Source organism: Flavobacterium sp. H122 (genome assembly GCF_004959765.1).
In the GTDB taxonomy this organism is placed as follows: Bacteria; Bacteroidota; Bacteroidia; order Flavobacteriales; family Flavobacteriaceae; genus Flavobacterium.
The window spans coordinates 57,672-115,342 of the sequence record NZ_SJZD01000001.1; the positions used below are offsets into that span (position 1 = coordinate 57,672).

General features: G+C 32.2%; 57 protein-coding genes, 5 tRNA genes and 1 other RNA gene (2 of these 63 cut by a window edge). 31 read left to right on the top strand and 32 right to left on the bottom strand.

The features are described 5' to 3' along the window. The 3 genes from EZM65_RS00315 to EZM65_RS00325 form a co-directional block, all read left to right on the top strand. Nucleotides 1-633: the 3' portion of a hypothetical protein gene (locus tag EZM65_RS00315; protein ID WP_136666526.1), read on the top strand. It extends 462 nt beyond the left edge of the window; 633 of the gene's 1,095 nt are visible here — the last part of the coding sequence; its start codon lies beyond the left edge, outside the window; its stop codon occupies nucleotides 631-633. Nucleotides 634-788: 155 nt separating this feature from the next. After that, the gene (locus EZM65_RS00320; RefSeq protein ID WP_136666527.1) at nucleotides 789-1,844 is read left to right on the top strand and encodes an MJ1255/VC2487 family glycosyltransferase; all 1,056 of its coding nucleotides are present in this window, start codon (nucleotides 789-791) and stop codon (nucleotides 1,842-1,844) included. An 81-nt stretch (nucleotides 1,845-1,925) separates the two neighbouring features. Continuing rightward, nucleotides 1,926-2,270, top strand: a complete 345-nt coding sequence (locus EZM65_RS00325) for a hypothetical protein (RefSeq protein WP_169051606.1) — start codon at nucleotides 1,926-1,928, stop codon at nucleotides 2,268-2,270. A 40-nt stretch (nucleotides 2,271-2,310) separates the two neighbouring features. On the opposite strand, the gene EZM65_RS00330 is transcribed toward EZM65_RS00325, so the two are convergent. From EZM65_RS00330 to EZM65_RS00350, 5 genes are read right to left on the bottom strand one after another with little or no spacing between them, the layout of a single operon-like run. Beyond that, complete coding sequence (locus EZM65_RS00330) at nucleotides 2,311-3,330, bottom strand: histidinol-phosphate transaminase (RefSeq protein ID WP_136666529.1); 1,020 nt, start codon at nucleotides 3,328-3,330, stop codon at nucleotides 2,311-2,313. Nucleotides 3,331-3,348: 18 nt separating this feature from the next. Beyond that, complete coding sequence (locus EZM65_RS00335) at nucleotides 3,349-4,776, bottom strand: FAD-binding protein (RefSeq protein WP_136666530.1); 1,428 nt, start codon at nucleotides 4,774-4,776, stop codon at nucleotides 3,349-3,351. Beyond that, entirely contained in the window at nucleotides 4,748-5,200 is a 453-nt protein-coding gene (locus EZM65_RS00340; protein ID WP_136666531.1) for a hypothetical protein, read from the bottom strand. The genes EZM65_RS00335 and EZM65_RS00340 overlap by 29 nt, the downstream gene beginning before the upstream one ends. Nucleotides 5,201-5,213: 13 nt before the next feature. Beyond that, nucleotides 5,214-6,161 (bottom strand): VOC family protein, encoded by a 948-nt coding sequence (locus EZM65_RS00345; protein WP_136666532.1) that lies wholly within the window; start codon nucleotides 6,159-6,161, stop codon nucleotides 5,214-5,216. 43 nt (nucleotides 6,162-6,204) lie between these two features. Continuing rightward, nucleotides 6,205-7,047 carry a DsbA family protein gene (locus tag EZM65_RS00350; protein ID WP_136666533.1) on the bottom strand — a complete coding sequence of 281 codons (843 nt, stop codon included), beginning with the start codon at nucleotides 7,045-7,047 and terminating at the stop codon, nucleotides 6,205-6,207. Nucleotides 7,048-7,166: 119 nt separating this feature from the next. Here EZM65_RS00350 and EZM65_RS00355 point away from each other — a divergent pair, with 119 nt between their 5' ends. From EZM65_RS00355 to EZM65_RS00415, 15 genes are all read left to right on the top strand, one after another. Then, the gene (locus EZM65_RS00355; RefSeq protein ID WP_136666534.1) at nucleotides 7,167-7,526 is read left to right on the top strand and encodes a helix-turn-helix domain-containing protein; all 360 of its coding nucleotides are present in this window, start codon (nucleotides 7,167-7,169) and stop codon (nucleotides 7,524-7,526) included. A 166-nt stretch (nucleotides 7,527-7,692) separates the two neighbouring features. Beyond that, nucleotides 7,693-8,148, top strand: a complete 456-nt coding sequence (locus EZM65_RS00360) for a VapA/VapB family virulence-associated protein (RefSeq protein ID WP_136666535.1) — start codon at nucleotides 7,693-7,695, stop codon at nucleotides 8,146-8,148. Between the two features lie 132 nt (nucleotides 8,149-8,280). After that, a complete protein-coding gene (locus EZM65_RS00365; RefSeq protein WP_136666536.1) occupies nucleotides 8,281-8,967 on the top strand; it encodes an alpha/beta hydrolase in 687 nt (228 codons plus the stop codon). Nucleotides 8,968-9,099: 132 nt separating this feature from the next. Beyond that, nucleotides 9,100-10,257, top strand: coding sequence for a DUF418 domain-containing protein (locus tag EZM65_RS00370; protein ID WP_136666537.1), 1,158 nt, complete (start codon nucleotides 9,100-9,102; stop codon nucleotides 10,255-10,257). A gap of 469 nt (nucleotides 10,258-10,726) precedes the next feature. Further along, on the top strand, nucleotides 10,727-11,842 hold the full coding sequence (locus EZM65_RS00375; RefSeq protein WP_136666538.1) for a DEAD/DEAH box helicase: 1,116 nt from the start codon (nucleotides 10,727-10,729) through the stop codon (nucleotides 11,840-11,842). A 21-nt stretch (nucleotides 11,843-11,863) separates the two neighbouring features. Beyond that, nucleotides 11,864-12,088: a hypothetical protein gene (locus EZM65_RS00380; RefSeq protein WP_136666539.1), complete on the top strand. Its 225-nt coding sequence runs from the start codon at nucleotides 11,864-11,866 to the stop codon at nucleotides 12,086-12,088. A gap of 241 nt (nucleotides 12,089-12,329) precedes the next feature. Further along, nucleotides 12,330-12,863 (top strand): biopolymer transporter ExbD, encoded by a 534-nt coding sequence (locus EZM65_RS00385; RefSeq protein WP_136666540.1) that lies wholly within the window; start codon nucleotides 12,330-12,332, stop codon nucleotides 12,861-12,863. A gap of 807 nt (nucleotides 12,864-13,670) precedes the next feature. Then, nucleotides 13,671-13,744: transfer RNA gene (locus EZM65_RS00390), tRNA-Arg, on the top strand. A gap of 10 nt (nucleotides 13,745-13,754) precedes the next feature. After that, nucleotides 13,755-13,826, top strand: a tRNA-Arg gene (locus tag EZM65_RS00395). A gap of 27 nt (nucleotides 13,827-13,853) precedes the next feature. Continuing rightward, nucleotides 13,854-13,924: transfer RNA gene (locus tag EZM65_RS00400), tRNA-Asp, on the top strand. 6 nt (nucleotides 13,925-13,930) lie between these two features. Continuing rightward, nucleotides 13,931-14,003 (top strand) — tRNA-Pro (locus EZM65_RS15410). 97 nt (nucleotides 14,004-14,100) lie between these two features. Continuing rightward, on the top strand, nucleotides 14,101-14,493 hold the full coding sequence (locus EZM65_RS00405; protein ID WP_136666541.1) for a hypothetical protein: 393 nt from the start codon (nucleotides 14,101-14,103) through the stop codon (nucleotides 14,491-14,493). 173 nt (nucleotides 14,494-14,666) lie between these two features. Then, nucleotides 14,667-14,718 (top strand) — tRNA-OTHER (locus EZM65_RS15415). Between the two features lie 351 nt (nucleotides 14,719-15,069). Further along, a complete protein-coding gene (locus EZM65_RS00410; protein WP_136666542.1) occupies nucleotides 15,070-16,167 on the top strand; it encodes a slipin family protein in 1,098 nt (365 codons plus the stop codon). An 86-nt stretch (nucleotides 16,168-16,253) separates the two neighbouring features. After that, nucleotides 16,254-16,805 (top strand): VapA/VapB family virulence-associated protein, encoded by a 552-nt coding sequence (locus EZM65_RS00415; protein WP_371682978.1) that lies wholly within the window; start codon nucleotides 16,254-16,256, stop codon nucleotides 16,803-16,805. Nucleotides 16,806-16,890: 85 nt separating this feature from the next. Here the strand turns inward: EZM65_RS00415 and EZM65_RS00420 are convergent, their stop codons facing one another. Both EZM65_RS00420 and EZM65_RS00425 read right to left on the bottom strand, forming a co-directional pair. After that, nucleotides 16,891-17,823 carry a hypothetical protein gene (locus EZM65_RS00420; protein WP_136666544.1) on the bottom strand — a complete coding sequence of 311 codons (933 nt, stop codon included), beginning with the start codon at nucleotides 17,821-17,823 and terminating at the stop codon, nucleotides 16,891-16,893. A 150-nt stretch (nucleotides 17,824-17,973) separates the two neighbouring features. Next, the gene (locus EZM65_RS00425) at nucleotides 17,974-18,387 is read right to left on the bottom strand and encodes an OsmC family protein (RefSeq protein WP_136666545.1); all 414 of its coding nucleotides are present in this window, start codon (nucleotides 18,385-18,387) and stop codon (nucleotides 17,974-17,976) included. A gap of 195 nt (nucleotides 18,388-18,582) precedes the next feature. Here EZM65_RS00425 and EZM65_RS00430 point away from each other — a divergent pair, with 195 nt between their 5' ends. From EZM65_RS00430 to acs, 3 genes are all read left to right on the top strand, one after another. Next, entirely contained in the window at nucleotides 18,583-19,272 is a 690-nt protein-coding gene (locus EZM65_RS00430; RefSeq protein ID WP_136666546.1) for a Bax inhibitor-1 family protein, read from the top strand. A 114-nt stretch (nucleotides 19,273-19,386) separates the two neighbouring features. Then, a complete protein-coding gene (locus tag EZM65_RS00435) occupies nucleotides 19,387-20,367 on the top strand; it encodes an isoaspartyl peptidase/L-asparaginase family protein (protein WP_136666547.1) in 981 nt (326 codons plus the stop codon). A 5-nt stretch (nucleotides 20,368-20,372) separates the two neighbouring features. Further along, a complete protein-coding gene (acs, locus tag EZM65_RS00440; RefSeq protein WP_136666548.1) occupies nucleotides 20,373-22,280 on the top strand; it encodes an acetate--CoA ligase in 1,908 nt (635 codons plus the stop codon). A gap of 138 nt (nucleotides 22,281-22,418) precedes the next feature. Here acs and EZM65_RS00445 read toward each other — a convergent pair whose 3' ends face one another. From EZM65_RS00445 to EZM65_RS00465, 5 genes are all read right to left on the bottom strand, one after another. Beyond that, nucleotides 22,419-23,138: a class I SAM-dependent methyltransferase gene (locus EZM65_RS00445; protein ID WP_136666549.1), complete on the bottom strand. Its 720-nt coding sequence runs from the start codon at nucleotides 23,136-23,138 to the stop codon at nucleotides 22,419-22,421. Nucleotides 23,139-23,237: 99 nt separating this feature from the next. After that, on the bottom strand, nucleotides 23,238-24,116 hold the full coding sequence (locus tag EZM65_RS00450; protein WP_136666550.1) for an ATP-grasp fold amidoligase family protein: 879 nt from the start codon (nucleotides 24,114-24,116) through the stop codon (nucleotides 23,238-23,240). Between the two features lie 67 nt (nucleotides 24,117-24,183). Continuing rightward, on the bottom strand, nucleotides 24,184-24,744 hold the full coding sequence (locus EZM65_RS00455) for a PolC-type DNA polymerase III (RefSeq protein ID WP_136666551.1): 561 nt from the start codon (nucleotides 24,742-24,744) through the stop codon (nucleotides 24,184-24,186). A 1-nt stretch (nucleotide 24,745) separates the two neighbouring features. After that, a complete protein-coding gene (locus EZM65_RS00460) occupies nucleotides 24,746-26,656 on the bottom strand; it encodes a DUF294 nucleotidyltransferase-like domain-containing protein (protein WP_136666552.1) in 1,911 nt (636 codons plus the stop codon). A gap of 198 nt (nucleotides 26,657-26,854) precedes the next feature. Beyond that, nucleotides 26,855-28,393, bottom strand: coding sequence for a DEAD/DEAH box helicase (locus EZM65_RS00465; protein WP_136666553.1), 1,539 nt, complete (start codon nucleotides 28,391-28,393; stop codon nucleotides 26,855-26,857). Between the two features lie 181 nt (nucleotides 28,394-28,574). Here EZM65_RS00465 and EZM65_RS00470 point away from each other — a divergent pair, with 181 nt between their 5' ends. The 3 genes from EZM65_RS00470 to EZM65_RS00480 are packed head-to-tail and all read left to right on the top strand — an operon-like array spanning nucleotide 28,575 to nucleotide 30,641. Then, on the top strand, nucleotides 28,575-28,859 hold the full coding sequence (locus EZM65_RS00470; RefSeq protein ID WP_136666554.1) for a DUF3817 domain-containing protein: 285 nt from the start codon (nucleotides 28,575-28,577) through the stop codon (nucleotides 28,857-28,859). Next, entirely contained in the window at nucleotides 28,852-30,114 is a 1,263-nt protein-coding gene (locus EZM65_RS00475; RefSeq protein ID WP_136666555.1) for a mechanosensitive ion channel family protein, read from the top strand. Before EZM65_RS00470 ends, EZM65_RS00475 begins: the two co-directional genes overlap by 8 nt. Continuing rightward, a complete protein-coding gene (locus EZM65_RS00480; protein ID WP_248574798.1) occupies nucleotides 30,111-30,641 on the top strand; it encodes a GNAT family N-acetyltransferase in 531 nt (176 codons plus the stop codon). The genes EZM65_RS00475 and EZM65_RS00480 overlap by 4 nt, the downstream gene beginning before the upstream one ends. 130 nt (nucleotides 30,642-30,771) lie before the next feature. Here EZM65_RS00480 and EZM65_RS00485 read toward each other — a convergent pair whose 3' ends face one another. Together EZM65_RS00485 and EZM65_RS00490 are read right to left on the bottom strand one after the other, a co-directional pair. Then, complete coding sequence (locus EZM65_RS00485; protein WP_136666556.1) at nucleotides 30,772-31,167, bottom strand: acyl-CoA thioesterase; 396 nt, start codon at nucleotides 31,165-31,167, stop codon at nucleotides 30,772-30,774. 20 nt (nucleotides 31,168-31,187) lie between these two features. Next, nucleotides 31,188-31,595, bottom strand: a complete 408-nt coding sequence (locus EZM65_RS00490) for an NUDIX hydrolase (protein ID WP_136666557.1) — start codon at nucleotides 31,593-31,595, stop codon at nucleotides 31,188-31,190. A 92-nt stretch (nucleotides 31,596-31,687) separates the two neighbouring features. On the opposite strand from EZM65_RS00490, the gene EZM65_RS00495 reads away from it, so the two are divergent. Next, the gene (locus EZM65_RS00495) at nucleotides 31,688-32,080 is read left to right on the top strand and encodes a glyoxalase (protein WP_136666558.1); all 393 of its coding nucleotides are present in this window, start codon (nucleotides 31,688-31,690) and stop codon (nucleotides 32,078-32,080) included. On the opposite strand, the gene EZM65_RS00500 is transcribed toward EZM65_RS00495, so the two are convergent. The 11 genes from EZM65_RS00500 to EZM65_RS00550 all read right to left on the bottom strand — a co-directional run bounded on the left by EZM65_RS00500 (nucleotide 32,081) and on the right by EZM65_RS00550 (nucleotide 41,625). Continuing rightward, the gene (locus tag EZM65_RS00500) at nucleotides 32,081-32,746 is read right to left on the bottom strand and encodes a DUF2461 domain-containing protein (protein WP_136666559.1); all 666 of its coding nucleotides are present in this window, start codon (nucleotides 32,744-32,746) and stop codon (nucleotides 32,081-32,083) included. A gap of 44 nt (nucleotides 32,747-32,790) precedes the next feature. Then, nucleotides 32,791-33,390, bottom strand: coding sequence for a bifunctional phosphoribosyl-AMP cyclohydrolase/phosphoribosyl-ATP diphosphatase HisIE (hisIE, locus tag EZM65_RS00505; RefSeq protein ID WP_136667143.1), 600 nt, complete (start codon nucleotides 33,388-33,390; stop codon nucleotides 32,791-32,793). Nucleotides 33,391-33,617: 227 nt separating this feature from the next. Then, entirely contained in the window at nucleotides 33,618-34,370 is a 753-nt protein-coding gene (gene hisF / locus EZM65_RS00510) for an imidazole glycerol phosphate synthase subunit HisF (RefSeq protein ID WP_136666560.1), read from the bottom strand. A gap of 28 nt (nucleotides 34,371-34,398) precedes the next feature. Beyond that, nucleotides 34,399-35,124, bottom strand: a complete 726-nt coding sequence (gene hisA, locus EZM65_RS00515) for a 1-(5-phosphoribosyl)-5-[(5-phosphoribosylamino)methylideneamino]imidazole-4-carboxamide isomerase (protein ID WP_136666561.1) — start codon at nucleotides 35,122-35,124, stop codon at nucleotides 34,399-34,401. 31 nt (nucleotides 35,125-35,155) lie between these two features. Beyond that, nucleotides 35,156-35,794, bottom strand: a complete 639-nt coding sequence (hisH, locus tag EZM65_RS00520; RefSeq protein ID WP_136666562.1) for an imidazole glycerol phosphate synthase subunit HisH — start codon at nucleotides 35,792-35,794, stop codon at nucleotides 35,156-35,158. Between the two features lie 74 nt (nucleotides 35,795-35,868). Next, on the bottom strand, nucleotides 35,869-37,005 hold the full coding sequence (gene hisB / locus EZM65_RS00525; protein ID WP_136666563.1) for a bifunctional histidinol-phosphatase/imidazoleglycerol-phosphate dehydratase HisB: 1,137 nt from the start codon (nucleotides 37,003-37,005) through the stop codon (nucleotides 35,869-35,871). Next, nucleotides 36,998-38,041, bottom strand: coding sequence for a histidinol-phosphate transaminase (hisC, locus tag EZM65_RS00530; RefSeq protein WP_136666564.1), 1,044 nt, complete (start codon nucleotides 38,039-38,041; stop codon nucleotides 36,998-37,000). Before hisC ends, hisB begins: the two co-directional genes overlap by 8 nt. Continuing rightward, nucleotides 38,031-39,323 carry a histidinol dehydrogenase gene (hisD, locus tag EZM65_RS00535; protein ID WP_136666565.1) on the bottom strand — a complete coding sequence of 431 codons (1,293 nt, stop codon included), beginning with the start codon at nucleotides 39,321-39,323 and terminating at the stop codon, nucleotides 38,031-38,033. The genes hisC and hisD overlap by 11 nt, the downstream gene beginning before the upstream one ends. A 10-nt stretch (nucleotides 39,324-39,333) precedes the next feature. Next, entirely contained in the window at nucleotides 39,334-40,191 is an 858-nt protein-coding gene (gene hisG / locus EZM65_RS00540) for an ATP phosphoribosyltransferase (protein WP_136666566.1), read from the bottom strand. A gap of 227 nt (nucleotides 40,192-40,418) precedes the next feature. Further along, a complete protein-coding gene (locus EZM65_RS00545) occupies nucleotides 40,419-41,141 on the bottom strand; it encodes a VIT family protein (RefSeq protein WP_136666567.1) in 723 nt (240 codons plus the stop codon). Then, complete coding sequence (locus EZM65_RS00550; protein ID WP_136666568.1) at nucleotides 41,131-41,625, bottom strand: hypothetical protein; 495 nt, start codon at nucleotides 41,623-41,625, stop codon at nucleotides 41,131-41,133. Before EZM65_RS00550 ends, EZM65_RS00545 begins: the two co-directional genes overlap by 11 nt. A 112-nt stretch (nucleotides 41,626-41,737) precedes the next feature. Between EZM65_RS00550 and EZM65_RS00555 the strand changes: the two genes are divergently transcribed. Then, the gene (locus EZM65_RS00555; RefSeq protein ID WP_136666569.1) at nucleotides 41,738-43,834 is read left to right on the top strand and encodes an LTA synthase family protein; all 2,097 of its coding nucleotides are present in this window, start codon (nucleotides 41,738-41,740) and stop codon (nucleotides 43,832-43,834) included. Here the strand turns inward: EZM65_RS00555 and EZM65_RS00560 are convergent. Together EZM65_RS00560 and fabG are read right to left on the bottom strand one after the other, a co-directional pair. Further along, nucleotides 43,829-45,856 (bottom strand): VWA domain-containing protein, encoded by a 2,028-nt coding sequence (locus EZM65_RS00560; RefSeq protein ID WP_136666570.1) that lies wholly within the window; start codon nucleotides 45,854-45,856, stop codon nucleotides 43,829-43,831. The two genes, EZM65_RS00555 and EZM65_RS00560, sit on opposite strands and share 6 nt — an antisense overlap. Nucleotides 45,857-45,935: 79 nt before the next feature. Further along, on the bottom strand, nucleotides 45,936-46,682 hold the full coding sequence (fabG, locus tag EZM65_RS00565) for a 3-oxoacyl-[acyl-carrier-protein] reductase (RefSeq protein ID WP_136666571.1): 747 nt from the start codon (nucleotides 46,680-46,682) through the stop codon (nucleotides 45,936-45,938). 121 nt (nucleotides 46,683-46,803) lie between these two features. Here fabG and pheT point away from each other — a divergent pair, with 121 nt between their 5' ends. The 3 genes from pheT to EZM65_RS00580 all read left to right on the top strand — a co-directional run bounded on the left by pheT (nucleotide 46,804) and on the right by EZM65_RS00580 (nucleotide 50,747). Then, on the top strand, nucleotides 46,804-49,224 hold the full coding sequence (gene pheT, locus EZM65_RS00570; protein ID WP_136666572.1) for a phenylalanine--tRNA ligase subunit beta: 2,421 nt from the start codon (nucleotides 46,804-46,806) through the stop codon (nucleotides 49,222-49,224). 75 nt (nucleotides 49,225-49,299) lie between these two features. Further along, nucleotides 49,300-49,986, top strand: coding sequence for a hypothetical protein (locus EZM65_RS00575; RefSeq protein WP_136666573.1), 687 nt, complete (start codon nucleotides 49,300-49,302; stop codon nucleotides 49,984-49,986). 59 nt (nucleotides 49,987-50,045) lie between these two features. Further along, complete coding sequence (locus tag EZM65_RS00580; RefSeq protein WP_136666574.1) at nucleotides 50,046-50,747, top strand: hypothetical protein; 702 nt, start codon at nucleotides 50,046-50,048, stop codon at nucleotides 50,745-50,747. Nucleotides 50,748-50,790: 43 nt separating this feature from the next. Here EZM65_RS00580 and EZM65_RS00585 read toward each other — a convergent pair whose 3' ends face one another. Continuing rightward, nucleotides 50,791-52,407: an ABC-F family ATP-binding cassette domain-containing protein gene (locus tag EZM65_RS00585; protein ID WP_136666575.1), complete on the bottom strand. Its 1,617-nt coding sequence runs from the start codon at nucleotides 52,405-52,407 to the stop codon at nucleotides 50,791-50,793. Between the two features lie 227 nt (nucleotides 52,408-52,634). Here EZM65_RS00585 and EZM65_RS00590 point away from each other — a divergent pair, with 227 nt between their 5' ends. Then, nucleotides 52,635-54,038, top strand: a complete 1,404-nt coding sequence (locus EZM65_RS00590) for a thioredoxin-like domain-containing protein (protein ID WP_136666576.1) — start codon at nucleotides 52,635-52,637, stop codon at nucleotides 54,036-54,038. 78 nt (nucleotides 54,039-54,116) lie between these two features. Here the strand turns inward: EZM65_RS00590 and fsa are convergent, their stop codons facing one another. The 4 genes from fsa to ffs all read right to left on the bottom strand — a co-directional run bounded on the left by fsa (nucleotide 54,117) and on the right by ffs (nucleotide 56,884). Continuing rightward, nucleotides 54,117-54,773 (bottom strand): fructose-6-phosphate aldolase, encoded by a 657-nt coding sequence (gene fsa, locus EZM65_RS00595; protein ID WP_136666577.1) that lies wholly within the window; start codon nucleotides 54,771-54,773, stop codon nucleotides 54,117-54,119. Between the two features lie 75 nt (nucleotides 54,774-54,848). After that, a complete protein-coding gene (locus EZM65_RS00600) occupies nucleotides 54,849-55,652 on the bottom strand; it encodes an SDR family oxidoreductase (RefSeq protein ID WP_136666578.1) in 804 nt (267 codons plus the stop codon). 47 nt (nucleotides 55,653-55,699) lie between these two features. Beyond that, nucleotides 55,700-56,692 (bottom strand): enolase C-terminal domain-like protein, encoded by a 993-nt coding sequence (locus EZM65_RS00605; protein ID WP_136666579.1) that lies wholly within the window; start codon nucleotides 56,690-56,692, stop codon nucleotides 55,700-55,702. Between the two features lie 93 nt (nucleotides 56,693-56,785). Further along, nucleotides 56,786-56,884, bottom strand: an RNA gene (gene ffs / locus EZM65_RS00610) — signal recognition particle sRNA small type. A gap of 88 nt (nucleotides 56,885-56,972) precedes the next feature. Here ffs and EZM65_RS00615 point away from each other — a divergent pair. Next, nucleotides 56,973-57,671, top strand: the 5' portion of a protein-coding gene (locus EZM65_RS00615; RefSeq protein ID WP_136666580.1) for a glutaminyl-peptide cyclotransferase. The gene runs 369 nt beyond the window's last position; only the first 699 of its 1,068 coding nucleotides appear in the window; its start codon is at nucleotides 56,973-56,975; its stop codon lies off the right edge, out of view.

Consider the following 57,671-nt stretch of genomic DNA (forward strand, 5'->3'; position numbering starts at 1 on the left):
GATTCAACCTATTGCAAGAACAACAGATTTGTTGCGGATATTATACAAAATTACAGAGTTTATGATACAGAAGACCTGCAGTCAGCTACCGTGTCTTTTGTTTATAAAAACAATAATATATATGAAGAATCGTATTTGACCGATTGTAAATTAGCTCAATTAAAATCAAAAACGATTTTTAAGACTGTTCCTAATATCTCAAATAGAAAAAGGACAATTGACGGACATAACTATACCGAGATTATTTCAGAAACCTATAAAAATAAAGATACTCTGATTACAGCAGATTTGACAGGCTGTGATAATTTGCTGCTGACTTTTGAAACAAGTTACAATGTGCAGGAACAGCAAATGGATAATGAGGATTTTAAAAAAACAACCGCATTGCAGTTGCTTGATTTTTTATCATTGAACACATTGTTTTCAAAAGATATTTCAGCCGTTAAAAATTATTTCAATGAGAATCCAATGACCAATGAATATATTAAAAATCACAAAGGCTATAATTTCAGAATATTGATTGATAAAAATGAAGGACGAAAAAATCAATTACGCTTTTTAGTCAATATTGATAAAATCAATAATGAAAATCAAATCGAGAATTGGGAAATCGTAACACGTAAAAAGAGATAAGCATCTATTCAAAGATTCAACCTATTGTAAAAGTAACCGATTTTCAATCCAAAAAATAGTTGTACAACAGTAGTTAAAAATAACCACATCACATGTTAGATATAATCTTGTATTAAGCTTATTACTTTATATTTGTAGTAATCAACTAAACACCAATGAACATTTTATACGGAGTACCAGGCGAGGGGATGGGGCACGCCACGAGAAGCAAAGTAATCATCGATTTTTTACTACAAGAAGGTCATAATGTTCAAGTGGTTTCAAGTTCAAGAGCCTACCTATTTTTAAATAAAAATTTCCCCAAACGAGTACACGAAATTGAAGGAATGCATTTTTCGTTCAAAGAGTCTAAAGTTTCTAAAACGGGTACGGTGTTATTGAATATAAAAAATGCCTCTAAACTGCTTTTTCAAAATTTTGCTGAGTATTTAGAGTTAAAAAAGAATTTTAAGCCTGATGTAGTTATAAGCGATTTTGAAACGTTTACGACATTGTTTGCTAAAAAGCACGATTTACCGTTACTAAGCATCGATAATATGCAGGTGATTAATAGATGTAAATTGGATATTCCTATTCCAAGCTCAGAAAAGAATAATTATACCATCTCTAAATCGATCGTTAAAGTAAAAGTCCCTAATGCCCAACATTATTTTATTAGTAGTTTCTTTGAGGCACAAGTAGTAAAAGAGAATACCACGTTAGTTCCGCCCATTGTTAGACAAGCAATCATTAACGCAGTTCCTAAAGAAGGTAATCATATTTTGATGTATCAAAGTTCGAGTACTATTGCTAAAGTAACCGAAGTCTTACACCAAATCCCAGAATATACCTTTTACGTCTACGGATTCAATAAAGATTTGGTCAATAAAAACATCGTTTTCAAAACCTTTAGCGAGGAAGGATTTGTAGCTGATTTAGCCACTGCTAGAGCCGTAATTGCAAATGGAGGTTTTTCGTTTATTTCGGAAGCGGTGTATTTAAAAAAGCCAATTTATTCTTTTCCGTTGCAAGACCAGTTCGAGCAATTTGTCAATGCAAGTTATATACAAAAACTAGGTTACGGCAGACAATTTGAACAACTCACAGCCGATAATCTGAAAGCTTTTTTATTTGATATTTCAAAGTTTAATAAAAAACTAGGGAATTATTCTCAAAATGGAAATGCCGTTTTGTTTGAAATGCTCAAAACCTATTTAGATGCTTATAATTGATTTTACACATGACAGATGTAATAAAATTAACTACGCAAAATAATTACGTAGTTAGAATTCATCTTTGCTCCAAAAATTGAAATGATGCAAAATCGTTATAACAAAGGTAGGTTTAGAGGACATGAATATGGAAAAATTCCACCGTACTTGAAAAAGCTAGGGAATAAAAAATGGAGACGAACTCCAATTGAGGAAACAAAGCTATTACCCACTGAATTATTCTTTGAAACAAAAGTACAGCTGCCTACAAAAGCATCCAAATCAAAAGAACGTATAAAAGTCAAGATAACTTTTCTAGAATTCAACCAAGTTAAGTCAACAAAACACGTGACTTATAAAAACATAAAATCTCTAAAGGATAGCATTAAAAGAAATAATGTAATTAATGTGGTAGATACAAACAAAAAAATACAAATACACAAATGACATGTACTTGTATATTTATAGAATACGGAGTAATCAATTATTATACTTCATTATCTATACAAATAGGCTTTAAGGCTAAACCTTCTATAATTCGGATGATTTTATTGTTTTCTTGTTCTGATCCGATTGTTATTCGAAAAAAATCAGGATAATTTCTAACTTTACCAATCATTATTTCTGAATCAGTACATCGCTGTATAAATTCATTCTTTAAACTTTCATTGTAAAACCGAATTGGAATAAAATTTCCATGAGATTTAGAAACCTTAACATCCCCCTCTAAAAGCATTTCATTTAAAGTATGAAACATTTTTTCACGGGCTTCAATAATTCTATCAATTCTAGGCTGAATAACTTTCTCAAAATTATTTAGTAACACTTTAGCCGAAATAATAGTAAACGGCGAGAACTTAAAGGGAAGATCATTTTTTATCAATTGGCTCTTGATAGTATTTGAACACATAGCATACCCTAATCTAATGGCTGCGGCTCCTAAAGCTTTCGAGAATGTTTTCAAAACAATGACATTGTCATATTTTTGAGTCAAATGTGCGTATGAATCATTCGCAAATTCTCCATATGCCTCATCGATTAAAAAAACACTCGATGGATCGTTAGCTATTTCAGTTTCTACAAATAGTGGATCAATTAAAGTTCCTGTTGGATTGTTTGGTGTACAAAACACATAAATTGAATTCTCACCTCTAGGAAACCTAGCATAATCGTAATCTAATTCATTAGTAAAATCCCAATTAATATGATTTAGATTGAATAATTTTGGACAAATATCAAATAGTTCAAAACTTGGAGTTGGTGTAACAATTCTAGTATAGTGCTTTGAAAGCTCTCCTAAGAATCTCATAATTAAGCCAGAAGATCCATTTCCAAGAATCAATGAATCAATAGGAACACCATTCATTTGAGCAATTAATGCCATAAGCTCCTGTGACTCTGCAACTGGATACCTGTTCCAATCAGAATTTAGTAGCTCATTAATTACTTCTTCCTTGATACTTTTGGGGAAATCAGACGGGAACTCATTTTTATCTAAAAAAATCATACTATTTATTGAACTATTCTAGTTATGGAATATATTTAACATAGAGCGAAAGGTATTTTTAGGGTCAAACTTTAGTTTACCAGCTGTCATATCTTGCCATTGATCCCCAAAATGTACCGCCCATTCTTCTGGGTTTCCAGGTTTATTAATACTGTCACAAGGATATCTGTTGCCCCCATATTTTAAGGCAATTTCATACAATTTGTTATTCAATTCACTTAAATATTCTACGCGCTCTCTTGTATTAGGGTACGCATTTCTTAATATTCCAATAAAATAAAAATCCTCCTCAGGCTTTACAAATAAAGGAGTTTGTATGCTTGACGATTTCATTGGGATAAAAAGCACAGGTCCATCGCTCATGTCTTCGTCTTTATGCATCAATTGAAATTCATTCATAAAACCAGAAAACTGTGAAAAGGGGATAAAAGTAGCTAACTCAGGATGAGCTGTTTTCCCTTTCTCTTTTTCAGTAATTATTAAAGGTGGCTCTTTGGTTACATAGCTAAAAAAATCTTCTTGATAATTATGTTTTAAACCATTCAAAGGAAGTTCCTTTTTTAAAAAAGGTTGACCTTCATATTCATACTGTACCAATTCTACAAAAAAGGTAAACTCCTCTTCGTTTTTGCACTTTTCAGCAAAGTAATCGGAATTTTCTGTAACAACGGTTTGCCCCATTTTCTTTCCAAATTCAACCCTTGTATTGGGAATTAAAAAAGCATGTATGCATTCAAAATCAGGTTCTTTTAGTAGTTGAGTACTTAAATCATGAAACTCCTTAGCATTATCAATAAGTAATTTTGTAACGTGCATTATTTTTGGAGCACGATTTAATTTCATTTTAACCTTTGTAATTACTCCAAACTGTCCTAATCCAGACCTTACAAGATTAAAAAGATCAATATTCTCAGTACGCGAACATATTCTAATTTGACCATCGCCAGTTACAACTTCCAATTCAAGAACATTATCTGCTTGGATTCCAGAATTATGACTCATAAAACCTAAACCTCCAGTTGAAATGGTGCCTCCTACAGTCAATTTTTGCCAATCGGTAAGGGTAGGTGGCGTTGCATTTACCTTTAGCGTTTCTCTTACAAGATTTTCCCAAGTAATACCACCTTCTACAACAACAGAACCCGTTTTTCCATCAAAATCTATTGAAAGAATCTTATTCATAGTCTTGATATTAATAACGATACCTTGATCTGCTAAACACTGACCACTTGCTGAATGAGACATTCCTCGTGTGTTCACTGGAATTTCGTTAGTATTACAATAATTTATTAGCTTTTGTACATCTTCTGTTGATTTAGGGTTCAAACACCCAACAGAATTTACAGTAATTATTTGTCCAAAATCTGTTTTCACTTTGGCTAAGGCATCTTCTTCGTTACTAAATTTTCCTTCAAATTTAGGTAACACTTGCTCCGTCATTAACATATTTATTATGGTATTCTTTCATTATTTTTTTATCAGATTCCGTAAGTTCGTATTTTCCATCCTTTAGAAGCTGTTCCAATATTTTAAATTCAACACTTAATAAATTTTGAAGGTCTATTATCTTTTGACTTAAAATTGGGGAAGGAATAAATACTTCTATAGTGATTTTTCCATTATCCCCATTTCTTATTGAAAACCGAAATTGTTTTTTAATTTTTTTTTCTAAAATCCACGTAAAATCTAGGAAATCATCTAAATAATGATTTGTGTAAGTAATATTTATTTCCGTTTTTTCTCCAGTGTGATTGGTAATTTCATAGCATACATCTTCAATTACAACCAAATTGGTATGTACAGTCCAATAAGAAAGATTAATAGGATTTTTTAAAAATTCCATTAATCTTTCTTTTTCTACTAAAAGCATTACGCTAAAAATATTAGTCATGCAACAAGGTTAATGGATAACCAGCATATTCTTTCTCTAACCTAATGGCATCCCCTTCAAATTCAAAATCTAAATTCAAGGATTCAAGTATATTTTTGCTTTTCTCAAAATTGACTGTTTTCAATGTTAATTCTACTGGAATAACTCCGTTTTGATATTCCTGAATTTCACTTAAGCTCAAAAACTTATCCTTTTCATTAGGGTTAATTATTTTTTCACCTTCTATACTAAACCCTAAAACGCTGTTTAGGAAATTTTTTGCACTTTGCACTTCAGCAACGTTAATTTGAATATTATCAATTCTATCAACTTCAATAGATTCTAAAACTTCAAAATAATTTGTTTTATCTAAAGACTTAATATCATCATCGTGTTTCAAGTTAGGATCATCTAAATAGGACTTCATAGTATTTGCTAATCCTGACATATTATCATGTGTAAAGAAACCTTGCTTCTCAGAAGTTTTATCCTCCGTCTCACTTTTCCTTTCTATCAACTCAATGAAAACACCTATATATTTATTTGAAATAAAAAATTGTCTCAATCCTGATAATGGATCTCTTAATATCTTATCTGACGTAATTTCAATTCCTTTAGAAACAAATAGTTCAAAAATATCTTCAATATCATCCACTTCAAAAGCTACATGGTGTATACCTTGTCCAAACTTCTCATAAAACTTATGAAAAATAGACTCCTTAGTTAAGCCTTCAGTTACCACCATTACACCTTTTTCATTATTTGGCCACCCAAGAACATAGTTCAGCATATCATGCTTACCTTCTGAAGCTGAACCGGCATTAACTAAAATTGTGTTTATTAGCTTGTACCCAAGCACATTTTGATGAAAGTCAGAAACAACTTTCGCATTAGGGACAATCAAAGTATAATGATCTATATTAAAACATTTAATAGGAAAATCTAATTTTGGCTTAGTCATTAGCTGTATGTTTTTATTTGATTATAATCTTTTCTATAGTAGTTTACTCTTGTTTCGCATATAGCTGACTCCTAACTTTATCTATCATGAGCTCACTTTTTGAAAACCCTCGGGAAATAATTGTAAATTGACCATTTGACTCTAGCAACACTGTAGGAAACGCTGTAACCCCAATATTACGAGCAAATTCAAAATCTGATTTCACTAACTCTTTTATTTCATTAGATTCAAATTTTTCTTTAAATATTTCCTTTTTAATTCCAAATTCCTCTACAAAATCTAAATAAGCTTCAACATAATTTGTATTGCTATTATTTATATAAAAGGCCTTTTGCACTCTTTCATAAAATTCATTTTCTATTTGAGGAGCAAGCTGTCTCATTACGACTACTGCTCTTGAAGGCGGTTCTGTATCAAGGATAAAGGAATCATCATACAAGACTTTATTATTGATAGGGAGCCCAGTCGTTTTAGCTAGGTTAGCAAAATGCGGTAATAAATAATCTCTCATGTTAGAAATTGGCTCTTTTCCATAAGGTCTAAGCCCGCCTAATACTAATTGAAAGTCTAATACTCCATCAAACTCTTTTTTCAACGCCTTAATTTCTGATGAAAATGCCAAACATGTGGAACATATTGGGTCTCCCACATAAATTAATTTCCCGTTTTTAATACCTGATAAGGAAGATTCAATCTCATCATTGGAATTGGAAGATATTGAACACTTTCCAGTATTCAAGTCACACGCAAAACCGTTATCATAATCTGTTTTTTCTGTATTAGTTGTATTTTCCATAGCTTTTGAAGTGTCATTTTTAATTTTCGAACACCCAAGAATCATAGCACAAAACCCTGCTACAATCAAGAAAAAAAATCTCGTTTTCATTGTTCTGTAATATTTTTCTTATGATTTAACAAAGTTATATACAAAAAGCATATTTTTGATATGAGTTTCCTGTAGGAAACTAGTTTCTTCTAAGAAACTAACTAGCTTAACCTGTTAAAATGAAAAAAGAAATTATTCTAACACAAGAATGTAATCAAGAAATAAGAGCCATTTCAGATACTATGGAAGTATTATCTGGAAAATGGAAGATCCAAATAATTGCGACGTTACTTATACATGGCAAAATGCGATTCATGGAGTTACTGAGAACAACAAATGGTATTGGTGCTAAAAAACTATCTAAAGATTTGGAAGAATTAGAAATGAACAAACTCATTACAAGAACAGTAATGAACACGAAACCTATAACTGTAGAATACGAAATCACACCATATGGAAGAAAAATGGAACACTTAATTAATAAAATTACTGAATGGGGGCTAAAACATCGAGAACATATGTTTAAGGAAAACAACTAAGTTCTAAAGTATAATCTATTATTATTCAGATGTATATATTTTTGAAATACCAAAATCAAGTATTTATACTCATATCGTTAATTTATTCTATTCTTACTTTTATAATAGTATTAGCGGCAACCGAAAAGCTATTAATAGAGTAGGTTAAACAAGTAAATCTAACAATATGTCAAATATCAATGGATTGGAAACAGTTCCACAAGTCAGTAGAGAAATAATTGCCCATGATTTTCAAAATACATTGAGCGGTAAATTAGATAATGTAGTTATTGATACAATTAAAAAAGAAATTCTTTCTGCCACAACAGCGTATCCGGCAATATGTAGTTTTATTGACTCATTCTTTTATTTACAGCTTCAGATTACCATAACAAACGGTAAAACATTTAATGGTCATGCAAGTGGGTCAAATAGTATAGGCACTGGAGGTATGGCAGGTCAAGTAAATACAAACGATATTGATAGACTTTATGCAGATACCGTGAGTATGCAGCTCTTATTTACAATAGCTTATTCAGGAGTTGCTTTTTATGATAAAGACGCAAATTTTCTTGGCATTTTTATTGGACCCGCAGTTGGAGTACCTTCGGGCTCCGGAAGCGGCCCTGGTTCTTGGTCATAAACTCATTAATATTTTATAAAAAAGATAATTGATCATTAAGCTTATCAAAAAAATAGCAATAAATAATATTCTTTAAGAATCCATATATTTTACATAACTTTATGTTAATCAGTAATTTATAATTTATTCTTCATGAAAAATACAACAATAATTTTAGTTCATGGTGCTTGGGGTGATGGCTCACATTGGAAAAATGTAATCCCAAAACTAACAAAAGCCGGATACAAAATAAGAGCAGTACAAAATCCACTTACTTCGTTGGAAGATGATGTACAAAAAACCATAGATTTGATAAATGCACAAGAAGATAATGTACTTTTAGTTGGACATTCTTATGGTGGTGCTGTTATTTCTGAAGCTGGAAATAATGACAAAGTAAAAGGATTGGTTTATATTGCCGCTTTTGCACCAGACAAAGGTGAAAGCTTGGGTGCTTTACTTGCAAAACGCCAAACTTCAGGAGGGGCAAGTATTGCTCCAGATAACAAAGGATTTTTGTGGATAAAATATGATGAGTTTCAAAGAGAATTTTGTCCTGATGTAAACGATGAAGATGCTTTAGTTATGTCACTTTCCCAGAAAGCCATTAATGGACAATGTTTTGGAGATAAGATCAATGAACCCGCATGGAAAAGTAAACCAGCTTGGTATCAAATTTCAGCACAAGACAAAATGATACACCCCGAAACGCAAAAAGAGATGGCAGAAAGAATGAATCCAAAAAAAATCATTAATCTTGATGCAAGTCACGCTTCATTGGCTTCATTTCCAGATGAAGTTACCGATTTGATTATTGAAGCAGCCAAATCATTTGAATAAAAATACTGTTGCTAACAACAGTTTCATGTTATAAGTTTTTAAAGGTAATTTTATATATTTGGCTTCAGTTTTAACGAGAAAAATCTCTTTATTTCATGGAGACAGTAAGGTATTATATATATTAAAACAAACATGCAAACAACGCAACGAGTAGAAATTATTGATGTATTAAGAGGCTGGGCGCTTTTTGTAGTGGTTATATCCAATTATTTATATTTTGGATACAGTCCGGAAGGGAAAATAAATGGAAATGAGATTGTAAATACATTTATAGAAACACTGGAAACCTATTTGTTTTCTGCTAAGGGATGGACATTGCTTTTTGTGCTGTTTGGCTTTGGTTTTGGAGTTATTTATGAAAAAAGACAGCAAAACACTCACATATTTCTTTTCCGACGCATGTTGGTTTTGTCAGTTTTTGCCCTTTTTAACAGTATTCTTTTTGATGGGGATATCTTAAGGGATTATGCTTTTTTAGGACTTCTTTTTTTGTTTTTTATTCATTTATCAGCTAAAAAATTAATGCTTACTGCAAGTATAATGTTTTTGATTTTTCCTTTTTTAACGGCAAAAATAAATACTATAGATGGATCCCATATCAATGCTCTAGCCGAAGCTATAGCTCCTTTACGGGGAAGTAGTCAGTGGCTGGATGTCTTTAAATACAATTTATTAAGCTCTTATTATTACGAAGTGCTTAGTCTGCCATACTCGGTAACTGCACATTTTGTAATGTTTGCCTGCATGCTGTTTGGGTTGGCATTGCAAAAGAGTCATTTTTTTGTAAATCTGCCTGAAAAGAAAAAGCTTTTTCAAAAAGTTTTGATCAGCTCGCTTACACTGACATTAGTAATGTGGGGAATCTTTATACTTTCAGCTGCTTTACAATGGAGTTACTTAAAATATTTTTCTTTTCATTACTGGTTGGTAATAGCCACAATGCTGTTTACAGCTTCGGGTATCGTTTTATTGTATATCAATAATAAAGGAAAGGCTCTGTTTAAAGCTTTTTCACATGTTGGAAAAATGACTTTTACCAATTATATCGTTCAAAACATAATAAGTTTTATAGTGTTTCAAGGAGCAGGGTTAAGAGTGTTTCATCATTTACCGTTTTATTTTTACTTTGTTTTTGCAATAGTCGTTTATTGTCTGCAGACAGCTTTTAGCTACTGGTGGCTCCAATCACACACTTACGGTCCTTTTGAATGGTTATGGAGAAAGCTGAGCGCAACCGGAGCCAAAACACCACAATTATTGCCTATCCGTATTTTTGTAAGAAAGAGATAATATAGAATGAAAAGTTGTGGTTTAAAATAGCTCTCAGACACATAATTATATGATTTGCCCAACGTTTATTGTTCTAATAATCTAACTGTCAAACCATCCGGCAGAACAAAAAATAAAAGTAAATCACTCTATATTAATATATTATGACTATATTTGCACCTGATTGGTTTTCTGCCAGTGCTCTTCCTGATTGTGATTTTTTTTCTATTTCTCTTCAGTTTTGGCGTTTCAGTTGCCTTAGTATTAATAAATAACAAATTCAAAACTGTTTTTTACCATCTTCACTATTCATCGTTACTTTTGTGAGAATTTAGCAAATAGGTTAAATTATTTTACCCTGTTATTTCCGTTGCTGTTCCATAAAAAAAAGATGATGGATACCACATTAACAAAACATTGAATAATAATTAAATGATTTCAGTGTTTTGAAATAACCCAAGCCTTTATAAAGGCTTATAATTTAAATCGTATGACTTTTAAAAATTTAAATATAATTGATCCTATTCTCAAGGCACTTGAGCAGGAAAAATATGTTACCCCAACCCCCATACAACAACAAGCTATTCCTTTAATCTTGAAAGGCAGTGATGTGATGGGATGCGCACAAACAGGGACTGGAAAAACGGCCGCTTTTGCCATTCCTATTCTGCAGCGGTTAGCCAATACACCTGAAAAACAGCCTAATGCAATAAGGACTTTGATCCTTACACCTACAAGAGAGTTGGCAATTCAAATTAGTGATAATTTTACCTCTTACGGGACGCACATGAAATTGAAACATACTTTTATTTTTGGAGGTGTTTCTCAATTTCATCAGATAAAAACATTAAAAAAGGGTACTGATATACTAATTGCAACTCCCGGACGTTTATTAGATTTAATGCAGCAAAGAGAAGTAGATCTTTCGCACTTGGAAATTTTTGTATTGGATGAAGCCGATCGTATGCTTGACATGGGTTTTGTACATGATGTAAAAAAAGTAGTGGCTAGTTTACCACAAAACAGGCAAACCTTGTTTTTTTCAGCTACCATGCCGGACACAATAAAAAAGCTGGCTGAAAAAATACTGAAAAACCCTGCGTATGTCAGCGTGGATCCTGTTTCCTCTACGGCGCAGTCGATAACGCAATCGGTGTATTTTGTTGAGAAAAATGATAAGGAAAAATTATTGGCAACAATTTTAGATGAAGAAGGAATATCACGTTCATTGGTTTTTACCCGAACAAAACATGGTGCCAACAAGCTTGTAGATAAACTAACCAAAAAAGGTATTACAGCGGCTGCCATACACGGAAACAAATCACAAAATGCACGTCAGAAAGCTTTGGAAGATTTCAAGCTTAACTCCCTTAGGGTTCTGGTAGCAACTGATATTGCTTCCCGTGGTATTGATATTGATGAGCTGCCGCATGTGGTGAATTATGATTTGCCTAATATTCCTGAAACCTATGTTCACAGAATAGGACGAACGGGACGTGGCGGCAAAAAAGGAACAGCTGTAACGTTTTGCAGTACAGAGGAAAAATCTGACCTTAAGAATATTGAGAAACTTATAGGGGTGCGTCTGACCGTTTCAACGGTATAATAAAGTAATATAATAATAGGTATGTGGAATATAAATATAAAAAATATAGCTAATTCATTTTTTAGGAAAAATGAGAAAAAGCTGAAATTTGAGCCAATAATAACTCAAAAAGAGAATAATAAAGGAAAAAGTCTTGAGAATATGATTGTGTATGTGGATGAAAACGGACATTTGACTTCCACACCGCAGGTAATTAAGAAAACAGCCGGGATTTCCGATTGTACAAGTGAATGGATTCAAAAATAAACTGAATCAATAGTGTACCAGTTGAACTGATTTTTTTACCTGTTGTAGAATATTTATAGTTAAACACCTATGCGTAATTGTCTAGGTGTTTTTTTATAGGCATATAATTGCTAATAGTTTTTCAAATTTAATTATCTGCAGGTGTAATACCGGTTTATTTTTTTAAATAAATTTTTAGTTTTCTTTAACATTTCGGTATGATTGTTGCTATTTTTACTGCAAACCAATAAAACCGAATATAATGAGCGAAGCAAGAAACACTTTCGGCAAAACTTCCATCACACAAAAATCTAAAAAACTGCAACCCCGGGTTGACTTAACCGCTATGGTTAGTGTTTCGTTCTTACTGATTGTATTTTTTATGCTGAGTTCTTTTTTATCAAGATCCAATGCTATGGATTTTGGGATGCCTGATAAAAGGCATATTGACTGTGGAACTGAACCTTATTGTTTGGGAGAAGACAGACTATATACAGTTTTAGTGGGTATAAATAAAATAGTTTGCTACGAAGGAAACAGGTTGGATTTCTCAAATGAAACAAGGAGTTTTAAATTTAATGACAATCTTTTGATTAAAGAAATGATTTCTAAAAATCAATTTCTCAAAAATTTTTATGGTGACAAAAAAGGGCTTATTGTTATCATCAAACCAAGTAAAGAATCAAATTACGGTAATTTAGTTGATGTATTGGATGAAATGGCAATAGTGAAAGTTCCAACTTATGCAGTTGTAGATATCACACCGGAAGAAGAAAAATTATTGGCTGATAAATAATTTGTCTATAAAATAAAAAAAATCTTACTTTTGCATCATAATGAAAAAACAAAACAGACATAATATAGTACTAAGTATTAGTTTAGATCAACGCCCGGCAGTAAAATTTTCTGCTTGTGGGATGACGTTTGTTTGTTTTGAAAGGAATAGATTTAGAATATAATCGATTTTTACTATAAAATATACCAAGCGTCCTCTTTAAAAGGACGCTTTTTTTATGCAAAAAAGTAATAATGAATTGAATTTTTTAAGCCAAAGACAAAAAAATATAAAAAAAAGAAAAAATGTTTCATGATTAAAAGAAATAACAAAAGATAGGTTTTGAACAGCAATCAGATGAGAGACAGCCATTTGAAAAAATCAGAATATCTGTAGGAATACGGACAGGGTATTTTATGTTTAAAAATAAATGTAAGACACTGTAAATCAATAAAATAAATTAAAAAATAATTTGGAAGTTACTTTTTTTTGACTTTATCTTTGCCTCAGAATTATTACGAAACGAATTACAAATATCCTTCTGTGTTATACTAAAGGAATTATATAAAAATGAATATGAAAGCATTACTAACAAATAGCAGCAAAGAACGAAGCATAGCATCGGATTATGACTTCAGACCCGGATTTGATTTCCCGATGGTAATGTCACAGGTGTACCCGTATAGGCAATAGGATAATATCTTATTGTTATGTATGAAGCACCTTTAACAAGGTGCTTTTTTTATGCTTAAAAAACAGGAGAGTAGGTAGTATTTATAAATAACAGTTAGTTAGGTAAAAAGTGTTCAATTTACTTACTCTCATAATGATCCAATAGCTCAAATGGAGAGAGTATTCGCCTACGAAGCGAAGGGTTTCAGGTTCGAATCCTGATTGGATCACAAAACATAAGGTTCTATAGTTCAAGGGATAGAACGGCTGTCTTCTAAACAGCAGATACAAGTTCGAATCTTGTTGGAACCTCACATAAAGTTCTTTAGAAAGGGAACTGGCTCATTGTGGCAATGGCAACCTATCCGACTGTCTCTCGGATGCCACGGGTTCGATTCCCGTATGAGCTGCTAAAACTGGGAAGATAACGATTGGTTGTTTACCTGCTTTGGATGCAGGAGGCTGCAGGTTCGAGTCCTGCTTCCCAGACAAAAGATGTATAAATTGGTTTTGAAAATGATTTTGTGTAGTACGCAAAATAATTGCGCACTGATTTTAAAATCTTTGTTCAGAAATTAAACAGAACATGAGAACAATTAAGATGCATTGCAAAAAATGCAATGTAAAGTTAACTGCTGAATTTTATGAAGTGTACAAAAGTGAACTAAGGTTTGATGACGGGACAAATATGATTGAAAAGAATAAATTTTCAGTTTATTTCAATGAATTCACCAACAAAAAAGAATTGGTCATTGCCATTGATGATTACTATTTCAAAAACCATAAAGATTCTCGAAGATTCACAGGGTGCTGTGGAAGTTCAGGAATAGATGGGATGAATAAAGTATGTGCCAACGGTCATGAAATAGCTACAGAATTCTCAGATTGTTACATGCCTCATTATATTTCAGTTAATCTGGAAAATGTTCTGATCAAAGAGGTAAGCAATGCCTATGAAATAAAGGAAATGAAATTATAACAATATCAAACAAGTCCTGTTGGGTGTTTCTGTATGGCACTAATGTGGCGAACATTGCGCGGAGGCGTATGATGTTTTACCATGCAACTTGATTTGGAGGTTTCGAGGGTTTTCCAAAAAATCTTCCGACTCTATCGGTCGTGGGTTCGATTCCCACTCCTGGTTTTCAGGATAGTTCAGTTGGTTAGAACAATAGACCTTGGTTACGCAGGTTCGAATCCTGCACACGATTAGGGATTGTGTTTGACAGTGGCTGTCACCAAACAGACTCAAAATCTGTTTAACAGAGTTTCATTCTCTCTTTAAAAAGAATGTCATTAAAGAAAGCCTTTTGGCCTTTATCAGTCAGAGATGATTAAATGCAACTATGACACTCAAGATAAGACCTGAAAGCAGTTTTGTTTGCTGAACCGTTCTTTTGCTTTGGTACTTGCTGAATTTTAAAATTTTAGTATTCAAAAATAGTACAAAACCATCAGAATGCTTTTTCAAACTGACCCATTTCCGTCCTAGACCGGAGGATAAAGTCTGGAAGGTTTTTTTATTTAAAAGATTAATAATTTATTACGATATAAGATGATTAAAAGAATTAAAATCAAAGCGTACCAAGTGGGCTTGGTATTTGAAAACAGAAAACTGATTACCGTTTTAAAAGAAGGTTCTCATTGGATTTTTGGTAACAAACAAGTTGAAACTTATGAGATGAAACAATCATTTGTTGCACCTGTAGAATTGAATATTTTATTGCAAAACGAAGAATTGGCGTCAATGCTGGAAATTGTTGAAATTGCCGACAATGAAATTGCATTGTATTTTGTGAATGGAATTTTCAAAGAGGTGCTGGCAACCGGAAGATTCGCTTTTTGGAAAGGATATATTAAAAATGAATTCATTAAAGTTGACTTATCTAAAGTAGAAATCACTGAAGATATTCCTTTGACTTTATTGGAAAACGTAAAAGTCAGACATTTAACCAGAAGATTTCAGGTAATGAGCCATGAAAAGGGATTGCTTTTTGTTGACGGCAAGTTTGCCAGAGAAGTAGGGGCAGGGACCTATTATTTTTGGAACAATACCATTCCGGTAGAAATTAAAACAATTGATTTGAGACAGCAACAAATGGAAATTTCCGGTCAGGAATTATTGACAAAAGACAAGGCTTCATTACGGATTAATTTTTTTGTAAAGTATCAGGTGGTTGCTATTTCAAAAGCTTTGTTGGAAAATAAAGATTTTGAAAAACAATTGTACGTTTTAATGCAGTTGGCTTTAAGAGCTTTTATCGGCGCTTTTACTTTAGATGAATTATTGAGCAAGAAAGACACAATTGCTGAAAATATTTTAGAAGAAGTAAAAGATAAAATTCAAAATCTTGGCGTTTTTGTTTCTGATGCAGGTATCAGAGATGTTATTTTACCCGGCGATATGAAAGAAATCATGAATCAGGTATTGGTAGCTGAGAAGAAAGCACAGGCCAACAGCATTATGAGACGTGAAGAAACCGCATCTACCAGAAGCTTGTTGAATACAGCCAAATTAATGGAAGAAAACGAAATGCTATGGAAATTGAAAGAAATGGAATATGTTGAAAAAATTGCTGATAGAATTGGTGAAATTACCATTTCCGGAAGCGGAAACATTATTGGTCAATTGAAAGAGATATTTGTTAAATAATTTTAACCCTGGTGAATTTTCCGGGGTTCTAATTTTAAAGTATTAAATCAAACAAAATCAGGTAGTTTTACTCATATATGGAATTGATGGTAGTTTTAATTTTACACTATTCAAATAAACAGCGTTTACCGAAAAGCTTAAAAAGAGTAGGTGTATTAAAACAAACTATTATGGCAAATCAAAATGGAACTGAAAATGCAGTTCAACAAGAGGTTAGTAAAGAAATTATTGCTCATGATTTTCATGTGGCTATGAAAGGAAAATTAGAAGATGCGGCTATAGAATCAGCTAAAAAACAAATTTTAAAAGCGGCAACTCAATCATATCCTGCCAGAGGAAGTGTAGCAAGTTTTATGTTTTATTTGCAATTTCAGATAGAAATTCAAAATGGCGGAAAAACTTTCAATGGAAAAGCAGGTGGTCTTACAACACCAGGTGGAGGTGCTCTTTATGGAGATGTTTATACTGACGATATTAACCGCTTATATGCCAATACAGTTAGTTTCCAGTTTAACTGTACGCCGGTTTATACGAGCTTGTTATTCTTTGATGGAAATTCTAATTTATTAGGACATTTCCAATCTGGATCTGTTTCAACTGTTCTAGGTGTAGGCGGTGGAAGCGGCAGCTGGTCTTAATCCTTAAAAGACATTAAATATGAACGTCCGTAATTTCATGATTAAGAAGTTACGGACGTTTGCTTTTATACTATTGGTGATCCTGTTAATGTCTGTTATCACAATTAATATAAACAGGTTTTTCAGATTGCTGCAAAAAATTGATTTCTTCACATCCAAACGAGAAATACTGAAATCCAAAAACCACCGGAGTTTTATCATTTAAAAGTTTTCCTATCCATTGATTATCAATAGGAGCAAAAGAAACGCCTTCGCTTTCCGTAAATAGTTTTTGAAAAATTACTTTTTTATTAGCTTCATTAACGACTGTCAAATATTTCCCTTGAATAGTTTTGCCTTTACTGTCTGTATATTCCTGTAAATAGCATTGGTAACCGTTAGTCTTAAATTCAAAAAACTGTCCCGGTTTTGATTTGCTTGTTTTGACAAACTGATTTAATTCATTCAGTTTTTTCCCTTTGGCAACTGAAACTGGTAAATCTTTAGCTGTAATTTTTTTCCATATAATTTTTTTGATTTCACCTTTGCTAAAAGGACTTTCTTTACCTGCATATACAAAAACAGTACTAAAATTATCTTTGATCGATGCAAGTTTATCGTCTATTTCAAAACCTATCATAAAATCATTCTGATTGTAAGGCCATTCGGCACCGTAGACATTCAAACAGGCAACAAGGTCAAGTGATTTTACAGGAAATGACAGTAAAATATCTTTTGAATAATCATAAATGAACAATTTATCTGTTTCAGCAATTTTTGTTTTATTTAAAAAGCGTTTTCTGAATTTGGATTCCAATTTTAAATATTTTGAATTGGATTCTGTTTTTCCTTTCAGGCTTGGAATAGCTGTTGAATCTTTATGCTCACTTAATGAGTAAATATCGGAAAGTGATACAAAATTTACGTGATCGTTTTCTTTTTTCTGATAAGACTGCAATTCAAATAAGGATGAATTTTGAGCAACTGTTTTTAAATTTAGAGATAGTAAAAATAAAATAAATGTAATTTTTAATTTCATAAGCATGATTTTTTAAAAATCAAATATAAATAAATTCTTACAAATAAATTCAACCGACAAAAGCCAATATAACGTTAAAAAAATCCCAAAAGAGTAACTGCTTTTTAGTAATTACAACTTTTGGGATGTACTGTATGTAATTTATATTTTCTAACTGTTTAAATTATAAGTTACATTAATTTTTGTGTGCAGCAACTTTGATATAGGGCAATTGGCTTCAGCATCACGAACCAATTCTTCAAACTGTGAAGCTTCTATATCAGGAACTGAGGCAGTCAGGTTTAAATTTGAAGCTACAATAACACCATCTTCAAAAACAATTTCTGCATCCGTTTTTAATTCGTCAGGAGTAAAGCCAGCTGCCTGTAAGTTGAATGCTAATTTCATGGTAAAGCATCCGGAATGAGCTGCGCCAATTAATTCTTCAGGATTTGTCCCTATCCCTTCTTCAAATCGGGAACTGAATGAATACTGTGTTTTATTTAAAACGGTACTTTGTGTACTTAAATGTCCTTTACCATCTTTTCCTGTGCCATTCCATACGGCAGTTGCTCTTCTTTTCATATGTTGTTTTTTATTTGATTGAATTACTAATTTACAAAAATTATAGTGAGTAATGATTAAATAGTTATTCACTTCGGATTCATTCAAATTATACTTTAATTTTTTTCAGATTTTGAATGTTGATAATAAAAAGGTGAGTGTAGTAATTCTCTTTAAAAAATATATTATTTTCGATAACTCTAAAACCGAAAAACTATGTATACACAAAATGATTTAGTTTCAAATGTTTCACAAGTTGAACAGGCAGAATTTTTTAAAAAAACCTATACACATGTTGCTGCTGCAATTTTAGCTTTTATCGTTGTAGAATATTTATTGCTTGACCTTATTCCTCAAAGCGTAATAGTATCAATGATGGGAGGTAAATATGTATGGCTTTTTATTTTGGGATTATTTTGGTTAGGTTCAACAATGTCAAATAATCTGGCATTCCATCCTTCTCAGGATAAGCAGTATTTAGGTCTAGGATTGTATGTTATTCTTGAAGCGATTATCTTTTTACCTATGATTGCAATGGCAACGATTTACTCAGAAAGTAATGTTGTTATGCCTGCTGCAATGATTACTTTATTTATGTTTTCAGGATTGACAGCTGTCGTGCTATTCACAAAAACCGATTTTTCTTTTTTAAGAACAGCCATTATGATAGGTGGATTTGTTTCACTGGGAGCAATCGTTGCAGGAGCAATTTTCGGATTTAACCTGGGTCTATGGTTTTCATTGGCTATGGTAGTATTGGCTTCAGCAAGTATTTTATACCAGACCCATCAGATTAAAGAAAATTATACGACCAATCAATATGTTGGTGCGGCTTTACAGATTTTTGCTTCAGTAATGTTATTGTTCTGGTATATACTGAGAATATTCATGAGCAGAAAAAATTAATTTTTCACAAAACATACCAAAAGAGTTCCAAAATGGAGCTCTTTTTTTTTGAAATGATTTCGGTTTTTTAAATTTTAGAAGTAATTTCATACACTGAAAACCAATCTTGTAGAAATGAAAAAAACATTGCTCTTTATTTTCTTTTCATTAGTAATTACCGGCTGTAAATCTGTCAATAGCAGAGCAACGGAAAATAACTTTGCTATTGCTTTGCATGGTGGTGCCGGTACTATTTTAAAAGCCAATATGTCACCTGAACTTGAAGAAGCATATAAAGCAACACTTGAAAAAGCTATTAGAACCGGCCATGAAATTTTAAAAAACGGAGGTACTTCGCTCGAAGCAGTTCAAAAAACTATTATTATTCTTGAAGATTCCCCTTTGTTCAACGCCGGTAAAGGGGCAGTTTTAACCAATGAAGGAAAGTGTGAATTGGATGCTTCCATTATGGATGGGCAAACTTTAAAAGCTGGAGCGGTTGCAGGTGTTACAGTAGTAAAAAACCCTATTTTACTGGCTACGTCTGTCATGGAAAAATCACAGCATGTGATGCTGACTTCAAAAGGAGCTGAAAGTTTTGCAAAGGAAAAAGGATTGGAAATTGTTGATCCTACTTATTTTTATACTGAAAAAGCTCAAAAAGCTTTGGATAAAGCAAAACAAACTGAATTTAAAGATCAGAAATTCGGTACTGTGGGTTGCGTTGCATTGGATAAGTATGGTAATTTAGCATCCGGAACATCCACAGGAGGAATGACCAATAAACGCTGGGGCAGAGTAGGGGATTCGCCCATTATTGGCGCAGGAACTTATGCAAATAATGCTACTTGTGCTGTTTCAGCAACCGGGTGGGGTGAATTTTTTATCCGTTCAGTGGTGGCTCATGATATTTCTGCATTAATGGAATATAAAAAAGCATCTTTAAGAAATGCCGCACAAACCGTTATGGCAAAAGTAAAAAAACTTGGTGGTGACGGAGGTGTTGCTGCAATTGATAAAAAAGGAAGTATTACCTTTGAATTTAATACTGCCGGTATGTACCGCGCGTCAATTGACCAGGAAGGAAAGTTATATATAGGAATATACAAAGATTAAATGCTATGAGTTACTACGTAATAAAAGATTTAGAGAATTATTTTAAAATGTATAAAAAATCGGTTAGGGAACCTAAAAAGTTCTGGGATAAAATAGCCGATGAAAACTTTGTATGGTATCAAAAATGGGATAAAGTCTTTGATTTTGATATGCAGGAAGCACAATTTAAATGGTTTATTGATGCTAAAGTTAATATTACTAAAAATTGCATTGACCGTCATTTAGCCCGAAAAGGAGAAAAAACGGCTATAATCTTTGAACCGAATAATTCAAACGAAGAAGCACAGCATATTAGCTATAACGAACTATACAAAAGAGTTTCAAAAATGGCCAATGTGCTTCGTGAGCAGGGTATTAAAAAAGGAGATCGTGTTTGTATTTATCTGCCTATGATTCCTGAATTGGCAGTAGCTGTTTTAGCCTGTGCAAGGATCGGCGCTATACATTCAGTAGTTTTTGCAGGTTTCTCTGCAGGTGCTGTTGAAGCTAGAATCAACGATTGTGAAGCCAGTATGGTTATTACTTCAGACGGAGGTTATCGCGGTGATAAAACCGTGAACCTAAAATCAATTATTGATGAGGCTTTAGAAAAATGTCCATCAGTTGCAAAAGTTTTAGTGGTTAAACGAACCAATGAAACTGTCAGCATGAAAGAAAGCAGAGATCAGTGGCTGCAGCCATTATTAGATGATGCGATTGATAATAATGTAGCGGAAATGATGGACGCTGAAGATCCTCTATTTATCTTATACACATCAGGTTCTACGGGAAAACCTAAAGGAATGCTTCATACTACTGCAGGATATATGGTTTACACAGGTTATACATTCAAAAATGTATTTAATTATGAAGATGGTGATGTGTATTGGTGTACCGCTGATATTGGCTGGATAACCGGACACTCTTATATATTATACGGCCCGTTATTAAATGGCGCTACTACAGTACTTTTTGAAGGAATACCTTCATATCCTAATTTTTCTCGTTTTTGGGAAGTAATTGAAAAACATAAAGTAACCCAATTTTATACAGCACCAACGGCAATCCGTGCCTTAGCAAAGGAGAGCTTGGATTACGTACAGAGATTTCCTTTAAAGTCATTAAAGATGATTGGTTCTGTTGGTGAACCCATTAATGAAGAGGCTTGGCATTGGTATAACGATCATGTGGGAGGGAAACGTTGCCCGCTTGTTGATACCTGGTGGCAGACTGAAACCGGAGGTGTAATGATTGCACCTATTCCTTTTGTTACTCCAACCAAACCAACCTATGCAACGTTGCCTCTACCTGGAATCCAACCAGTCTTAATGGATGAACTGCGCAATGAAATTGAAGGCAATCAAGTGGTTGGCAGTTTGTGTATAAAATTTCCTTGGCCAAGTATTGCCAGAACAATATGGGGAGATCACCAGCGATATAAAGAAACTTATTTCACGGCTTTCCCTGGTAAATATTTCACAGGTGACGGCGCCTTACGTGATGAAGTGGGCTACTACAGAATTACAGGCAGGGTAGATGATGTTATTATTGTTTCTGGACATAATCTAGGAACAGCTCCTATTGAAGATTCTATCAATGAACATCCGGCAGTTGCTGAAAGTGCTATCGTAGGTTTTCCGCACGATATAAAAGGGAATGCTTTATATGGTTTTATTATTCTGAAAGAACGCGGCGAGTATAGAGACCGTGAAAATCTTACTAAAGAAATAAACCAATTGATTTCCGACCAAGTGGGACCAATAGCAAAACTGGATAAAATCCAATTTGTAAATGGTTTGCCTAAAACACGTTCCGGAAAAATTATGCGCCGTATTTTGCGTAAAATAGCTGAAGGTGATTTTTCAAATTTTGGAGATACTTCAACTTTATTAAATCCGGAAGTTGTTGAAGAAATTAAAGAAGGTAAGGTTTAAAAAAAATCTAGCCTATAAATATAAAACCCTGAAGTCTGCACTTCAGGGTTTTATATTTATAGAAAAGCGCTATTTACTTTCTTGTGAAGCTAAATTCAAAAAATATGAATCCTAATCAGTCTCAAGACTGTTTACTTATTACTTTTTAAATTCAAATTGAATTAACTCCCAATTTACTTCTATACCATTTTGAGTTTTATTAATACCTAAAATATCTTGAACACCTTCTAAAATAGTTGTATTATCAGCTTTATCCAGTCCGAAAAAAAGTTTAAAAAAATGAATCATGTCATTTAGGTCATTAAATACAAACGGATATTTATTAACCTGACAAGCTGCTAATTTGCTTTGTAGATTAGGGTATTCCATGAAATAATCTTTATAAAAGAAATTTCCATCATGCCCCAGTGAATTATAATCATTCACGAATTTATTTAAAAAGCAATCTACTCTTGAACCTTTTTCTACATCGGCAAAAACAAAACTTTTGCCATTTTTGAGTACTCTTAAACATTCTTCTACAAATAATGGTACATCCTCTAAATGATGCATGCCGCTCAGGGAAAAAATCACATCAAACGTATTGGATTCAAAATGTAATTTTCTTGGTGAAATAAGTTCAATTGTTTCATTAATAAATCCTTCTGAAAAATCAGCTGATTTTAAATTTATATGATTTGGGATGTATTTTTTTAAATAGCCTCCACCGGATGGAATATCTAAAGCTTCATTAATTAAGCCGAAATCTATAGAAGATAGTAAGGAATTAAATTCGTTATTTCTTGCTTCAGGATAGTTTTGCATTGCAAAGTGATAATCAGAAGCTCTGCTTTGAAATAACACTCGATAATCATTCATGATAATTTTTTTATTAAAAGTGATACGTTTTTTTATGTATATACAGGTTAACTGTTTGCATTTAAAATGAAACAGTTAAGGAGAATTATTTATTAAAATCTAGATTGGCAGTTTTATAAGATCTCCAAACTCTTGATTAAATCTTTCAATAGAGCTTCTAACAAGACCTCCATTTGAAAAGAAAGTAAGTTCACCAAAAATAATTCTGTCACCAATTGAGTATAAATCTACACGAAGGAAAATAAAACCTTCAGATAATTTTTCAGCAATCCGAATCATTTCATCGAAATTTTCAGGCTTCTTAAAATCAGAATTTGAAAATGCCGGAATATATTTTTCAGGTAAAACTTTATTCCAATTTAAATCATAAAAACTCTTGGTTATGTTTTCCGATTTATTTTTTTGGACAAAAACATATTTTGGCTGACCATGGAAACAATGAAATTTATAATCTATAAGTGAATCATTATCAATTTCAGAAATGTATTTTTCAGCAATAATTCTTGGCTTTACGTTTTTATAAATTGATTCACGAAATTTATCATAGTAGTTTTGAGAAAGAAACTTGTTTAATTTCTTTTTAGTTTTACTGATATTTAATTGATTTTTATCTTTTACAATTATGTTATAACCAGATCCGTGAGTTCCTTTTAAGACATATTGATTGGGTAATTTGTCAAAATTTATTTCACTTACAGAATCATAAACTCCAAGAATATCATTTAAATATTGTTTGCCTATTTTATCTTCAACATAACTTCTAACTTCAAATTTATCCACAAACCTACCATAATTTTCAGTGTAATGATGTAATTTAAGCCAAAGTATTTTCTCCATAAATTCCTTTGGAGAGCTTAAATCTGGTTTTGTGTTGTTTTTTAATAAATATTGAATTTCTGAAATTTTTGTATCATCTGCATTAAAATTTTCAAGTGTACCCAAATAGAATTTGTAAAATTTTCTTCTAAAAAAATTCATTGTTTTTAATTAAAGGAATTAATAAAAAAAAATTTGGGGACTTTTTTATTTTATTGCCTGATAAGAATCACAAACCTAATTTATTTCTCATTTTCAAAAATAATAATGCAACATTATACGCTAAATTTCCTGAGGTATGTATTTCCGGATTTTTTATTTTATAAAACACCAGCAATTCCTCTAATGAATATTTTTTTGAAGTTTGATCTAAAATACGGCTTTGCATGACTTCCACATCCAAAGAATTATTTTTAATCCGGCCGCTTTGAAGCCTTGACAAATATTGATTTATAATTTCAATATCATAATGAATTCTATGTCCTATAAGTGTTGCGTTACCGATGAAATTGATTAATGATTCTATAGCCTGGACTTCCTCATATGTTAGTTGTTTTGCGTCTGTTTTTTTAGATTTATCCAAATCAATTTCCAGACTGTTTTCAATCATGATTTGGTTATTTTCAATCGAAATTGCACCAATAGATAAAATTTTATCCTTGACGGGATTAATTCCTGTCGTTTCGATATGTAAGGCTACTTTTCTAACAGAAGGTATTTCCTGTTGAATCAAGTAGTTTCTCCAAAATTCAGGATAATCCTTTCCTAAGTTTTTAAACCAATCAAGCATGTTATGAAAATTGTGTTAGCTGAAAAGTATCTTTTACTATTTCTTCTAAATCTTTTAAAACGTGTAACGAATCTTTTAATTTTTCTTTTTCGGCTTTTGATAAAATTTCAACATCAATATATTCGCCGGAATTGTCATTTTTCAGTCCTTCCAAAGCCCTGTATTTTGACAATAAGAGGAATGTTTCTGAAGCATTCTGGTAAACTTCAACGTTTTCAGTATCTTTAATAGCCAATTCTTTATAACGATAATAAGTATTATTTACACCTTTAAGTCCATACTGAATGGCAAGTAAACGTCCAATATCAACCAATTGGTTAATCGCTTTTTCCTTAACATTGAATTTGCCGTAAAATGGACCGTTATCTTCTTCATTGAATTTTTTAAAGAAATTTAAGGGAGCAGGTTTGTTCAATGCATCATTACCTAAATAATCCAGGAATAAGGTTTTGTTTTTTATATTAAAAATAGTATCTGTCAGAGCTGCTTCCATGCTTTGGTCGCCAAAAACAAATTCATAATCAAAAAATATAGAACAATGTTCACTGGTATATTCACCTGGAGTATTAATCCAGTTCTCGTACTGTTTTACCCATTCATTCAATGACTTACACCATTTTTCATTACTCACAGTGTCACCAAATTCACAATGTTTGTAGCCTATTTTTTCAAGAATTCCGGCTACTCGTTTAGCCAGTTGGCTAAAGTAATACTTTACATCACGGACTTGCTGAATTTCAACATCTTTATAAATTAAAATATTGTCATGATCAGTAAGTAAAAGCTGTTCTTTACGTCCCTGACTGCCAATGCTCAGGAAAGCAAACGGAACAGGAGGGGAGCCCAACTCCAAAATACTGATTTCAACCGCTCTCCTCACAATTGCCAGAGTAATCTCACCGGCTACATTGTGTAAATGCTGGACTGGAATATTTTTTGTCAGCGATTGCTGAATAATCGATTCCATTGACTGATGGATAATTTTAAGCTCCTCAGATTTAGTTGCCTTTTTGATTTCACGTATTAAAACACCAGGGGAGTTCGCCTGTGCCTGAACCAAATCGTTTTGAGTGATAACTCCTTTTATTTCAGTATGGGGAGTACCATCAACAGTAACGCATAAATGATGGACTTTATGTGACAGCATGACTAATTGAGCTTCGGCCAGCGAAACATTTTCCGTTACAGTAATCACCGGAAAAGTCATGATATTTGCAATAGGTGAGTGTGTGGCATGTTTACCTGTTGCAACTTTTTGCTTGAAATCTGCATCTGTTGCAATACCGACAAGTTTTTTGTTTTGAATAATAAAAACATTGTCAACAAGATTATCAGTCATCAAAAGCGCCACATCACGAATAGTCTGTTCAATAGTAACAATAAGTGGTTTTTTATTGTAAGTTAAAGTTTGAATAAATGAAAAATCATTTTGAAACTCTGATATCTGAACCGAATCAGACACTAATTTATTTTGAAGTTTATCAGCCGGATTATTTGAATTACTTGCAAAACTCTCCAGCAGAAAATTAAGAACATCAGCATTTTTAATAACAAACGGGCGGACTTTATCGATTGGTATGGCAAATAAAACAGTATCATCATTTGCTTTTGCTGTCATTTGATAATTATTTTTAGCAAAAAAAGGACGCAGGCCAAATAAATCACCGGCGTAACATTTATTTAAAAGAGTTTCTTCAGCATCTGAAATTACTGTCAAATGCATAACACCGGAATTAACCACATAAAAACTGTCATGCAAAGAATCATTTATCTGAAAAAGTTTTTCGTTTTTTTCAAGATGAATTACTTTTATAAAATTTGCAATTTGCTTTAAATCTTCAAAGCTTAAGAAACTGAATGGTTTATAATCTTTAAGGAAATTCGCAACGCTTTCTGTAATAGAATTTTTCATGACTTACAATGTGCTACTAAGAGGTAAAAATAAGAACATTTTTTGTAAGAAAGAAAAGTATCTCAAAATATTCTATTTTACATAATATAAATTATAGTTCAAATATATATCGATTTATATAAGACATAGAGCTCTAATCTTTGCCCGGATAATTGCTTATTTAAAGGATGTAGATTTTTTAAAAACTTGGGACTTGATTTAATCTTCCATGGCAAAAAGACGTTCTCTGTATAATTTGCCTATGGTAACCTGTAAACGTGTCTTATAATCATCAACCAACCATTCACGGTAGTTTTTGGTAGAATTTGCTAAGCAGCGGCAAAAAACTTTCACACGGTAATCAATATCTTCAAACAGATATTTGGCAAGTTGTTTCGCTTCGTTTAATTCTTCAGCATTTTCAACACACATACTGGCATGCTGTAAAATGGAATCATCAATCACAATTTTAGGACGTAGATTTTTAGCTAAAGCTTTTCTGAATTCTTCTTCAACGTCGAATTCAAAATTCAATGTATTTTTAAATAATTCAAGGACTTCTTCAGACATTTCAAATTTAAAATAACGCTCAATTTCTGAATCGCTTCTTAAATTTTCAATATAATATTCAGGAGTTTTAAAAATATGCTGCCAGTCTATAGGATCATCCCATAAACCAAAACGCGCCGCATTATTACCTAAATCAATAATCGAAAATTCCGCTTTATTAGGCAGTCTTCTGGAACCACGGCCTATCATCTGGAAATATAATGTCAGTGATTTTGTAGCGCGGTTTATGATAATTGTTTCAACCGTTGGCTCATCAAATCCTGTGGTCAAAATCCCTACAGATGTTAAAACTGCATCCGGAGTATGTTTGAACCATCTTAGAATCTCTTTACGTTCTTCGTTGCTGGTTGTATTATCAAGGTGTCTTATAGGATATCCGGCTTTCTTGAATGTTTCATAAACATATAAAGATGTATTAATCCCGTTATTAAAAATCAATGTCTTTTTCCCTTTTGATTTTTCTTCATAAGCACTCAGTAACTTAGCCTGCATATCTAACTGAGAATACAATTCGTCAGAAGATTTTACAGTATAATCTCCGTTGATACCTATTTTTAAACTGGATAAAGTTACATCATAGCTGTATGTTGTGGCTTTTGCCAGGAATCCATTGTCAATAAGCTTTTTAATAGGATCTCCTACGATAAGTTCCTTGTAGTTTTCATACATAGGCAACTCAATATTAGAGCTTAAAGGCGTTGCAGTAACTCCTAAAATGAAAGAATTTTTAAAACGGTTCAATAGTTTTCTAAACGAATTGTAATGCGCCTCATCAATAATAACAAGACCTACATTATCAATTTGAAGTTTATCATCATTCAAACGGTTTTTAAGTGTTTCCACCATGGCAACAAAACAAGAATACTCGTCCTGATCAGGTAATTCTTTAACTTTTGAATTGATGATTTTATTTTTAACCCCAAAAGAATTCAGCATTTTTGAAGTCTGCTTGCATAATTCAATTCTATGGGTTAAAACCACTACTTTTTTATTGTGTGTTTCAATATAACGGCGAACCATTTCCGAAAAGATTACTGTTTTCCCCCCTCCTGTCGGCAACTGATACAATAAATGATAGTTGTTGGGAGTATTGTCCATTCGGTCAAAAATGGCGTTGATATCGCGCGACTGATAGTCGTAGAGTACTTTTCTCTCCTCTTGTACCTGTTCTATATCGCTTCTTACCATACCTATTTTGGAATTTTTGCAAAATTACATTTAAAAAACAGTTTACCAGCACTTTTATTAAAAAAATTACAGATTATTTTTTTTAACTATTTTTAGCAGTTTCAGGGAGAATTACTTTCTAAAGTTTTCTTTACTTTGCATATTCTTTAGTTGCAGCGGCAATAATAAATTTTCAATTATAATGATAACACTTAAAAATTTTAAAACTCTAGCCTTGATTGAAGGTATTTCAGCAATTTTATTATTCTTTTTTGCAATGCCAATGAAATATGCTTTTGATATGCCCGTTTTTGTAAAATATATTGGCATGGCACACGGCATACTTTTTATAGGCTATATTCTTTTTGCTACTTTATTAATGAGTGCGGAAAAATGGAATTTAAAAAAATATGCTCTAATCTGCCTGGCTTCAATTCCTCCTTTTGGTACATTTTATATTGAAAAAAAATATTTAAGAAATGTTTGAAAAAACTGAAAAAATATTCGATTGGTGCTATAGTTTATTCAAAAAGTTAGATTTTAACGATACAATTGCCTCTTATTTGAGTCTGGCAATAAATATTGTTATTTTAAGTTTTATTGTTTACGGTATTTATCTTTTATGCCGCTTTGTTTTGGTTACACTTATGGCAATTGTAGCTAAACGAACCAAAACCAAATTTGATGATTTGCTGATTTCAAATGAAACAGCTAAATATATGTCACATTTAATTCCGCTGATATATATTTACAAAACTGTGCCTATCATATTAAATGATTTCACTTCCTGGGAAACCATTTTCGGTCGTTTGGTTGCAGTATATATTGTTCTATTGACACTTTGGATTATAAATTCCACCCTGAAAGCAATACGTGACCATTTAAAAACCAAAAGCGAGTACAGTGACAAACCTATAGACAGTTATGTTCAGGTTATCATGATTTTATTATGGATACTTGGATTAACGCTTATTGTTGCTAAAATATTTAATGTCAATCCGGATACAGTATTTAAGACCATTGGAGCTGTTTCGGCAATTATTATATTGATTTTCAGGGATTCTATTTTAGGCTTTGTTGCCAGTGTACAAGTATCCATTAACGATATGGTACGCATAGGTGACTGGATTACGATGGATAAATTTGGTGCAGATGGTGATGTAATCGAGATTAACTTATCGACTGTAAAAGTCAGGAATTTTGATCACACAACTACTACTATTCCTACTTATAGTCTTATTTCTGACAGTTTTAAAAACTGGCGCGGTATGATTTCTTCAAATGGAAGAAGAATTAAGCGTCACATATTGATAAAAACAAGTTCTATTAAATTTTTAAATGAAGAAGAATTAGAAGAATACAAAAAAATTCACCTTCTGAAAAATTATATAGAAAAGAAGGCAAAGGATATCAACACTCATAATCAAACACACAATATCGATAAATCATTAGCTCTAAACGGCAGAAATTTGACTAATTTAGGTTTGTTTAGAAAATATCTGACTGTTTATTTAGAAAACTATCCCGGCTTAAACAAAGACATGTTGTTGATGGTAAGACATTTACAACCTACGGAAAAAGGAATTCCGATTGAAATTTATGCTTTTTCCAAAGATAAACGTTGGTTGAATTACGAGTATATCATGAGCGATATTTTTGATCATACATTGGCCTCTGTAAGTTATTTTGATTTGGAAATATTCGAAATGCCTTCGGGAAAAAATAATTTTTCCGAAGCATGAAAATTATAAATGAATCTTTTATCATAAGAACTGTTCGTCCAGAGGAATATGCTAAACTAGGAGAAATTTTAGTTGAAGTATATTCCAACTTAGAAGGTTTTTTTACAATAGATAAACAGCCAGCTTATTACGAGATGCTGAAAAATGTTGGAGATTTAACGCAAAAACCAACCATTGAACTTTTCGGAGCATTTTCTTTAGAAAATGAGTTGTTGGGAGGAGTGGTTTTTATTGGAGATATGCAATATTATGGTTCTGGAGGAATAGCTACTAAAGAAAAAAACTCATGCGGTTTCAGACTCTTAGGAATAAGTGATGTTGCTCGCGGACTTGGATTGGGTAAAGCACTTACATTAAAATGTATTGTAAGAACTAAAGAACTTAAAGCTGATCAATTAATTATTCATACGACAAATGCCATGAAACCGGCTTGGAAGATGTATGAAGATATTGGCTTTAAACGTTCTGACGACCTGGATTTTATTCATGGAGATTTAGAAATATTTGGGTTTAGGTATACTTTATAAATTAAATTTTTTAAAAGAACTTTTGTGGCTGACCAAAAATTCTTTTGGAAAATAAATCCAGCCACTATTTATTAGCAATCATCATAAATTAATTTAAATGATTAAACAATAAATATTTATATATCTTCATTTAATCTATTCCTTGAATTCTATCTTTAACATATTCTACTTTAGTTTTACCGTGAGCTTTGGGTTTTCCGTCTTCACCTAAACTTACCATTGTGATGGTATCGATGGTAATTATTGTTTCGCGAGTCATCATATTGCGTACTTCACATTTTAAAATCAAAGATGAATTTCCAAACTTTACTACATCCAAACCAATTTCTATAATATCACCTTGTTTTGCAGAACTGATAAAATTGATCTCCGACATGTGTTTGGTTACAACTCTTGGATTTTCCAGTTGTACAATGGAGTATAAAGCCGCTTCTTCATCGATCCATGCTAATAGTTTTCCTCCAAATAATGAATGATTCGGGTTTAAATCCTCAGGTTTTACCCATTTTCTTGTGTGAAATCTCATATGTGTATTTGTTGATTTGGTTATTTGTTAATTATTTGAATTGCTTTATCTATAATTTCTTCATGGTCAAAAGCCAATTCAGGTAAATCATTTATTGAAAACCAATAGGCTTCTTTAGCATCATCACCTGCTATAGCAATTGTTTCATCAGGAACTTTTCCATAAAAAGCTATCGAAACTGTATGATGTCTTGGGTCTCTAAAAGGTTTTCCGAAAGCACCGATTTGTTCCAATGTATCCACATTTATTGATGTTTCTTCCAATAATTCTCTCTTAGCCGCTTCCTCTAAATCTTCGTTTTCATCTACAAAACCTCCAGGCAACGCCCAACAATCTTTAAAAGGATCTTTTAAACGCTTAATCAACAAAATTTTATTGCATTTGTGCAGGATAATATCGACAGTTACAAATATTTTTGAGGTATACATGTTAGAGGTTTTCAACACTAATTTACTAATAACTTTTGAAAGTAAATTCTGAATCTGGGAGGAATTTTATTAAATTTAATAAAAAACAAAAAATGGATACCCGTGATGAAAAACTCTTAAATTTAAGAGGTGAAATTTTAGGAAATGTTAATGCACAATCTTCATCTGAAGAAGCATTTCAAAATAAAACCATCCGTCCAATTTTAAAACTCCAAAATGATTTGTTCATTCAGGTTTTTAGTAATTATGCGGTAAAACAAAAGAATGTTTTTTTCAAACTCACTCCTGAAAAGAAATTAGCGTATATAGAGAATGTGATTCAAAAGGACATTAAATTTCGTAATTCACTTAAAGGAATGATAATTGCCTTATTTACGCTTGATGAATATGCAGAATACATAAAAAATTCATCAAACTTAAATAAAAGAATGATGAATTTATTGATTGAACGCTTAAAAAGCAATGTTCAGTTATTAGAAGAATAATTAATAGATAGGTTCGCCGTTTAAGTTTGTTCCAAGTACATCACTCATGTAATCGAAGAACGGCCTCATGGCCGCAAACGTATTTATAGCTTCCTCTTTGAAATTTGGATTGGTTATTTCTTTGTCTGTAAAACGGCGGTAAACCAAATATTGTTTTTTGCGGATTAAATCAATGGCCGGATGTTCTTTGTCAAAATCTTTCGGAGCGGTCTTTAATTCAGCACCTTGTAAAGTACCAAAGTGCTTGACAAAATTTTCTTCGGAGATAATTGAGCGTATTTCAGTATCGTCTAATTCAAATTCTTTTCGGATACGTTTCAAATCTTCGGCATTGGGTTCCCAAAATCCGCCACCAATAAAACTGGCACCCGGTTGAATGTGCAAATAATAGCCACCACGCAAATAAGGCTTCGCTCTATCAAAACTCACACTGAAATTGTTTTTATAAGGAGTTTTATCTTTTGAAAATCGGATATCCCGATAAATTCGGTGAATTTGCATTTTTTCCAATTTATCTTTCACTGACAATTCGAGGTTGATTTCGTTAAAATGTGTTTTGACTATTTCCTGATGACTTTCAAACCTTTTTTTGTGTTCATTAAACCAATCTCTGTTATTGTTTTGGGACAATTCAGAAAGAAAATCGAGTTCTGCTTTTGAAATCATTTTTTATTTTTAAAAATACCAAAATTCAATCTGAAACTCCAAAATTATTTAGTTCTTTCTTTTAAAAATTTAACGACATTATCTAATTTGAATCCTTTAGCTTGTAAAAGAATGAGATAGTGAAACAATAAATCGGCGCTTTCATTTAGAAACAAATTGTCATTGTCATCTTTGGCTTCAATAACAACTTCTACTGCTTCCTCTCCTACCTTCTGAGCAATTTTATTAATGCCTTTTTCAAAAAGGGAAGCAACATAGCTTTTCTCAGAATTGGAATTATTTTTCCGGTCTTCGATTATAGTTTCCAACTTAGAAATAAACCCATAATCTTGTTCGTTTTTTTCTTGCCAACACGTATCTGTTCCTGTATGACAAGTTGGACCTACGGGATTTACTTTAATTAATAAAGTATCTTCATCACAATCGTTTTGTATTGAAATCAAATTTAAAAAGTTACCACTCTCCTCTCCTTTTGTCCATAATCTATTTTTTGAGCGAGAAAAAAAAGTGACCTTTTTCGTTTCTAATGTTTTATTCAATGCTTCCTGGTTCATATACCCAAGCATAAAGATATTTTTTGTTTCATTATCCTGAATAATGGCAGGAATGAGTCCGTTAGTGTATTTTGTAAAATCGAGTTTCATCATTTTTTTATTTAAACACTGATTTGTAAAATTCATCAAATTTCAATAATCCGTGTTGCTGTAAATTGTAAATCTGACCTATCATTTTTTTTAACACAGATTTTTAAAATTCATGTAAATTCAATAATCTGTGCTGCTCTAAATTATGAATTAGGTTCTATTATTTTTTTTCAAAACACTGATTAGAAAAATTCATCTAATTTCAATAATATGTGTTTCAAAATCCATTATCTTATCGGTATTCCTTCATTTTTTAAAAAATTCTTTAGATCAGGGATTGCAATTTCATCAAAGTGAAAAACACTGGCCGCCAAACAAGCATCAGCTTTTCCTATTTCAAATCCTTCTAAAAAATGTTCTCTTGTTCCTGCTCCGCCCGAAGCAATGATTGGGATATTAACCAATTGAGATAATTCAGACAAAGCATCATTTGCAAAACCATTTTTAGTTCCGTCATTATTCATAGAAGTAAAAAGAATTTCACCAGCACCACGACGCTCTGCTTCTTTCACCCAATCAAACAAATTAATTTCAGTAGGTTGCTTCCCTCCTACTAAATGTACTTTCCAAACTCCGTCTATTTGCTTGGCATCAATGGCTACCACAATGCACTGACTACCAAATTTTGCAGATAATTCATAAATTAAATCCGGATTTTTAACTACAGAAGAATTCACCGAAACTTTATCGGCTCCATTTCTTAACAGCAGTTCAACATCTTCTATAGAAGAAATTCCGCCACCAACCGTAAACGGTATATTGATGGCTTTAGCCACTTCTTTAACCAATGGAATTAACGTTTTTCTTCTTTCTTCTGTGGCAGAAATATCCAAAAAAACCAATTCATCAGCGCCTGTATCAGCATACTTTTTTGCTAATTCTACTGGATTACCGGCATCGCGAAGTCCAACGAAATTAACCCCTTTAACAGTTCTTCCATTTTTTATATCCAAACAAGGAATGATTCTTTTTGTCAGCATTTTACAATTTCAAAATTCAATAACAATTTCAATTCTTAATAATAAATTTTTCAAGTTGATTCAAACTTATTCTTCCTTCGTAAATAGCTTTCCCAACAATGGTTGCCTCACAGCCCAATTCAGCCAATTTAGGTAATTCTGAAAAAGTTGAAATCCCACCAGAAGCAATTAGCTTTATATTTTTACATTCGGTCAAAATCTTTTTATATAGATCAAAACTTGGTCCTTGTAGCATTCCGTCTTTATCAATATCAGTACAAATTATATAGTTAATTCCCTTAATTTGATAAGATTGAACAAAAGGAATTAATTCTTCCTTGCTTTCTTCCAACCAACCTGAAACGGCAATTTTTCCATTTTTTACATCGGCTCCCAAAATAATTTTTTTGGATCCATAATTATTTATCCACTCTTGAAAAACATCAGGATTTTTGACAGCAATACTTCCACCTGTAATTTGGTTAGCACCACATTCAAAAGCTATTCGTAAATCTTCATCGGTTTTCAATCCACCACCAAAATCAATCTTTAAATTTGTTTTAGTAGCAATTTGTTCTAAAACGTTATGATTGATTATTTTACTAGACTTAGCACCGTCTAAATCCACTAAATGTAAATATTCAATTCCAGAATCTTCAAATTGTTTGGCAACTTCCAATGGGTTCTCGTTGTATATTTTTTTTGTTTCGTAATCGCCTTTTGATAATCGGACACATTTTCCGTCTATGATGTCTATGGCTGGTATTATTCTCATTGTTAAGTAAATAGTAGTTAATAAAAAGTAATCAGCATTTTGTCAAGAAATTATAGAGAATTTTTTCTCCTACTCTTCCACTCTTTTCAGGATGAAATTGCACTCCATAAAAATTGTCTTTATGTAATGCACTGGCATATTCTATATCATAATTGGTAGTGGCGATTGAGTTAGTATTTTGAGGAGCATAATAACTGTGAACTAAATACATATATTCATTTTCTGAAATGCCTTCAAATAATGGTGATTTTAAATTATAAATTGTATTCCAACCCATTTGAGGTACTTTTAATTGATTTGAAAATTTCGTAATCTCAACATCAAAAATTCCAATACCAATTGTATTGCCTTCTTCTGAAGATTTACATAACAATTGCATTCCCAAACAAATACCTAGCACAGGTTGTTTGAGTTGAAGTATTACTTTAACTAAACCCTTCTCTTCTAGCATCTTCATTGCACTACTCGCCTCACCTACGCCAGGGAAAATAACTCTATCAGCCTTTTTAATTTCTTCAGGATCTGAAGTTACTTTTCCAGCAAATCCAATTCTTTCTAATGCAAAAAGTACACTTTGTACATTTCCTGCTCCATAATCTATAATAGCAATGAGCCCCCCAGCCCCCGAAGGGGGAGCTTGAGCAACTTTGTCTATATTATTAGTTATCATTTATTTATTTTTTTAGTTCAGTGTTTTCCACTAAAAGTAACACTTCTGAAATTCCCCCTTTGGGGTTAGGGGGCTTACAACATTCCTTTAGTTGATGGTAAAATCATTTTTTCGGTATCTCTCTTAACAGCCATCTTGATAGCTTTTGCAAAGGCTTTGAAAATAGCTTCAATTTTGTGGTGTTCATTAGTACCTTCGGCTTTGATATTCAGGTTACACTTAGCACCATCTGTAAAGGACTTGAAAAAATGAAAAAACATTTCTGTTGGCATTTCACCTATTATTTCACGCTTGAATTCGGCATCCCAAACCAACCAATTTCTTCCGCCAAAATCGATAGCTACCTGCGCTAAACAATCATCCATTGGCAATGTAAAACCGTAACGTTCAATGCCTAATTTATTCCCTAAAGCTTGATTAAAAACTTCACCTAATGCTATTGCAGTATCTTCAATGGTGTGGTGTTCGTCTACTTCTAAATCTCCGTTGACCTGAATTTCCAAATTCATTTGTCCGTGACGGGCAATTTGGTCTAACATATGATCAAAAAAAGCCAAACCAGTTTTGATATTACTTTTGCCAGTTCCATCCAGATTTAAATTGATTTTGATATCCGTTTCATTTGTTTTTCGAGTGATCGAAGCTACTCTGTTTTCCAACTTTAAAAACTGATAAATTCTCTCCCAATCATTGGTTTCCAAAGCAATGAAAGATTGTAGTTCTTCTTCTTTTAGAGAGATTTCATTAGTTCCTAAATTGGTATTTTCATTAATAAAAATAGCCTTTGCACCAAGATTTTTAGCTAATTCAACATCTGTTAATCGGTCACCAATGACGAATGAATTTCCTAAATCATAATCTTCAGTAAAATATTCTGTCAGTAACCCAGTTTCTGGTTTTCTAGTATTTGCATTTTCATTTGGAAATGTCCTGTCAATAAAAACTTTATTAAATATAACTCCTTCATTTTCGTATGTTTTCATGATGAAATTATGTACTGGCCAGAATGTTTCTTCAGGAAATGAAGGTGTACCTAATCCGTCCTGATTAGTTATCATAACCAACTCATAGTCTAATTCTTTAGCTATTTTACTTAAAAAAGGAATACATTTAGGATAGAAAATCATTTTTTCAAAACCGTCAATCTGTTCATCAATGGTTTCTTTTATAATAGTACCGTCCCGGTCAATAAATAAAACTTTTTTAGGCATTTTGTAATGATTTTAGTGTGTTTAATAGTTTGTTATTCTCATCAGCAGTTCCTATGGTAATCCGTAAACAATTTTCGCATAAAATTTGATTACTTCTATTACGAACTACAATTCCTTGTTCCAATAGTTGCTTGTATCTTTTTGAAGCATCATCTACTTTTACCAATATAAAGTTTGCTTCTGATTCATATATTTTTACAACAAAATTAACTTCAAGTAATTTTTTAAATAAAAGCTCTTTATTACTCTTTAATACAGAAATTTCTTTTTTGACCAAATCATTTTTTTCAAGCCTTTCAATCGCTTTTAATTGAGTCAATACATTAACATTGTAAGGTGGTTTAATCTTGTTCAAAATCGATGTTATTTCTTTTGACGCATATAAAATACCCAAACGAATTCCTGCCATACCATAAGCCTTAGAAAGAGTTTGTGTGATAATTAAATTAGGATAATCATTTAATTCTTGTAACCAACTTTCTTTATCTGAAAAATTGATATAAGCTTCATCTATAACTACCAAGCCTTTAAACTTTTGTAATAAAGTTACAATACTTTCATCTGAAAATGAATTCCCTGTTGGATTATTGGGCGAACACAAGAAAATAATTTTAGTATTCTGGTCAACAGCCTCTAATATTTGTACTAAATCTGGTTGAAAATCGTTGGTTAAGATTACTTCCCTATTTTCTATTGCATTCAAATTAGCCAATACATCATACATCCCATAAGTAGGAGGCAAAGTAATTACATTGTCCTGTCTAGGTTCACAAAAAGCTCTAAACAATAAATCCAACACTTCATCACTTCCGTTTCCTAGAAGAATTTGATCTTCGTTTATATTATTGATCTTTGATAAAATTGATTTTACCGACTTTTGTTGTGGGTCAGGATAACGATTTACCCCATTCTCAAAGGGATTCTCGTTGGCATCTAAAAAAATCATTTCTTTTTCAAAATCCTCAAATTCATCTCTTGCTGATGAATAAGATTTCATCGCTTTGATATTATTTCTGATTAAATTTTCAATTTTCATTTTCTAATTCTTTTAGTCTTATAGAAACAGCGTTTTTGTGAGCTTGTAAACCTTCGGCTTCGGCCATAATTTCGATTGTTTTCCCTAAATTTAGTATGCCTTCTTTACTGATTTTTTGAAAAGTGATTGACTTTAAAAAGCTATCTAAACTTACACCACTGTAATTTTTAGCATAACCATTTGTAGGCAAGGTGTGATTTGTACCAGAAGCGTAATCTCCAGCACTTTCAGGAGTGTAATTTCCTATGAATACTGAGCCGGCATTACTAATATTTTCAACAAAATATTTTTCTTTTTTTGAACAAATTATAAAATGTTCAGGGGCGTATAAATTGGTAAAATCTAAAGCTTCTTCAGCACTTTTGAAAAGAATCATTTTAGAATTTTCAATGGCTTTTTCGGCTATTTCTTTTCTTGTTAATACAGCCAATTGTGATTTGAGTTCATTTTCTACCAATTTTAGAAAAGATTTTGATGTCGTAGCAAAAATTACTTGACTATCCGTTCCGTGCTCTGCTTGGCTTAATAAGTCAGAAGCAACAAAGCTTGGATTAGCTGATTCATCAGCAAATACTAAAAGTTCACTTGGTCCTGCAGGCATATCGATAGCTACTCCATATTGCGTTGAGACTTGTTTAGCCACCGTGACAAATTGGTTTCCTGGCCCAAAAATTTTAGAAACTTTAGGAATAGTATCCGTTCCAAATGTTAGTCCAGCAATGGCTTGGATTCCACCAACTTTCAAAATTTTGGTTACTCCACATAATTGTGCCGTGAAAAGAATCGCAGGATTTATTTTGCCATTTTTATCTGGTGGCGAACACAATACAATTTCTTTACAACCTGCAATTTGAGCTGGAATAGCCAACATTAAAACTGTTGAAAACAAAGGAGCTGTTCCTCCAGGAATATACAATCCAACTTTTTCTATGGGACGTTTTTCCATCCAACAATTTACACCCATAGTTGTTTCTACTTCAATTTTTGAACGTTTTTGAATCATGTGAAACTTAGTGATATTTGCTTTTGCAGTCGCTATAGCCTCTTTCAATTCAGTACTAATTTGTTGATTGGCTTCTGAAAATTCACTTTGAGAAACAAGAATATCTTCAATCACAACTCCATCAAATACCGAAGTATATTTAGTAACAGCACTATCGCCATTAGTTTGTATGTCTTTAAAAATTAGTTTTGTAGTCTCTTCAATTTCTTTAAAGGATTGTGTTGGTCTTTCTGCTAATTTTTCCCATTCGTTTGTTTTTGGATAAATATATTTTTTCATATTGTATAATTTATAAAACTATTTTTTCTATTGGACAAATAAGAATTCCTTCAGCTCCAGCTAATTTGAGTTGGTCTATTACCTCCCAAAACTTTTCTTCATCTATCACTGAGTGTAAACTGCTCCATCCCTCTTCTGCAAGAGGCATGATGGTAGGACTTTTTAAAACAGGTAAAATGTTACTTACTTTTTGAATTTTATCATTAGGTACGTTCATCAAAATATACTTTGACTTTCTAGCTCTTAAAACCGATTGAATTCTAAATAAAAGTTTTTCTAATACTTGCTCAGAATCTTTTGAAATTTTAGGTGAAACAGCTAATACTGCTTCACTTTTTAAAATGACTTCAACTTCTTTCAAATTGTTTTTAAATAATGTACTCCCACTGGAAACTATGTCAACAATCGCATCAGAAAGTCCAATATTAGGTGCAATTTCAACAGACCCGGAAATTTGGTGTATATCAACTGTTACCCCTTTAGATTTAAAATAGTTTAAAACAGTATTGGGATAAGAGGTTGCAACATTTAATCCGTTTAAGTCCTTGATGGAATTATAATTAAAAGTTTTGGGAACCGCTACTGAAACTCTGCATTTTGAGAAACCTAATTTCTCAGCAACAACAATATTTTGTCCTTTTTCAATCAAAAGATTATCACCAACGATAGCAACATCTACTACTCCGTCAAGTAAATACTGTGGGATATCAGAATTTCTCAAATAGTATACTTCCAAAGGAAAATTAGAAGCCGTTGTTTTAAGTTGATCGTTACCGTTGTTAATGGAAATGCCACAATCTTTTAAGATTTGGATGCTGTCTTCGTTTAACCGACCTGATTTTTGAATGGCAATTTTTAAAATACTCATTTTGTTTAGAATTTATGAGTATACCAGCGAAGTTTTACAAAACAAAAAACCCGTTTGATATACTCAAACGGGTTAATAGTTTATATGATTTACAACAATATCATCACTACCTCGCTTGAGCGTGGGAAAAATGATGATGATGATGTAATTGATTTAAAAACATATTTTGTCTAATTGTTCTGCAAATTTATAATGTTTTAATTTAAATAAACAAATATTTTTAAAAATTATGCAATATTCACACCGAATAGGTGTCCTACAAGCGCTGTTAATCCCATAGCAATTGTACCCCAAAAAGTGATTCTTGCTATAGCTTTAAACACATTTGAACCTCCTGTTTTTGCTGCTATTGTTCCTAAAATGACTAAAAAAACAATTGCTAAACCATATAAGTAATATTCCATGTTTAGAACAGGAAAAAATAAAGTAACCAGCAGTGGCAATATTCCTCCAAATATAAATGCTGCTCCCGAAGCTAATGCCGCTTGTAACGGATTTGCCTGTGAAATTTCATTTATGCCCAATTCATCACGAATATGAGTGCCTAAGGCATCATGCGCTGTCAATTCTTTAGCCACCTGAAGAGCTGTTTCTCTTTTTAGACCTCTCTTTTCATAAATTTGAGCTAAAATACCCATTTCTAGTTCAGGCATCTCTGCCAATTCCTTTTTCTCTCTTTCTATATCCGATTTTTCGACATCAGTTTGAGAGCTAACCGAGACATATTCTCCTGCAGCCATTGAGAGAGCACCAGCCACCAAACCCGCTAAAGTAGCCAATACAACTGCTTCCCTTGTATCACTTGCTGCGGCTACACCTATCGCGATACTGGAAATTGATAAAATTCCGTCATTTGCGCCTAAAACCGCCGCACGAAGCCAATTACTGCGATGTATGTAATGGGTTTCTAAATAATTGTCAAAACTTAATTCTTTAGGATTATTCATCATGACCGTTATTTTCAGTTTCAGCATCAGCTTTAACCGGCATACTTCCTTCCCGTATTTCAGTATGACGTATTTCACCTCCTGAAGTGCCTACCGGGCTTGCAAATACAGCAGCAGTAACAGCAATAACAAGTACCAAATAAGACATCAAAAATGCTTTTGAATGTTTTTTGAAAGTGGTGTACAATCCTATTATAGAAGACACACCAAGCAAATACATAATTTTCATGAAGCTTTCGGCTGACTCTTCATGTTCCTCGATAAAATCATGAGAAAAACCGGATAAATCTTCTACAAAATGCTCAGCTTTATCACCTGTCATCATTGAGATTTTTCCCATAATCATACAGAAAATAAAAATAACATAAGCAATGTTAATCAGCAAAGCATTTTTCTTAAACATTCCATATCCTAAAATTGCAATTCCGAAGAACAATCCAATGATAGGAAAATGGTTGATTAGCATGTGATAATGTGCTTCATTCATAATTAAAAAATTTTTAGTAACAATATTAAGTAAGTTAAATAAATTCTAATGTGATAATTATCACTTTAAACTTAATGAAAATTTGGTTAATTTGTATTCGAAATTTTAACTAATGAAGTTTTTAGAAAAAATCTCCCCATTCAAAAATTTACTAAAACTATACATTGTTGTAACGTTGGTTTTAAGGATAGTTTTGTTGTTTCATCCAATAACATCTGCAAGTTTTACTTGGGCGGAAATAAGTAAAATTTTCATTACTGGTCTTATCTCAGATTTTTTTGTATTTATTTTAGCTTCCGGTTTGTTATGGCTGTATTTAATGTTTTTATCCAATTCTAAATATGATAAGCCGTTGGGGTATATAATCTTTGGTATTTTAGCATTCTTACTAACCTATGTTTCTTTTTTTAATACAATTTTAAATGAATATGGCGGAGCCTTACCTGAAATTGGTATAAGCTTTATAGCTTTAAAAACTATACTTTTTGGGCTATTACTTTTTTTACCAAAATATAGACAACAAATAAGGCTTGTACTTTTTTCAATGGCTGTATTTATTGTTACATTGTTAATAATTCAGAATGCTATAAGCGAGTTTTTCTTTTGGAATGAATTTGGGGTAAGATACAACTTCATCGCTGTAGATTATTTGGTTTACACTAACGAAGTAATCAAAAACATAATGGAATCTTATCCGGTTGTCCCATTATTTACGGCTGTTGGATTAATCACAGCTTTTTTTACCTATTTGATTGTAAAGAAATCACAATCTTTTCTACATAATTTACCTTCATTTAAAGAAAAGCTACAATTATCAGGTGTTTATATTGGATTGTTTCTAATTGGATTATTTTTAATTCCAACATTAGCTAAACAAGAAACTTCACAAAATGTTTTTACAAATGAATTACAAGCCAATGGATTGTATAGATTTTATCTGGCATTTATGAATAGTGAATTGGATTATGATAAGTTCTACAAAACAATGCCTGAAAAAGATGCTTTTGCTTTGTTGAAGGTTCAAATACCAGAGATTAAAGATTTATCAACTGAAAGGGAAATAAAATCAAATAAACTGGAAGAACATAAAAATGTCGTTCTTATTACCATTGAGAGTTTAAGTGCTGATTTTATGAAATGTTACGGAAATGAAAAAAAAATCACTCCGTTTTTAGATAGTCTTGCCACAAAAAGTACTTTGTTTACAAATTTATATGCTGTAGGAAATAGAACTATCCGCGGGCTGGAAGCCGTGACTCTTTGTCTTCCTCCTTCTCCTGGTGAAAGTATAGTGAAACGAAAAGACAATAAAGATAAGTTTTCAACCGGAAGTGTTTTTAAACAGAAAGGATATTCGGTAAAGTATCTTTATGGTGGTGACGCTTACTTTGATAACATGGAAGATTTCTTTAGTGGAAATGGCTATGATATTGTAGATAAAAAAAACCTGAAGCCTGAAGAGATTACCTTTTCAAATGTTTGGGGTGTTTGTGATGAAGACATGGCAAAAAAAGCCATTAAAGTAATGAATGAAGAGTCTAAAATAGGTAAACCATTTTTTAATCATTGGATGACTGTCAGCAATCATAGACCTTTCACTTATCCTGCCGGAAAAATTGATATTCCAAACGATACAAAATCACGTGATGGTGGAGTAAAATATACTGATTACGCCTTAAAACAGTTTTTCAATATGGCTAAAAAACAATCATGGTACAACAATACTGTATTTGTAATTTTAGCAGACCATTGTGCATCAAGCGCTGGAAAAACTGAACTCCCTGTTGACAAATACCATATCCCCGCTATGATTTTTGATCCAACAAAACCTGGTAAAATAAATCCTGTGCTTATGTCTCAAATAGATATAATGCCGACACTTTTTGGAATGTTGAATTTTGACTACACCAGTAAATTTTACGGGCAAGACGTAAACGCTCCTCATTTTGAACAACGAGCTTTAATTGCAACTTATCAGGATTTAGGACTTATCGAACAGAATAAATTGACTGTCATTTCTCCTAAACAAAAAGCAAAACAATTTGATTTGATTCCTGATGCCAATGCAAAAAATGAAAATTTTATTCTTAAATACGAAGAAAAACCAGTTAAAAAAATGGATGAGATATTGGTTAAGGAAGCTGTTTCATTTTATCAGACAGCATCAATACAATTAAAACATAAAAGATATCAGAAGAACAATTTATAAAAGTCCGTTATATTTTCTTGTAAACCATTCAGCGGTTAAAAGAACAGCCAACAAAATCAATCCCCAGATCCAATCGATTAAAGGGGATTTTTTTATAACTTCTTTTTGAATAGGCTTGTATTTATTATCCTCTTCAAGAAATTTAATCAAACGTTCAATTTGATTTGTAAAATAAGTTTTTCCTTGAGTGTTTTCTGCCAATTGTTTTAATCGGGTTACATCAGCATTTACAAATTGCTTCTCTGCATCGAAATGTATTACCTGAAAACTGCCAATATATTGGTTACTAGATTTTTTCTCTTTAACAATAAAATTATAAGATCCTGATTGTAAATCATCAAAAGCAACAGAATAATCATTTGAACCTTTTACAAAATCATATACTTTAAGCGTATTTGATTCTTTGTGTTTTAATTGTATTGTTAGTTGTGCATTCTCATCAAACTCATAATTTTTATTAAAGTATTGGGCAGAAATTAAAATAGTTTCACCGGAATTATAAAAATTTTCATGACTGACAACCAAATTTTTCTTTTTGGTATTCGATGACAGATACTGAATTAACTTGTCAAGAAAAATATCGAATTTATCAAAAGACTTTTCCTTTAAATAACTTTCAACTCTCCATTTCCAAATATTCTCTCCAAAAAGAAATGCATTTCTATTTAAATTATTTTCAGTAAATGAAAGTAAAGGACTTTCCGTTTTAACAGTTCTGATTCTTGCCTGAAGTAATGTGTTTACATTATTTTTAGGTACAATTGAACCAAATGGATTTTCTAATGGAGGAAACTGTTCAAAACCAAAATCATCAATGGCAAAAGCATTAAAATTGGTATTGAAATCAGCTGAATAATCTTCTTTTTGGGCTGACATTTTGAACTCAAACTGATTATAATATTGTGACAGTAAATTAAAATCAGTATTCAAACCAGTAATGACAAAGCTGTTGATTTTGAAATTAATATTCTGATCTAAAACCGATTTAAAATTTGCATCCGGTTGATAAAAAATCAACACATTGAAATTATTTAAATTTCTTATATCCTTCGGTTTAATTATAGTTACCTTACGTTGTGCATTAGTTTCAATCGAACGCTTAATCGCGCCCATGTCAGGATGTACAATATTTGAAATTAAAGCTACTTCTGTACGTTGGTCAATAACTTCAACGGCAAAATTTTTAGTGTTGTTGAATTTATTTTTTTCATTTTCTGCTGAAGTGATTAAGGCCTTATACGTATGAACTCCTACTCTATCAGCATTCAATAAAACGGATACAACTTCTGACTTTTTAGTAGCAGAAAGGAAAATATTCTGCTTAAATATGGTTGAATTACCACTTTGAATACTTACAGTGGCATTTATGGGTTTATTTCCTGTATAATTTGTGAATATTTCAACAGGAAATTTATTTTTTAAAAAAGCATATTTGTTTGCATTCAGCTGACTGATTTTCAAATCCAAATGTTCTATTGTATCTCCTAAAACAATGGGAAAAATATTTGCATTTTGCTGTATGTTGTAGACGTAATCATACCCTTGAGTCTGATTTCCATCAGTCAATAAAACCACAGGATGATTTTGAGTTCTGTATAATTGTTTTAAATTCTCAAAAACCTTGTAAATATTGGATTGTTTTCCTTTAAAATCAATGGGTTTGTCAGCATTAAAATCTTCGTCAAAAGAAAACAACTGCACCTGATATTTTTCCTGCAATTTTGAATTGGAACTTAATAAATCAGCAATTTCTTTTGCTTTTTTATCCTGATTTAGAAAAGAAACCGATTCAGAATTGTCAACTACAATAGGTAATGGTGTTTTTTGTGTTTCGTACGTTTTTCTTGAAATAATTGGGTTTATCAGTAATAATAAAACCAAAAAAATAGAAGCAAAACGCAAAAAAGCCAAAAACAAATGCAAACGCGATTTGTAATTGGCTTTGTATAAATATTGATAAAATGCAATTCCAGCAGATACAATTAATGTTAAAAGTAAGAGTAAAATTGTATTTATCGTCATATTTTTAAGTATTCAGTGGTCAGTTATAAGTGGTCAGTTTGTAATCATCCAGCTGATAACTGCAAACTGTGACTGTTTACTATGTTAACATTCCTCCATCTACATTCAACACCTGTCCGGTAACATAAGCACTCATATCAGAAGCTAAGAATACACAAGCATTAGCAATATCCTCAGGAGTACCACCACGCTTTAATGGAATAGTGTCTCTCCATCCTTGTACTACATCTTCGTTTAATTTAGCAGTCATTTCTGTTTCAATGAAACCTGGAGCAATAGCATTGCAACGGATATTACGTGAACCTAATTCTAAAGCAATTGATTTTGAGAAACCAATCATACCGGCTTTTGAAGCCGCATAATTAGCCTGACCCGCATTTCCTTTAACACCCACAACAGAGCTCATATTAATAATAGAACCTGCGCGGTTTTTCAGCATCGTTTTTTGAACCGCTTTAGTCATGTTGAAAACCGATTTTAAGTTGATGTCAATCACTGCATCAAAATCTTCTTCAGACATTCTCATTAATAAGTTATCTTTAGTCACACCGGCATTGTTGATTAAAACATCAATTGTACCAAATTCAGCTAAAACATCATCAACTAATTTTTGTGCCTCGTTAAAATCTGCCGCGTTTGATTTGTATCCTTTTGCTTTAACACCTAAAGCTGTTAATTCATTTTCCAAAGCCAAAGCGCTTTCTGCTGATGAACTGTATGTAAATGCTACATTAGCACCGTTTTTTGCAAAAACTTCAGCAATTCCTTTACCTATACCACGACTGGCACCAGTGATAATTGCTACTTTTCCTTCTAATAATTTCATTGTAACTATTTGTTTTTATTATAAAAGTTTGGTGAAACAAATATAGAATAAAAAACTTCCAACTTCCAACAACATATTTTATCTTTGCGAATCTTAATACAATATATACGCAAATATAAATATGAAAATTTCATATAACTGGTTAAAGCAATTTATTAAAACAGATTGGAATTCAGAAAGAACTTCTGAATTGCTTACAGATTTAGGTCTTGAAGTAGAAAGTGTTGAAAAATACCAATCGATTAAAGGTGGTTTAGAAGGTATCGTTGTAGGTCATGTTCTAACATGTGTACAACATCCAAATGCTGATAAATTAAAAATTACAACTGTTGATTTAGGAAACGGTGATCCTGTACAAATTGTTTGCGGTGCAAGCAATGTTGCTGCCGGGCAAAAAGTTCCTGTTGCTACAATTGGTACTAAATTATACGATAAAGGCGGAAATTCTTTCGAAATAAAAAAAGGAAAAATCCGTGGTGAAGAAAGCCACGGTATGATTTGCGCCGAAGACGAAATTGGTCTTGGTGACAGTCATGAAGGTATTATGGTTTTAGATGCAGAATTAAAACCAGGTACACCTGCTGCAGAAGTTTTTAATATTGAAAACGATGAAGTTTTTGAAATTGGTTTAACTCCTAACCGTGCTGATGCAATGAGCCACTGGGGTGTTGCCCGTGATTTACGTGCTGGTATGCTACAGCAGGATGTGCATGTGGAATTAATAACACCTTCTGTAAGTTCTTATAAAGTTGAAAAAAGGACTTTAAAAATTGATGTAAACGTTGAGGACAATAAATTAGTTCCTAGATATTGTGGTGTAACTATTTCTGATATAAATGTTGGCCCGTCGCCATCTTGGTTACAAAACCGTTTGAAAGCAATTGGTTTAACACCAAAGAATAATGTGGTTGACGTAACTAATTATGTTTTACACGAATTAGGTCAACCTTTGCATGCTTTTGATGCTTCAAAAATTCATGGAAAAGTTATTGTAAAAAATGCCGAAGAAGGTCAAAAATTTGTAACTCTTGATGATACAGAGAGAACTTTAAGCAAAGAAGACATCATGATTTGTGATGAAAAAGGTTCTTTGTGTATTGCAGGTGTTATGGGTGGTAAAAATTCAGGTGTAACTGAAAGAACCACTTCTATTTTCCTTGAAAGTGCTTATTTTAATCCTGTTTCAATTCGTAAAACAGCAAAACGTCACGGAATTAATTCTGATGCTTCTTTCCGTTTTGAAAGAGGTATTGACCCTACAATTGCAGAGTATGCATTAAAACGTGCGGCGATATTGATTCGTGAGGTTGCCGGAGGGGAAATTACTTCTGATATTGTGGATGTATACCCTAAAAAAGCTGAAGATCATGCTGTTTTATTAAATCTGGAAAATGTAAAAAAATTAATTGGCCAGGAAATTCCTGACGAAGAAATTAAAAACATACTAGTTTCTTTGGATATTAAGGTAAACAGTATTTCAAAAGTAGGTTTAGGACTTACTGTTCCTGCTTACCGTGTTGATGTTACCCGTGAGATAGATGTTATTGAAGAAATTTTACGTGTATATGGTTACAACAATATTGAGTTCACTCAAAAATTAAAAGCAACCACATCACATTCTGCAAGATCTGAGGATTATAAAGTACAGAATATAATTGCCAATTTACTTGTTGGAAATGGATTCAACGAAATGATGGCAAATTCACTTACGACACCTTCTTATGTGCAGCTAAGTGAATCGATTCATGAAAAGAATAACGTATTGATGTTAAATCCGTTAAGTACAGATTTATCGGCAATGCGTCAATCGATGTTGTTTTCTGCATTAGAAGCTGTTTCTTTCAACATAAACAGAAGAAACAGTGATTTACGTTTATTCGAATTTGGTAAAACATATCATAAACAATTAGCAGGTCATGAGGAAAAAATGCATTTGACGTTAACCATGACTGGAAATCGAAAAGCAGAAAGCTGGACTTCACCTCAAGCTCCATCAGATTTCTTCTTATTTAAAGGATATGTTTTAACAATTTTAGAGCGCCTGGGAATTAAGAACATTACAACGAGTGCTTTAAAAACTGACGTTTATTCTGAAGGATTAGTATATGAAGCTGGTGCTTCTACATTGGTTGAATTTGGTACAGTAAAAAAATCAGTTTTAAAACACTTTGATATCAAGCAGGAAGTTTTCTTCGCTGATTTTAAATGGGGTGCGATATTAAAACACTTGACAAATCACTTAAAATTTGTCGAAATCCCTAAATATCCTGAGGTTCGCCGTGATTTAGCTTTATTAGTTGATGAAAATGTAGCATTTGCTAAAATTTTGGATCTAGCTGTTAAAACAGAAAAAGGTTTATTAAAAGAAGTTGATTTATTTGATGTGTATCAAGGTAAAAATTTACCTGCCGGTAAAAAATCGTATGCAGTTAGCTTTATTTTACAAGACAATACAAAAACATTAACCGATTCGCAAATTGATAAAGTAATGAGTAAATTAACGCAGACTTTTGAAACCGAATTAGGGGCGAGTTTAAGATAAAACAAAAGTTAAACTTAGTCATTTTATTGTAACACAATCTGTAATTCACTAACTTAGTGGTTATTAGATTGTGTTATGCTTTTTAAAGGTGTTGACATAGAAAAAATTCTGATTAAAGAAAAAGATAAAATTGGATATAATTCGACATTGATATCATTTGCTCAAGAGATACTAAACGATAAAGAACATTTTGATCAATTTACTGCTGTTAATAAATTACTGATTAACGAACTGGAAGCAGATAAAATCTACCACATTTCACAAATTGAAAAAATCTGTATTAGTTACCGGTTACGTTTTTTAGACAGCAACTATTACAAATTGGAAATTCCTCCTGAAACTATAAACAAAATAAAAAAATTAGAAAGAATACATAAAACTTCATTGCATAGTTTTAAGATAATTGCCACTGCTGAAGCCTTAAAATTAAAAAACTATGATGACCCATTGCTTTTCATTCCCATAGGAAACGATTATTATTATTTAATTCATAAATGGGGTAATGATTTAAGCAGATTTAGAAAATGGATGGTTTTACCATATAAAAACCTTGAATATCTTATATTCTTTATATTTCTCATAAGTTTGCTGACTACTTTTATTTTGCCTTATAAAAATTTGGGCAATGTTAGTTACAACACTGTCAAATTAGTAACTTTCCTGTTTATCTTTAAAATGTACTGTGCAATTTTCATTTATTACTTTTTCTGGAAAGGCAAACAATTCAGTATAACAAATTGGGATGATATTTATTATAATTAATCCTGTTTAGATTATATTATTTTGTAAGTTAGTATTTACAAAAACAATATGATAACCAAATGAATTTAACCGCATATTTGAAAGAACAAGGCTATGATTTGATCAGTGGTCCTGTAAGGAATCACAAATTACTGCAACTTTGGATAAAAAAAATTTTTGATGAAATAGAACTTTATTATTCAGATGTAAATCATGCTTTTGAGAGTAATGTCCAGCTTACTCAAATTGAAAATAAATCTTTAACTATTACTTCTTCAAATTCTAACGAGTACAGTTTTAATATAGGTATTACTGTTTTAGATGAAATTTTAAAATCATTGGGATTAATAAATTTAGACATAGGCAGTCAAATAAAAACAGGTAATAAAATCACAATCAGTTATGATAATGCCATAACGAGAGAAGTTCCTGTTGGTGAGCTTTCAAATTATCTTTATACTGCTGATTTCAAACACCCTAATCCGGATTTGCTGAAAAATGCCAATAAGAATAATATTATCATAGTCAGCGGTATAATTTATGCCAAAAATTTAGTCGTTGGTATTGATTCAGACAGTGTTGTAAATGCTGCTATTGCTTTAAATTTTTCTAAAATTGCAGATGGTAAAATCCAATTTGAACATAAAGGTGGCAGTAAGATAAAAATGACCACAAATACAGATATTTATTTTCCAATAGCCATTAAAGCTAACCGATTATCTTTTGAAAAAGGGAAGTTTAAAGAAATGAAATTAATTTCAGATAATAGAAATCTGTTTTAAAAAACAAATCCCGTCTAATTTTAGACGGGATTTTTGATATTTATTAAGAATACATTTTCTTTCTCATTTCCTGAATTTTTTCATCTTCAAGATATTCATCAAAAGTCATATATCTGTCAATCACTCCTTTTGGCGTTAACTCTAACACACGGTTCGCAACTGTTTGCGCAAACTCGTGGTCATGAGTGGTAAACAATACAGAACCTTTAAAATTTTTCAAAGAGTTATTGAATGCTGTAATCGATTCAAGATCCAAGTGGTTAGTTGGTTCATCAAGCATTAATACATTGGCACGCAACATCATCATGCGGGAAATCATACAACGTACTTTTTCACCTCCCGATAATACACGTCCGGTTTTTAAAGCCTCTTCACCAGAGAAAATCATTTTCCCTAAGAAACCGCGAACATAAACTTCATCCCGTTCTTCCTCTGTTTTAGCCCATTGACGCAACCAATCTACTAAAGTATAATCATTATCAAAGAAGCTATGGTTATCTGCTGGCAAATAAGACTGGTTTGTAGTAATACCCCAATCAAAAGTACCAGAATCAGCTTTCATGTTATCATTAATGATTTCATAAAAAGCGGTTGTAGCACGTGAATCTTTAGAGAAAACTACAATTTTATCACCTTTAGCCATATTCAAATCAACATTAGTGAATAATGTTTCACCTTCAATTGATGCTGATAAGTTTTGGATATTTAAAATCTGGTCACCGGCTTCACGCTCCTGATCAAAAATAATTGCAGGATATCTACGGCTTGAAGGCTTAATATCAGAAATATTTAATTTTTCGATCATTTTCTTACGGGAAGTAGCCTGTTTTGATTTTGCCACATTCGCAGAGAAACGACGGATGAATTCTTCTAATTCAGCTTTTTTCTCTTCCGCTTTTTTGTTTTGCTGCGCACGTTGTTTCGCCGCTAATTGAGAAGACTCGTACCAGAAAGTATAGTTACCTGAGTAATGCGTAATTTTCCCAAAGTCAATATCCGAAACGTGCGTACAAACAGCATCCAGGAAGTGACGGTCGTGAGATACTACTAAAACTGTATTTTCATAGTTCGCTAAGAAGTTTTCCAACCAGCCGATAGTTTCAAAGTCAAGGTCATTCGTAGGCTCGTCCATGATTAGCACATCCGGATTTCCAAATAAAGCCTGTGCCAATAACACACGAACTTTTAATTTTCCTTCCATTTCACCCATTAAAGTGTAATGATAATCTGGTCCGATTCCTAAGTTGGACAACATTGTTGCAGCATCAGAATCGGCATTCCAGCCATTCATCTCTTCAAATTGTACCTGTAGCTCCCCTATTCTATCCACTTTATCATCAGAATAATCAGCATACAAATCGTCCATTTCTTTTTTAACAGCAAACAAAGTTTTGTTCCCCATTAATACTGTTTCAAGAACTGTATGTTCGTCAAACATATTGTGGTTCTGATTTAAAACCGACATACGTTTTCCTGGCTCAAGAATAACACGCCCTGAAGTAGGGTCAAACTCTCCTGATAATATTTTTAAGAATGTAGATTTTCCTGCACCATTTGCACCAATAATACCATAACAGTTACCCTGTGTAAAAGTTACGTTTACTTCGTCAAACAAAATTCGTTTACCAAATTGAACTGATAAATTTGAAACTGTTAACATTTTTTATTTTTTTAAAGTGATGCAAAAGTACTGAATAGACTTCAGTTTTTAATAATTAGTTTGTAGATTTTTATAAATTGCGAAAAATATTACAAAATTGAAAGTTATGGATTGAGATATATCTAGTAGGTTTAGTGATAATCATTAATGTATAGTGAGTTTTAACTGTACATTAACAAGATTGTACAAATTATACGAATATATTTGCTTGTTGAAATTAGATAAGAATGATCGCCTATTTTAAAAAACTACTATTTCTGATTAGTATTCCTTCATCTCTCCTAGTAACTTCATGTGCCAATGTGATGAAAGGTGATGAGGATGCTGTATATTTTGGTGGTGAAATTATCAATCCGAATTCCAAGGAGGTGTATCTCTGCAAAGACAATGATATAATTGATACGATACCTTTGGACAAGAACAACCGCTTCTTGAAAAAATATGATACTCTTATTCCGGGAATGTACACTTTCCGTCATGATCCGGAATACCAATACATCTATTTTGAAAAAGGCGATAGTTTAATGATTCGTTTAAACACTCTGGAGTTTGACAATTCATTGGCTTTTTGCGGAAGAGGTGATGAAAAAAACAATTTCTTGATTGAGCTTTTTTTGAAAAACGAGGAAGAGAAAAATTCAAGTTTTGATATTTATGATTATGATTTAAAGAAATTTGAAGAAAAAATAGATAACGAATACAAATCAAAACAGGCATTTTACGAAAGAAGAAAAGGAGAAATTGACTGGGATGAAGATTTTGATCTGTATGCTAAATCTATGCTGGATTTTCCTTATTTAGCAAAAAAAGAAATGTATCCTATGGTGCATCAGTACAGAACAAATAAAGAAGTCTGCAAAGAATTACCAAAAAATTATTATGATTTTAGAAAAGAAATCGATTTCAATAAGGATAAGTTAACCCATTTTGCACCCTTTGTAGGTTATTTAACTTCTATGTTGAATAATATTACCTGTAAAATAACCTGTAAAAATAATGCCGATGGACTTATAGTTGAAAACAACATCAAAAAATTAAAAGTAGCCGATTCAATTTTCACGAATAAACCAATAAAAAATTCGGTGCTTCACAATATTGCTTTTATGTATTTGCTGGAAGATCAGAATACTGCCAATAATAAAACCTTTTTGGATTTATATTATAAGTTGTCTTCCGATAAAAAGAATAAAGAAAAAATAAAGAAAATTGCAACATCAATACAGGCACTGGCTAAAAGCAGATTTTTACCTCCTATTGAATTACTGCAAACTGATGGTAAAAAAACAAATACAGTAAAAACAAACGGTAAAAGGACAATAGTTTTTTTCTGGTCGTCTAAAGCAAAATCGCATTTGGAATTGTCGCATAAAAGAGTGGATGAATTACAGAAAAAATACCCGAACCTTAATTTTGTAGGGGTAAACATTCATGATACACCGGAAGACTGGAAAAAATTGCTTTCAAAGTATAATTTCAAAATAACCGAATTACATTCTAATAATTTTGAAGAGATTAAACAAAAGTGGGTTATTACCAAAAATCACAGAGCAATGTTACTGAATGAAGATGGAAGTATTAAAAATGCTTTCATTAGTTTGTTTGATGCTCAATTTGATGACTATCTGAAATAAAACTTAAACACCAAAACCAAACGAAAAAGCGGCTTTCTATTATTTTAGAAAACCGCTTTTTTATGTTAAAATATAATGTTATTTATTTCCTTTCTCGTAGTCAGCAATAAATTGTGCAATACCGATATCTGTCAAAGGATGTTTTAATAAACCTGTGATTGCTGATAAAGGTCCTGTCATAACATCTGCACCAATTTTAGCACAGTTTACAATATGCATTGTATGACGAACTGATGCCGCTAAAATTTGAGTTTCATAAGCATAATTGTCATAAATATCTCTGATCTCCTGGATTAAATTTAAACCGTCAGTTGAAACATCATCTAAGCGTCCTAAAAATGGAGAAACATAAGTCGCACCAGCTTTAGCAGCTAACAATGCCTGTCCTGCAGAAAATACTAAAGTCACGTTTGTTCTGATTCCTTTGTCTGAGAAATATTTACAAGCTTTAACACCTTCTTTAGTCATTGGCAGTTTTACAACAATCTGATCGTGTAATTCAGCCAGCTCCTCACCTTCTTTAACCATTCCTTCAAAGTCAAGCGCATTAACTTCTGCACTTACATCACCTTCTACAATATTGCAGATATCAACATAGTGTTTTAAGATATTATTTTTTCCGGTGATACCTTCTTTTGCCATTAATGAAGGGTTCGTAGTAACTCCATCAAGTATTCCTAAAGCCTGCGCTTCTCTGATTTGTTCTAAATTAGCTGTGTCAATAAAAAATTTCATCTGTCTGTATTTAAAATAGTTGTGTTTTTATGATTAATATCTATTTGGTTGGGGAACTCTTTCGAAAGTGCAAAATTACAATTTATAATGATTCATCAGCATTTTTTCATATACTTTATCAGGCAATGTTCTTTTTAGAACAACAGAAAATTTCTGCATAAAAGCGCCCACTTTATAGTGAATTTTTGGCTTTGATGTATTGATAATTTTATAAACTGCCTCAGCCATCTCTATAGGATTACTGCCTGAATCAACGTGTGTGTTCATTGCAGCCAGAGTATTGCCATAAACCTCTTCATAAGCAGAACCTTTTATAACAGGTGCATGATAACGGCCTGCTGCAATATTGGTTGCAAAATCTCCCGGCGCTATATTAGTAATTTCAACACCAAATTGCTTCGTTTCCATCCGAAGTGCTTCAGTCACCAGCTCTAAAGCTCCTTTTGATGCTGAATATATTCCGCGATATGGCAATCCCATATAACCTGCAATTGAAGTTATATTGATTATTAATCCCGAATTTTGACTGCGCATATGCGGTAAAACAGCTTTCATTACTTCAATAGGACCAAAGAAATTTGTTTCAAAATTATTACGCATTTCATCTGTTGGAATTTCTTCAATAGGACCAGTGATTCCAACTCCGGCATTGTTTATCAAAACATCAATTCTACCTGATTTTGCAATTACTTCTGCAACAGCTTTATAAATAGATTCACTGTTTCTGACATCAAGTGCTATCAAAGGAATTTTAGAGTTTTGAACTTTTTCAGGATTACGGCTTGTTCCATAAACGGTATATCCTTTATCCTGCAGGAACTCCCCTATTGACTTTCCTATTCCTGATGAACCACCAGTTATTATTACTACTTTATTCATAATTTATTTTAAGATCAATATTCAATTCCTATGACAAAATTGAATGTTTATAATAATTTTATTCCTAATCCAGGTTTTTCAGAGATTTCTATTTTTCCGTTTATGATTTGGCTTCCACATGCAATCTCCTGTGCTATAAGATTTGCTCCGTCCAAATCACAATAATCAGCTAATGGTGCTAAAACTGCCCCTGCTGAAATTCCCACAGTCGATTCGGTCATGCATCCAATCATAATTTTATAATTTAATTTTCTGGCTTCTTTTATTATGTTTAATGCAGGAGTCAATCCTCCGCATTTAACCAACTTTATATTAATGCTTCTATAATAGGAGTGTAAAGAAACTAAATTATTCTCGTTTTGAAAATCTTCATCGGCCATCCAATTTGCAAATTTATCTCTGGACAAACCAGTGAAATTTTTAACCGGCATTGGCTGTTCCAAATATGTGAATTTAGAAGCAGATTTTTGATTTTGAATCCAGCGGCAATCTTCAAGAGTAAAGCTAGCATTGGAATCAAGAGCAATGTCTTTTCCCAAATCAGACAGCTTATAAAAAGATTCTTTATCCAAACCTTTACATTTTACCTTAAACTTATTCCAGGATGATTTCTCTATCTTCTTTATTTGTTCTTCAGCTGTGGCAATACTTATTGTTATCGAAGACTCAGGAATACTCCTGAAATCTATTTTATTCAGTTCCAAAAAGCTTCTGTTTTCCAACTTCCCGTATAAATCCCAATAGGCACAATCTAGCGCTGAAGTTATAAATGAACTTAAATGCATTTTATTTACATTAAAATAAAAATGCTGCGGTTCAGTTATTTGTTGATTTTCAATTAAAGCTTTACTTCTTGTTAATTGATTGATCAAATCATCTAAGTCAATTCCATAATAATCAATCGCTGTACATTCACCGTAACCTAAAAAGCCTTTATATTCTAATGTTACAATCAGAGCTTCCCTAAAGGAATAATCACCATAGGATATTGAAAAAGTTTCTTTAAGAGGAAGTTTGACCTTTTGCCAAGTGAGCTTCATTTGGAATAATTTGGTCTAAAAATAAAAAATCTCCTTATAATAATGGAGATAATGAGTTAAAAAGATTGCTTCACTTTGTTCGCAAAGACTAAAAAATGGCAAGCGACCTACATCGCACCGCTACAACCGCATACCTTTGCTGCGTTCCCACCCTGGAGGAGTCTGCAGGAGCTGGTCGTGTAGGACTTGCCGGTGCAAATATACAATCTTTTTGTATTTTTACAAGCGCATTTGAAAATGTAAATGCCTTTTGTATATTGTATCTGTAAAAAAATTACCAATGAAAAAATATAATCTTCTCGCTATCACTTCTTTACTGCTACTGGGAGCAAGCTGTGATGGTGGTAAAAAAAATTTATTTTCTTTTGATGAGTCTAAATTTAAAGCCATGTATCACACTGGTGACGAAATTTCATTAGAAATTACAAACAAAAACGAAAAGACAATAGACTCTGTTGCCTATTTTAATAACGAAAAAAGGATAGGTTCTGTAAAAGGAAATTCATCTTTAAATTATAAAATAGATGTTGAGAAATTAGGTTACCAAAATCTGAAAGCTGTAGTTTATTTTGAAGGAGAACAGCAGGAAACCACTTCAAGAATTGAATTAGTAGCTTCAGTGGAACCAAAATTGTTGACTTATACAATAGTGGCGACTTATCCTCATGACATCAAAGCCTATACACAAGGATTAGAGTTTTTTAACGGCACTTTATTGGAAGGAACTGGAAATGGTGCAGGGAATTCAACTGGAGAACGCGGTATGTCAAGTTTACGTAAAACCGATTACAAAACCGGTAAAGTTTTGAAAAAAGTTGAACTTGGGGCTGATTATTTTGGTGAGGGTATTACAGTTTTAAATAACAAAGTTTACCAATTAACCTGGTTAAACAACGAAGGTTATGTGTATGATGCTAATACCTTCAAAAAAGAAAAAACATTTAAATACATCAAAAAAATGGAAGGCTGGGGTCTGACT

Excerpts from the sequence above, each read along its gene's own strand:
- EZM65_RS00320 (WP_136666527.1), top strand. The coding sequence starts at position 789 with ATGAACATTTTATACGGAGTACCAGGCGAGGGGATGGGGCACGCCACG.
- EZM65_RS00325 (WP_169051606.1), top strand. The coding sequence starts at position 1,926 with ATGATGCAAAATCGTTATAACAAAGGTAGGTTTAGAGGACATGAATAT.
- EZM65_RS00330 (WP_136666529.1), bottom strand. The coding sequence starts at position 3,330 with ATGATTTTTTTAGATAAAAATGAGTTCCCGTCTGATTTCCCCAAAAGT.
- EZM65_RS00335 (WP_136666530.1), bottom strand. The coding sequence starts at position 4,776 with ATGTTAATGACGGAGCAAGTGTTACCTAAATTTGAAGGAAAATTTAGT.
- EZM65_RS00340 (WP_136666531.1), bottom strand. The coding sequence starts at position 5,200 with ATGCTTTTAGTAGAAAAAGAAAGATTAATGGAATTTTTAAAAAATCCT.
- EZM65_RS00345 (WP_136666532.1), bottom strand. The coding sequence starts at position 6,161 with ATGACTAAGCCAAAATTAGATTTTCCTATTAAATGTTTTAATATAGAT.
- EZM65_RS00350 (WP_136666533.1), bottom strand. The coding sequence starts at position 7,047 with ATGAAAACGAGATTTTTTTTCTTGATTGTAGCAGGGTTTTGTGCTATG.
- EZM65_RS00355 (WP_136666534.1), top strand. The coding sequence starts at position 7,167 with ATGAAAAAAGAAATTATTCTAACACAAGAATGTAATCAAGAAATAAGA.
- EZM65_RS00360 (WP_136666535.1), top strand. The coding sequence starts at position 7,693 with ATGTCAAATATCAATGGATTGGAAACAGTTCCACAAGTCAGTAGAGAA.
- EZM65_RS00365 (WP_136666536.1), top strand. The coding sequence starts at position 8,281 with ATGAAAAATACAACAATAATTTTAGTTCATGGTGCTTGGGGTGATGGC.
- EZM65_RS00370 (WP_136666537.1), top strand. The coding sequence starts at position 9,100 with ATGCAAACAACGCAACGAGTAGAAATTATTGATGTATTAAGAGGCTGG.
- EZM65_RS00375 (WP_136666538.1), top strand. The coding sequence starts at position 10,727 with ATGACTTTTAAAAATTTAAATATAATTGATCCTATTCTCAAGGCACTT.
- EZM65_RS00380 (WP_136666539.1), top strand. The coding sequence starts at position 11,864 with ATGTGGAATATAAATATAAAAAATATAGCTAATTCATTTTTTAGGAAA.
- EZM65_RS00385 (WP_136666540.1), top strand. The coding sequence starts at position 12,330 with ATGAGCGAAGCAAGAAACACTTTCGGCAAAACTTCCATCACACAAAAA.
- EZM65_RS00405 (WP_136666541.1), top strand. The coding sequence starts at position 14,101 with ATGAGAACAATTAAGATGCATTGCAAAAAATGCAATGTAAAGTTAACT.
- EZM65_RS00410 (WP_136666542.1), top strand. The coding sequence starts at position 15,070 with ATGATTAAAAGAATTAAAATCAAAGCGTACCAAGTGGGCTTGGTATTT.
- EZM65_RS00415 (WP_371682978.1), top strand. The coding sequence starts at position 16,254 with ATGGTAGTTTTAATTTTACACTATTCAAATAAACAGCGTTTACCGAAA.
- EZM65_RS00420 (WP_136666544.1), bottom strand. The coding sequence starts at position 17,823 with ATGAAATTAAAAATTACATTTATTTTATTTTTACTATCTCTAAATTTA.
- EZM65_RS00425 (WP_136666545.1), bottom strand. The coding sequence starts at position 18,387 with ATGAAAAGAAGAGCAACTGCCGTATGGAATGGCACAGGAAAAGATGGT.
- EZM65_RS00430 (WP_136666546.1), top strand. The coding sequence starts at position 18,583 with ATGTATACACAAAATGATTTAGTTTCAAATGTTTCACAAGTTGAACAG.
- EZM65_RS00435 (WP_136666547.1), top strand. The coding sequence starts at position 19,387 with ATGAAAAAAACATTGCTCTTTATTTTCTTTTCATTAGTAATTACCGGC.
- acs (WP_136666548.1), top strand. The coding sequence starts at position 20,373 with ATGAGTTACTACGTAATAAAAGATTTAGAGAATTATTTTAAAATGTAT.
- EZM65_RS00445 (WP_136666549.1), bottom strand. The coding sequence starts at position 23,138 with ATGAATGATTATCGAGTGTTATTTCAAAGCAGAGCTTCTGATTATCAC.
- EZM65_RS00450 (WP_136666550.1), bottom strand. The coding sequence starts at position 24,116 with ATGAATTTTTTTAGAAGAAAATTTTACAAATTCTATTTGGGTACACTT.
- EZM65_RS00455 (WP_136666551.1), bottom strand. The coding sequence starts at position 24,744 with ATGCTTGATTGGTTTAAAAACTTAGGAAAGGATTATCCTGAATTTTGG.
- EZM65_RS00460 (WP_136666552.1), bottom strand. The coding sequence starts at position 26,656 with ATGAAAAATTCTATTACAGAAAGCGTTGCGAATTTCCTTAAAGATTAT.
- EZM65_RS00465 (WP_136666553.1), bottom strand. The coding sequence starts at position 28,393 with ATGGTAAGAAGCGATATAGAACAGGTACAAGAGGAGAGAAAAGTACTC.
- EZM65_RS00470 (WP_136666554.1), top strand. The coding sequence starts at position 28,575 with ATGATAACACTTAAAAATTTTAAAACTCTAGCCTTGATTGAAGGTATT.
- EZM65_RS00475 (WP_136666555.1), top strand. The coding sequence starts at position 28,852 with ATGTTTGAAAAAACTGAAAAAATATTCGATTGGTGCTATAGTTTATTC.
- EZM65_RS00480 (WP_248574798.1), top strand. The coding sequence starts at position 30,111 with ATGAAAATTATAAATGAATCTTTTATCATAAGAACTGTTCGTCCAGAG.
- EZM65_RS00485 (WP_136666556.1), bottom strand. The coding sequence starts at position 31,167 with ATGAGATTTCACACAAGAAAATGGGTAAAACCTGAGGATTTAAACCCG.
- EZM65_RS00490 (WP_136666557.1), bottom strand. The coding sequence starts at position 31,595 with ATGTATACCTCAAAAATATTTGTAACTGTCGATATTATCCTGCACAAA.
- EZM65_RS00495 (WP_136666558.1), top strand. The coding sequence starts at position 31,688 with ATGGATACCCGTGATGAAAAACTCTTAAATTTAAGAGGTGAAATTTTA.
- EZM65_RS00500 (WP_136666559.1), bottom strand. The coding sequence starts at position 32,746 with ATGATTTCAAAAGCAGAACTCGATTTTCTTTCTGAATTGTCCCAAAAC.
- hisIE (WP_136667143.1), bottom strand. The coding sequence starts at position 33,390 with ATGAAACTCGATTTTACAAAATACACTAACGGACTCATTCCTGCCATT.
- hisF (WP_136666560.1), bottom strand. The coding sequence starts at position 34,370 with ATGCTGACAAAAAGAATCATTCCTTGTTTGGATATAAAAAATGGAAGA.
- hisA (WP_136666561.1), bottom strand. The coding sequence starts at position 35,124 with ATGAGAATAATACCAGCCATAGACATCATAGACGGAAAATGTGTCCGA.
- hisH (WP_136666562.1), bottom strand. The coding sequence starts at position 35,794 with ATGATAACTAATAATATAGACAAAGTTGCTCAAGCTCCCCCTTCGGGG.
- hisB (WP_136666563.1), bottom strand. The coding sequence starts at position 37,005 with ATGCCTAAAAAAGTTTTATTTATTGACCGGGACGGTACTATTATAAAA.
- hisC (WP_136666564.1), bottom strand. The coding sequence starts at position 38,041 with ATGAAAATTGAAAATTTAATCAGAAATAATATCAAAGCGATGAAATCT.
- hisD (WP_136666565.1), bottom strand. The coding sequence starts at position 39,323 with ATGAAAAAATATATTTATCCAAAAACAAACGAATGGGAAAAATTAGCA.
- hisG (WP_136666566.1), bottom strand. The coding sequence starts at position 40,191 with ATGAGTATTTTAAAAATTGCCATTCAAAAATCAGGTCGGTTAAACGAA.
- EZM65_RS00545 (WP_136666567.1), bottom strand. The coding sequence starts at position 41,141 with ATGATGAATAATCCTAAAGAATTAAGTTTTGACAATTATTTAGAAACC.
- EZM65_RS00550 (WP_136666568.1), bottom strand. The coding sequence starts at position 41,625 with ATGAATGAAGCACATTATCACATGCTAATCAACCATTTTCCTATCATT.
- EZM65_RS00555 (WP_136666569.1), top strand. The coding sequence starts at position 41,738 with ATGAAGTTTTTAGAAAAAATCTCCCCATTCAAAAATTTACTAAAACTA.
- EZM65_RS00560 (WP_136666570.1), bottom strand. The coding sequence starts at position 45,856 with ATGACGATAAATACAATTTTACTCTTACTTTTAACATTAATTGTATCT.
- fabG (WP_136666571.1), bottom strand. The coding sequence starts at position 46,682 with ATGAAATTATTAGAAGGAAAAGTAGCAATTATCACTGGTGCCAGTCGT.
- pheT (WP_136666572.1), top strand. The coding sequence starts at position 46,804 with ATGAAAATTTCATATAACTGGTTAAAGCAATTTATTAAAACAGATTGG.
- EZM65_RS00575 (WP_136666573.1), top strand. The coding sequence starts at position 49,300 with ATGCTTTTTAAAGGTGTTGACATAGAAAAAATTCTGATTAAAGAAAAA.
- EZM65_RS00580 (WP_136666574.1), top strand. The coding sequence starts at position 50,046 with ATGAATTTAACCGCATATTTGAAAGAACAAGGCTATGATTTGATCAGT.
- EZM65_RS00585 (WP_136666575.1), bottom strand. The coding sequence starts at position 52,407 with ATGTTAACAGTTTCAAATTTATCAGTTCAATTTGGTAAACGAATTTTG.
- EZM65_RS00590 (WP_136666576.1), top strand. The coding sequence starts at position 52,635 with ATGATCGCCTATTTTAAAAAACTACTATTTCTGATTAGTATTCCTTCA.
- fsa (WP_136666577.1), bottom strand. The coding sequence starts at position 54,773 with ATGAAATTTTTTATTGACACAGCTAATTTAGAACAAATCAGAGAAGCG.
- EZM65_RS00600 (WP_136666578.1), bottom strand. The coding sequence starts at position 55,652 with ATGAATAAAGTAGTAATAATAACTGGTGGTTCATCAGGAATAGGAAAG.
- EZM65_RS00605 (WP_136666579.1), bottom strand. The coding sequence starts at position 56,692 with ATGAAGCTCACTTGGCAAAAGGTCAAACTTCCTCTTAAAGAAACTTTT.